The organism is Burkholderia anthina, from assembly GCF_902498995.1.
Lineage (GTDB): Bacteria > Pseudomonadota > Gammaproteobacteria > Burkholderiales > Burkholderiaceae > Burkholderia > Burkholderia anthina.
Genome location: NZ_CABVLY010000002.1, coordinates 453,745 through 508,234, shown reverse-complemented (window position 1 = coordinate 508,234; position 54,490 = coordinate 453,745). Strand labels below are relative to the sequence as shown.

General features: G+C 68.7%; 54 protein-coding genes and 1 pseudogene (1 of these 55 cut by a window edge). 22 read left to right on the top strand and 33 right to left on the bottom strand.

Features of this window, described 5'->3' with window-relative positions:
* The 4 genes and pseudogenes from BME24068_RS05165 to BME24068_RS05150 all read right to left on the bottom strand — a co-directional run.
* Window positions 1–276 (bottom strand): annotated as a pseudogene (locus BME24068_RS05165) (hypothetical protein); the annotation flags it as partial.
* A gap of 377 nt (window positions 277–653) precedes the next feature.
* The gene (locus BME24068_RS05160; protein ID WP_174925355.1) at window positions 654–1,319 is read right to left on the bottom strand and encodes a methyltransferase family protein; all 666 of its coding nucleotides are present in this window, start codon (window positions 1,317–1,319) and stop codon (window positions 654–656) included.
* Window positions 1,320–1,504: 185 nt separating this feature from the next.
* Window positions 1,505–1,669 carry a hypothetical protein gene (locus BME24068_RS05155; protein WP_172441920.1) on the bottom strand — a complete coding sequence of 55 codons (165 nt, stop codon included), beginning with the start codon at window positions 1,667–1,669 and terminating at the stop codon, window positions 1,505–1,507.
* A gap of 231 nt (window positions 1,670–1,900) precedes the next feature.
* The gene (locus tag BME24068_RS05150; protein WP_174925354.1) at window positions 1,901–2,320 is read right to left on the bottom strand and encodes an HIT family protein; all 420 of its coding nucleotides are present in this window, start codon (window positions 2,318–2,320) and stop codon (window positions 1,901–1,903) included.
* A 248-nt stretch (window positions 2,321–2,568) separates the two neighbouring features.
* Between BME24068_RS05150 and BME24068_RS05145 the strand changes: the two genes are divergently transcribed.
* Window positions 2,569–3,987 (top strand): serine hydrolase domain-containing protein, encoded by a 1,419-nt coding sequence (locus BME24068_RS05145; RefSeq protein WP_174925353.1) that lies wholly within the window; start codon window positions 2,569–2,571, stop codon window positions 3,985–3,987.
* 83 nt (window positions 3,988–4,070) lie between these two features.
* Here BME24068_RS05145 and BME24068_RS05140 read toward each other — a convergent pair whose 3' ends face one another.
* The 6 genes from BME24068_RS05140 to BME24068_RS05115 all read right to left on the bottom strand — a co-directional run bounded on the left by BME24068_RS05140 (window position 4,071) and on the right by BME24068_RS05115 (window position 9,620).
* Window positions 4,071–4,694, bottom strand: a complete 624-nt coding sequence (locus BME24068_RS05140; RefSeq protein WP_096506523.1) for a glutathione S-transferase family protein — start codon at window positions 4,692–4,694, stop codon at window positions 4,071–4,073.
* A gap of 71 nt (window positions 4,695–4,765) precedes the next feature.
* Complete coding sequence (locus BME24068_RS05135) at window positions 4,766–6,265, bottom strand: TIGR01777 family oxidoreductase (RefSeq protein WP_174925352.1); 1,500 nt, start codon at window positions 6,263–6,265, stop codon at window positions 4,766–4,768.
* On the bottom strand, window positions 6,262–7,131 hold the full coding sequence (locus tag BME24068_RS05130; protein ID WP_174925351.1) for a thiol-disulfide oxidoreductase DCC family protein: 870 nt from the start codon (window positions 7,129–7,131) through the stop codon (window positions 6,262–6,264). Before BME24068_RS05130 ends, BME24068_RS05135 begins: the two co-directional genes overlap by 4 nt.
* 93 nt (window positions 7,132–7,224) lie before the next feature.
* Window positions 7,225–7,695, bottom strand: a complete 471-nt coding sequence (locus tag BME24068_RS05125; protein ID WP_174925350.1) for a DUF2269 family protein — start codon at window positions 7,693–7,695, stop codon at window positions 7,225–7,227.
* A 2-nt stretch (window positions 7,696–7,697) separates the two neighbouring features.
* On the bottom strand, window positions 7,698–8,945 hold the full coding sequence (locus BME24068_RS05120; RefSeq protein ID WP_174925349.1) for an SDR family oxidoreductase: 1,248 nt from the start codon (window positions 8,943–8,945) through the stop codon (window positions 7,698–7,700).
* A gap of 141 nt (window positions 8,946–9,086) precedes the next feature.
* Window positions 9,087–9,620, bottom strand: a complete 534-nt coding sequence (locus tag BME24068_RS05115; RefSeq protein ID WP_096506518.1) for a GbsR/MarR family transcriptional regulator — start codon at window positions 9,618–9,620, stop codon at window positions 9,087–9,089.
* 205 nt (window positions 9,621–9,825) lie between these two features.
* Here BME24068_RS05115 and fabV point away from each other — a divergent pair, with 205 nt between their 5' ends.
* Window positions 9,826–11,028, top strand: coding sequence for an enoyl-ACP reductase FabV (gene fabV, locus BME24068_RS05110; RefSeq protein ID WP_174925348.1), 1,203 nt, complete (start codon window positions 9,826–9,828; stop codon window positions 11,026–11,028).
* A gap of 55 nt (window positions 11,029–11,083) precedes the next feature.
* Here the strand turns inward: fabV and BME24068_RS05105 are convergent, their stop codons facing one another.
* Window positions 11,084–11,788 carry an SDR family oxidoreductase gene (locus BME24068_RS05105; RefSeq protein WP_174925347.1) on the bottom strand — a complete coding sequence of 235 codons (705 nt, stop codon included), beginning with the start codon at window positions 11,786–11,788 and terminating at the stop codon, window positions 11,084–11,086.
* Window positions 11,789–12,131: 343 nt separating this feature from the next.
* On the opposite strand from BME24068_RS05105, the gene BME24068_RS05100 reads away from it, so the two are divergent.
* Window positions 12,132–12,722 carry a TetR/AcrR family transcriptional regulator gene (locus BME24068_RS05100; RefSeq protein WP_174925346.1) on the top strand — a complete coding sequence of 197 codons (591 nt, stop codon included), beginning with the start codon at window positions 12,132–12,134 and terminating at the stop codon, window positions 12,720–12,722.
* Window positions 12,723–12,765: 43 nt separating this feature from the next.
* On the opposite strand, the gene BME24068_RS05095 is transcribed toward BME24068_RS05100, so the two are convergent.
* Complete coding sequence (locus BME24068_RS05095; protein ID WP_096506646.1) at window positions 12,766–13,344, bottom strand: hypothetical protein; 579 nt, start codon at window positions 13,342–13,344, stop codon at window positions 12,766–12,768.
* A gap of 293 nt (window positions 13,345–13,637) precedes the next feature.
* Here BME24068_RS05095 and BME24068_RS05090 point away from each other — a divergent pair, with 293 nt between their 5' ends.
* Entirely contained in the window at window positions 13,638–14,555 is a 918-nt protein-coding gene (locus BME24068_RS05090) for a DMT family transporter (protein WP_174925345.1), read from the top strand.
* A 54-nt stretch (window positions 14,556–14,609) separates the two neighbouring features.
* Here BME24068_RS05090 and BME24068_RS05085 read toward each other — a convergent pair whose 3' ends face one another.
* Entirely contained in the window at window positions 14,610–15,140 is a 531-nt protein-coding gene (locus tag BME24068_RS05085) for a GNAT family N-acetyltransferase (RefSeq protein ID WP_174925344.1), read from the bottom strand.
* 196 nt (window positions 15,141–15,336) lie between these two features.
* Here BME24068_RS05085 and BME24068_RS05080 point away from each other — a divergent pair, with 196 nt between their 5' ends.
* The 4 genes from BME24068_RS05080 to BME24068_RS05065 all read left to right on the top strand — a co-directional run bounded on the left by BME24068_RS05080 (window position 15,337) and on the right by BME24068_RS05065 (window position 17,604).
* The gene (locus BME24068_RS05080; protein ID WP_096506512.1) at window positions 15,337–15,714 is read left to right on the top strand and encodes an ArsR/SmtB family transcription factor; all 378 of its coding nucleotides are present in this window, start codon (window positions 15,337–15,339) and stop codon (window positions 15,712–15,714) included.
* Window positions 15,677–16,162 carry an SRPBCC family protein gene (locus tag BME24068_RS05075; protein WP_174925343.1) on the top strand — a complete coding sequence of 162 codons (486 nt, stop codon included), beginning with the start codon at window positions 15,677–15,679 and terminating at the stop codon, window positions 16,160–16,162. Before BME24068_RS05080 ends, BME24068_RS05075 begins: the two co-directional genes overlap by 38 nt.
* 119 nt (window positions 16,163–16,281) lie before the next feature.
* Window positions 16,282–16,758 (top strand): SRPBCC family protein, encoded by a 477-nt coding sequence (locus tag BME24068_RS05070; protein ID WP_096506510.1) that lies wholly within the window; start codon window positions 16,282–16,284, stop codon window positions 16,756–16,758.
* A gap of 207 nt (window positions 16,759–16,965) precedes the next feature.
* Window positions 16,966–17,604, top strand: coding sequence for a 2-hydroxychromene-2-carboxylate isomerase (locus BME24068_RS05065; RefSeq protein ID WP_174925342.1), 639 nt, complete (start codon window positions 16,966–16,968; stop codon window positions 17,602–17,604).
* Between the two features lie 25 nt (window positions 17,605–17,629).
* On the opposite strand, the gene BME24068_RS05060 is transcribed toward BME24068_RS05065, so the two are convergent.
* A complete protein-coding gene (locus BME24068_RS05060; protein WP_174925341.1) occupies window positions 17,630–18,613 on the bottom strand; it encodes a LysR family transcriptional regulator in 984 nt (327 codons plus the stop codon).
* Between the two features lie 100 nt (window positions 18,614–18,713).
* Here BME24068_RS05060 and BME24068_RS05055 point away from each other — a divergent pair, with 100 nt between their 5' ends.
* Together BME24068_RS05055 and BME24068_RS05050 are read left to right on the top strand one after the other, a co-directional pair.
* A complete protein-coding gene (locus BME24068_RS05055) occupies window positions 18,714–19,955 on the top strand; it encodes an MFS transporter (protein WP_174925340.1) in 1,242 nt (413 codons plus the stop codon).
* Between the two features lie 428 nt (window positions 19,956–20,383).
* Entirely contained in the window at window positions 20,384–21,079 is a 696-nt protein-coding gene (locus BME24068_RS05050; RefSeq protein ID WP_096506645.1) for a phosphatase PAP2 family protein, read from the top strand.
* A gap of 115 nt (window positions 21,080–21,194) precedes the next feature.
* Here BME24068_RS05050 and BME24068_RS05045 read toward each other — a convergent pair whose 3' ends face one another.
* Together BME24068_RS05045 and BME24068_RS05040 are read right to left on the bottom strand one after the other, a co-directional pair.
* Window positions 21,195–21,854, bottom strand: coding sequence for a glutathione S-transferase family protein (locus BME24068_RS05045; RefSeq protein ID WP_096506506.1), 660 nt, complete (start codon window positions 21,852–21,854; stop codon window positions 21,195–21,197).
* Window positions 21,855–21,983: 129 nt separating this feature from the next.
* Entirely contained in the window at window positions 21,984–23,054 is a 1,071-nt protein-coding gene (locus BME24068_RS05040) for a rhodanese-like domain-containing protein (protein ID WP_174925339.1), read from the bottom strand.
* Window positions 23,055–23,234: 180 nt separating this feature from the next.
* On the opposite strand from BME24068_RS05040, the gene BME24068_RS05035 reads away from it, so the two are divergent.
* A complete protein-coding gene (locus BME24068_RS05035) occupies window positions 23,235–24,143 on the top strand; it encodes an HTH-type transcriptional regulator ArgP (protein WP_174925338.1) in 909 nt (302 codons plus the stop codon).
* Between the two features lie 45 nt (window positions 24,144–24,188).
* Here the strand turns inward: BME24068_RS05035 and ltaE are convergent, their stop codons facing one another.
* The 3 genes from ltaE to BME24068_RS05020 all read right to left on the bottom strand — a co-directional run bounded on the left by ltaE (window position 24,189) and on the right by BME24068_RS05020 (window position 26,277).
* Entirely contained in the window at window positions 24,189–25,202 is a 1,014-nt protein-coding gene (gene ltaE / locus BME24068_RS05030; RefSeq protein ID WP_174925337.1) for a low-specificity L-threonine aldolase, read from the bottom strand.
* A gap of 207 nt (window positions 25,203–25,409) precedes the next feature.
* Window positions 25,410–25,937 (bottom strand): hypothetical protein, encoded by a 528-nt coding sequence (locus BME24068_RS05025; protein WP_174925336.1) that lies wholly within the window; start codon window positions 25,935–25,937, stop codon window positions 25,410–25,412.
* 13 nt (window positions 25,938–25,950) lie between these two features.
* Window positions 25,951–26,277 (bottom strand): hypothetical protein, encoded by a 327-nt coding sequence (locus tag BME24068_RS05020; protein ID WP_174925335.1) that lies wholly within the window; start codon window positions 26,275–26,277, stop codon window positions 25,951–25,953.
* A gap of 526 nt (window positions 26,278–26,803) precedes the next feature.
* Here BME24068_RS05020 and BME24068_RS05015 point away from each other — a divergent pair.
* Genes BME24068_RS05015 through BME24068_RS05005 form a run of 3 tightly spaced genes read left to right on the top strand, consistent with a single transcriptional unit; the run spans window position 26,804 to window position 29,413 of the window.
* On the top strand, window positions 26,804–28,225 hold the full coding sequence (locus BME24068_RS05015) for a cytochrome ubiquinol oxidase subunit I (RefSeq protein ID WP_174925334.1): 1,422 nt from the start codon (window positions 26,804–26,806) through the stop codon (window positions 28,223–28,225).
* A gap of 29 nt (window positions 28,226–28,254) precedes the next feature.
* On the top strand, window positions 28,255–29,262 hold the full coding sequence (gene cydB, locus BME24068_RS05010; RefSeq protein ID WP_096507789.1) for a cytochrome d ubiquinol oxidase subunit II: 1,008 nt from the start codon (window positions 28,255–28,257) through the stop codon (window positions 29,260–29,262).
* Window positions 29,234–29,413, top strand: coding sequence for a hypothetical protein (locus tag BME24068_RS05005; protein ID WP_174925333.1), 180 nt, complete (start codon window positions 29,234–29,236; stop codon window positions 29,411–29,413). The genes cydB and BME24068_RS05005 overlap by 29 nt, the downstream gene beginning before the upstream one ends.
* An 86-nt stretch (window positions 29,414–29,499) precedes the next feature.
* Here the strand turns inward: BME24068_RS05005 and BME24068_RS05000 are convergent, their stop codons facing one another.
* From BME24068_RS05000 to BME24068_RS04985, 4 genes are all read right to left on the bottom strand, one after another.
* Entirely contained in the window at window positions 29,500–29,787 is a 288-nt protein-coding gene (locus BME24068_RS05000) for a helix-turn-helix domain-containing protein (RefSeq protein ID WP_174925332.1), read from the bottom strand.
* Window positions 29,788–29,802: 15 nt separating this feature from the next.
* Window positions 29,803–31,119: a type II toxin-antitoxin system HipA family toxin gene (locus tag BME24068_RS04995; protein WP_174925331.1), complete on the bottom strand. Its 1,317-nt coding sequence runs from the start codon at window positions 31,117–31,119 to the stop codon at window positions 29,803–29,805.
* Between the two features lie 103 nt (window positions 31,120–31,222).
* On the bottom strand, window positions 31,223–31,417 hold the full coding sequence (locus BME24068_RS04990; RefSeq protein WP_096507872.1) for a YqaE/Pmp3 family membrane protein: 195 nt from the start codon (window positions 31,415–31,417) through the stop codon (window positions 31,223–31,225).
* 161 nt (window positions 31,418–31,578) lie between these two features.
* The gene (locus tag BME24068_RS04985; protein WP_174925330.1) at window positions 31,579–33,255 is read right to left on the bottom strand and encodes an alkaline phosphatase family protein; all 1,677 of its coding nucleotides are present in this window, start codon (window positions 33,253–33,255) and stop codon (window positions 31,579–31,581) included.
* A gap of 294 nt (window positions 33,256–33,549) precedes the next feature.
* Here BME24068_RS04985 and BME24068_RS04980 point away from each other — a divergent pair, with 294 nt between their 5' ends.
* Complete coding sequence (locus tag BME24068_RS04980; protein WP_096507793.1) at window positions 33,550–33,771, top strand: hypothetical protein; 222 nt, start codon at window positions 33,550–33,552, stop codon at window positions 33,769–33,771.
* Window positions 33,772–33,853: 82 nt separating this feature from the next.
* Here the strand turns inward: BME24068_RS04980 and BME24068_RS04975 are convergent, their stop codons facing one another.
* Together BME24068_RS04975 and BME24068_RS04970 are read right to left on the bottom strand one after the other, a co-directional pair.
* A complete protein-coding gene (locus BME24068_RS04975) occupies window positions 33,854–37,579 on the bottom strand; it encodes a DUF748 domain-containing protein (RefSeq protein ID WP_174925329.1) in 3,726 nt (1,241 codons plus the stop codon).
* Window positions 37,580–37,742: 163 nt separating this feature from the next.
* The gene (locus tag BME24068_RS04970; RefSeq protein ID WP_174925328.1) at window positions 37,743–39,179 is read right to left on the bottom strand and encodes a DUF1254 domain-containing protein; all 1,437 of its coding nucleotides are present in this window, start codon (window positions 39,177–39,179) and stop codon (window positions 37,743–37,745) included.
* Window positions 39,180–39,548: 369 nt separating this feature from the next.
* Between BME24068_RS04970 and BME24068_RS04965 the strand changes: the two genes are divergently transcribed.
* Window positions 39,549–42,329, top strand: coding sequence for a heavy metal translocating P-type ATPase (locus BME24068_RS04965; protein ID WP_174925327.1), 2,781 nt, complete (start codon window positions 39,549–39,551; stop codon window positions 42,327–42,329).
* Window positions 42,330–42,392: 63 nt separating this feature from the next.
* Here the strand turns inward: BME24068_RS04965 and BME24068_RS04960 are convergent, their stop codons facing one another.
* The 5 genes from BME24068_RS04960 to BME24068_RS04940 form a co-directional block, all read right to left on the bottom strand.
* Complete coding sequence (locus tag BME24068_RS04960) at window positions 42,393–42,629, bottom strand: hypothetical protein (RefSeq protein WP_174925371.1); 237 nt, start codon at window positions 42,627–42,629, stop codon at window positions 42,393–42,395.
* 714 nt (window positions 42,630–43,343) lie between these two features.
* Window positions 43,344–43,823, bottom strand: coding sequence for a GNAT family N-acetyltransferase (locus tag BME24068_RS04955; protein ID WP_096507798.1), 480 nt, complete (start codon window positions 43,821–43,823; stop codon window positions 43,344–43,346).
* A gap of 503 nt (window positions 43,824–44,326) precedes the next feature.
* Entirely contained in the window at window positions 44,327–44,482 is a 156-nt protein-coding gene (locus BME24068_RS04950; protein ID WP_006481665.1) for a hypothetical protein, read from the bottom strand.
* 185 nt (window positions 44,483–44,667) lie between these two features.
* Window positions 44,668–45,894, bottom strand: coding sequence for a flagellar hook-length control protein FliK (locus BME24068_RS04945; protein ID WP_338138547.1), 1,227 nt, complete (start codon window positions 45,892–45,894; stop codon window positions 44,668–44,670).
* A gap of 286 nt (window positions 45,895–46,180) precedes the next feature.
* The gene (locus BME24068_RS04940) at window positions 46,181–46,879 is read right to left on the bottom strand and encodes an MgtC/SapB family protein (RefSeq protein WP_174925325.1); all 699 of its coding nucleotides are present in this window, start codon (window positions 46,877–46,879) and stop codon (window positions 46,181–46,183) included.
* A 113-nt stretch (window positions 46,880–46,992) separates the two neighbouring features.
* Between BME24068_RS04940 and BME24068_RS04935 the strand changes: the two genes are divergently transcribed.
* Window positions 46,993–48,102, top strand: a complete 1,110-nt coding sequence (locus tag BME24068_RS04935; protein WP_174925324.1) for an AGE family epimerase/isomerase — start codon at window positions 46,993–46,995, stop codon at window positions 48,100–48,102.
* Here the strand turns inward: BME24068_RS04935 and BME24068_RS35245 are convergent.
* Window positions 48,075–48,203, bottom strand: coding sequence for a hypothetical protein (locus BME24068_RS35245; protein ID WP_275404962.1), 129 nt, complete (start codon window positions 48,201–48,203; stop codon window positions 48,075–48,077). The two genes, BME24068_RS04935 and BME24068_RS35245, sit on opposite strands and share 28 nt — an antisense overlap.
* A gap of 162 nt (window positions 48,204–48,365) precedes the next feature.
* On the opposite strand from BME24068_RS35245, the gene BME24068_RS04930 reads away from it, so the two are divergent.
* Window positions 48,366–48,809: a PaaI family thioesterase gene (locus BME24068_RS04930; protein ID WP_096507802.1), complete on the top strand. Its 444-nt coding sequence runs from the start codon at window positions 48,366–48,368 to the stop codon at window positions 48,807–48,809.
* A gap of 51 nt (window positions 48,810–48,860) precedes the next feature.
* Here the strand turns inward: BME24068_RS04930 and BME24068_RS04925 are convergent, their stop codons facing one another.
* Window positions 48,861–49,913 (bottom strand): CaiB/BaiF CoA transferase family protein, encoded by a 1,053-nt coding sequence (locus BME24068_RS04925; RefSeq protein ID WP_174925323.1) that lies wholly within the window; start codon window positions 49,911–49,913, stop codon window positions 48,861–48,863.
* A gap of 190 nt (window positions 49,914–50,103) precedes the next feature.
* Window positions 50,104–50,868: an IclR family transcriptional regulator gene (locus BME24068_RS04920; protein WP_174925322.1), complete on the bottom strand. Its 765-nt coding sequence runs from the start codon at window positions 50,866–50,868 to the stop codon at window positions 50,104–50,106.
* Window positions 50,869–51,002: 134 nt separating this feature from the next.
* Here BME24068_RS04920 and BME24068_RS04915 point away from each other — a divergent pair, with 134 nt between their 5' ends.
* From BME24068_RS04915 to BME24068_RS04900, 4 genes are all read left to right on the top strand, one after another.
* On the top strand, window positions 51,003–51,791 hold the full coding sequence (locus BME24068_RS04915; RefSeq protein ID WP_096507805.1) for a crotonase/enoyl-CoA hydratase family protein: 789 nt from the start codon (window positions 51,003–51,005) through the stop codon (window positions 51,789–51,791).
* 71 nt (window positions 51,792–51,862) lie between these two features.
* Window positions 51,863–53,083 (top strand): CaiB/BaiF CoA transferase family protein, encoded by a 1,221-nt coding sequence (locus BME24068_RS04910; protein ID WP_174925321.1) that lies wholly within the window; start codon window positions 51,863–51,865, stop codon window positions 53,081–53,083.
* Window positions 53,080–53,880 (top strand): enoyl-CoA hydratase/isomerase family protein, encoded by an 801-nt coding sequence (locus tag BME24068_RS04905; RefSeq protein WP_174925320.1) that lies wholly within the window; start codon window positions 53,080–53,082, stop codon window positions 53,878–53,880. The genes BME24068_RS04910 and BME24068_RS04905 overlap by 4 nt, the downstream gene beginning before the upstream one ends.
* Before the next feature lie 94 nt (window positions 53,881–53,974).
* Window positions 53,975–54,490, top strand: the start of a protein-coding gene (locus BME24068_RS04900; protein ID WP_174925319.1) for a porin. It continues 537 nt past the right edge of the window; the window shows 516 of its 1,053 coding nt (coding positions 1–516); the start codon lies at window positions 53,975–53,977; the stop codon falls past the right edge of the window.

The following is a 54,490-nucleotide window of genomic DNA, read 5'->3' as shown; positions in this document are numbered from 1 at the left end:
GCCGGCCGCGGTACCCGCGCCGCCGCCGAGGGCGCCGCCGATGATCGCGCCGGTGCGCTCGCGACGGTTCGACGTCACGGCGCCGCCGGCGCCGCCGCCGATCGCACCGCCGATGACGGAGCCCGTGCTGCCGCCAACCGCGCCGCCGACTGCTGCGCCGGCAACCCCGCCGAGCGCGCCGCCAAGCGCGTTGTTCAAGTCACCGGCCATTGCCGGCAGTGCGGTCGCGCCAGCCAGGGCGGCGACGACGAGAGCGGGGGCGATTTTCTTCCACATTCCCGTATTCTTCCTTGTTCGCAATCTGGTTATCGAAGGTCCGCTCGCGATGACGATCTGAACCGATCGACGTCGATCCAGGCATTGTGCCGAATCCCGGACCAATTCATTTCAATGAGCTTGCGGCGAAGAATAGCACCGCTCCCGTCTCCTTGCCGTCGACATTCTGGTAACAAGTTGTTTACGAAAATGGAAGCTTGGGCAGGCCGGCGGAAAAGCCGCAAACGCCCGCCGGACGGGCGTCCGGGCGATTCCCGCCCACCTCGGCGGAATGGCCGCGGGCACCGGAATCGCCCGGTCGAGACACACGTGGCAACACATCGGGCACGCGCGGCGAGCCATGCCGGCTGCAACCGGTCATCCGGCGTCGATGAGGGTCAGTACACGCCCGGGAGCAGGCGCCAGGTTCGCGCGAAGTACGCGTCGTATTCGGCGCCGAACTGTGCGCGCAGCAGCGCTTCCTCGGAGCGAATGCGCGCAACCAGCGGCACCAGCATCAGCGCGACCAGCAGCAGGCCGACACCCGAGCGGAACGCGCACGCCCAGCCGATCGAATTGACGAGCAGGCCGAGATAGCTCGGGTTGCGGATGTGGCGGTAAATGCCGCCCGTGACCAGCGTATGGCCCGGCTGGATGGCAACCAGCCCGCTGAAGCGCTTGCCGAGCACGAATACGGGCCAGATGCGCAGCACCCCGCCCGCGACGTACAGCACGACGCCGAACCACCGCACCGCATCGCCGCCGAAGGTCCAGACGTCGAGCCGGTCGGTCAGCGCGGGCAAATAGGCCAGCAGGAACCCGCTTGCCCCGAATGCCGCGAGCACCCAACGGTTGTCGCGGTTCTCGCGCTCGCCGGCGCTCAGGTTGCCTTCGGTGAACATCGCGGCGAACGCCAGCGCGAGCGTCACGACGGCGACGGCGACGGCGATCAGTTGCGGATGGGAGAAGAAGGCGGCGAACCCGCCGATGCCGAGCACGGCGAGCCCGAGATAGACGAGCGTGGAAACGCTCGACACGATTGAGACCTTGCGCGTGACGGACATGGCTGCCTCGCCGGGATGGGCCTTCCCGCGAAGTATAGGAACCCGGGCGAGCGATGCGCCGGCGCACCGTGACACGGCGCGCGCGTCGGCCCTGGCGATGGCGGCGGCGGCGCGGCGCCGAACGACGCGGCCGATCGATGTGCGGCGCAGCACGCGGGCCGGGCCCGCATGCGCGTACCGCCTGCTCAGCGGATGCGGAAGTTGCCGCCGATCCCGACGCTGATGGGCGGTGCGTAATACGCCGGCGCATAACCGTAGTAGCCTGGCGCGGGCGCGTACCCATAAGGCGGGGCAACGTAGCAGCCGGACAGGCCGCCGATCAGCGCAAACGTGATGAGGACTTTGTACATGGCTCGATTCCCGGCGAAAAGGACACGTGGCACCTTGCGAACGCCGGACCGCCGCGACCTGCGACGACCGGCACGAAGAGGCGATGCGCCCTTCCTGTCGCTCGATGAAACAATGCGCCGAGTCTAGCGCCGGGCCCGCGCGGACGAGTTTCGCGAGCGGTTACACGTGTTACCTCGCGTCACCGCTGATACAGATGCGCCGCGCCACCCGTACCGCGAGCCGTGCCCGCGTTACACGAAATGGGCGCGAATGCGCTGCGCGACCGATTCGAGCGCCGCCGCGTCGGCGATGTCGCGCGCGTGCATCCGCAGCTCGACGCCTTCCCAGCGCGGGATCACGTGGAAATGCACGTGCGGCACCGTCTGGCCCGCCGCCGCGCCGTTGAACTGGCCGATGAACACGCCGTCCGGCCCGAGCGCCGCGCGCACGGCCGCCGCGACGCGCTGCGTCATGCGGATGCCGGCCGCGGCCGCATCGCCGGACAACTCGAAGATCTGTGCGGCAGGCTCCTTCGGGATCACGAGCACGTGACCGTCGGCCTGCGGCATGAGATCCATGATCGCGATGGTTTCGTCGTCTTCGGCGACTTTCACGCACGGCAGTTCGCCGCGCAGGATTTTGGCGAACGGGTTGTTGTTGTCGTAGGACATGGCGTTTTCCGATAGCGGTTTGACGGGTTTGACTGGCAGGAGAGCAATGCCGGACGATTATCGGCCGATGGCCGGTTCGAGTTCAACTCGTCCTTTGCCGTACCGGCCCGCCGATCGCCAGGGCGCAAAGCCGGAAAGCGCACGCGGCCGCCATCCATTCGTCACGCAACCGCGATTGCACCGCGTCGCCCGAACCTGCGACACTGCCGCATCGCTGCCGGCCGGCACGCCACCGAGGACGCTCGCGCATGACGATTTCCATCAAATCGCTGATCCTGCGCGGCGCGGCACTCGCGGTCGTCGCCGCGATCGGCTACACGGGCTACATGCTGTCCCGGCTCGCGCCGATCGCGACCGGCTATGCGGCGAAGGCGCTGTGTTCTGGCGTGTTCGTGTCGGGCCGTCCGGCCGCGTCGGTGATCGACATCGACATCATGGCCGGCGTGCATCCGCTGCTGAAACTGGTGCGCCCGTCGATCGATCCCGAGCATCATCGCGCCGTCGCGACCTTCGCCGGCTTCGCGCAACGCGAAGCGGACTTCCGGCCCGGGCTCGGCTGCACGCTCGCGCTCGGGCCGTCGCCCGGCGTGCTGCCGGCCGCGCTGCCGCCCGTCCCCGATCCGCCGCCCGCGCAAGCGGCGCCCATCGCATCCGTCGCGCCGATCGTGCCGCCCGCCGGCATCGATGCACGCAAGCTGCAGGCCGCGCTCGATCGTGCGTTCGACGAACCCGATCCGGCGCGGCCGCGGCGCACGCGTGCCGTCGTCGTGATGTGGCGCGGCCAGGTGATCGCCGAACGCTATGCGCGCGGCTTCACGGCCGACACGCCGCTGCCCGGCTGGTCGATGACGAAGACCGTGACGGCCGCGCTCGTCGGCATGCTCGTCGCGCAACACACGCTGTCGCCGGATGCGTCGGCGCTGCTGCCCGAATGGCGCGGCAGCGGCGATCCGCGCGCGGCGATCACGCTCGACGAACTGCTGCGCATGACGAGCGGCCTGCAATTCAACGAGGACTACGACGACCCGCTGTCCGACGTCGCCGTGATGCTGTTCACGCAGCCCGACACCGCGCGCTTCGCGTCGTCCAGGCCGCTCGCCGCGAAGCCCGGCACGCAGTGGTACTACTCGAGCGGCACGAGCGCGATCGTCGCGCGCGTGATGCGCGTCGCGATGGGCGGCACCGAGGACGACTACCTCGCGTTTCCGCGCCGCGCGCTGTTCGCGCCGCTCGGGATGCGCAGCGCGGTGTTCGAGCCCGATGCGTCCGGCACGCTCGGCAGCGCGTCGTTCATGTATGCAAGCGCGCACGACTGGGCGCGCTTCGGGCAGTTCCTGCTGCAGGACGGCGTGTGGAACGGGCAGCGGCTGCTCCCCGAAGGCTGGGTGCGCTACCTGACGCGCGCGACGCCGCTGTCGCCGCGCGAGGAATTCGGCGCGCATCTGTGGGTGAAGGTGCCGGAGCCGTTCAACGATACCGGCCCGGATGCGCGAACCCTGCCCGCCGACGCATTTCATGCGGTCGGCCATGAAGGCCAGTTCGTGAGCGTGGTGCCGAGCCGCCAGCTGGTGGTCGTGCGGCTCGGGCTGTCTCGGCCGGAATCCGCGTGGAATCACGAAAGGTTTCTCGAACGCGTGCTCGACGCGGTGCCCGCGCCGGGCGCGTGACGGCCGGCGCGCGGCTTCCGTGATGCGGGCGGTGACACGGCGGCGGCGGCCGACGCCGCACACCGCCCGCTACTGGCGATGCATTACGGATTCGCGCTGCCCGCGTACTGCTTGAAGCCTTCGCGCGTCGCGAGACGGTCGATGTAACGCTTCGCCGCCGGGAAATCCGGGTGCTCGAACGGCGTGCCGAACCAGCGGTTCACCGACAGGCCGATCGGAATGTCGGCGAGCGTGAAGTGGTCGCCGGCCACGTATGCGCCGGTCGCTTCGAGCTGCGCGTTCAGCACCGTCATGAGCTTCGTCCAGCCCGCGATCGACTGCGCGATCACTGCCGGATCCTGATGATCGGGCGACTTGCGCACGAGGCCGAGGAATGCGCCGACCCATGAACGGTTCAGGTCGGCCGCCTGCCAGTCGATCCACTGATCGACCCGCGCGCGTGCCTGCGGCTCGGCCGGATACAGTGCATCGCCGCCATAGCGGTTCGCGAGGTAGCGGATGATCGTGTTCGATTCCCAAAGCACGAAATCGTCGTCCTTGATCACGGGCACGAGCGCGTTCGGATTCAGCGCGAGATAGGTCGGGTCGTTGGTCGTGCGAAAGCCCGAGCCCCAGTCTTCCTGTTCGAACGGCAGGTTCAGCTCGGTGCACAGCCACAGCACCTTGCGGACGTTGATGGACGGGATCTTGCCGAGGACGTGCAGCATGCAGTCTCCTTGTGAGGTCGGGTGCAAGGCGTTCGGGGCACTCGACCGGCCCGAACGGGTATCCGTCGAATTTATACACGACCTCGGGGCAAACGGCAGGCCGCGCGCGCAAAATCGGTGTGCGGCCGGCCGGTCAGGTCGTGCAGCGCGTGCTCGGCCGTCGGGAACCGGAACATGAATCCGTCCTGGTGCAGCCGTGCCGACATCACGCGCTGCCCGTCCAGCAGCAGCTCGGCCATCTCGCCCATCGCCAGGCGCAGCGGTGCGGCCGGCACGTGCAGCCAGGCGGGACGCCGCAACACCTTCGCGACGACCTGCACGAACTCGCGCTGGGTCACGGCCACCGGCGCGACCGCGTTGTAGACGCCGCGCATGCCGCCGTTCGACATCGCACGCGCAATGATCCGCAGCACGTCGTCCCGGTGAATCCAGCTCATCACCTGCGCGCCGTCGCCAAACCGGCCGCCCATGCCGACGTAGTGCGGCAGCAGCATCGGACGCAACGCGCCGCCGGGGCCGAACACGATGCCCAGCCGCAGCACCACCGTCCGCACCCCGTGGCGCTCGAGCGGCTGCGCCGACTGCTCCCACTGCCGGCACAACGCCGACATGAAGCCGCTGCCGGCACGGCTGTCCTCGTCGAGGCGCTCGTCGGCCGGCCGCACGCCGTAGTAGCCGATCGCCGACGCCTGGATCCACGTGCGCGGCTTGACCTCGGCGGTCTCGACCCAGCGCATCAGCGCCTGCGTGACGCCGACGCGGCTGGCGAGCAGCCGCGCCCGGCGACGCGCGCTCCAGCGCGCGCCCAGCACCGGCGCGCCCGCGAGATTGACGACCGTGTCGAAACGCTCGTGCGGCTGCAACTGCGCGGCGGACGTCACGCTGCGCACCCGGCCGTGAAACTGATAGGCCGCGCGCAGCGGATCGCGCGCCAGCAACGTGACCGTATGCCCCGCATCGAGCAACTGGTTCACGAGGATTTCGCCGATGAAGCCGGTCCCGCCGGTCACGAGCACGTTGCCGGCCGGCTGCCCGGCGAACGGATTGGCGGCCGGCGCGCGCCGCGCGACCCGGCAGGCCGCGATGCCGTCGCGGATGCCCGACAGCGTCACGCCGACGGCGAACAGGCCGAGCAGCCAGCCGCGCCAGCCGGCATCGATCGCGCGCAACGCGGTCGGCTCGTGCGCCCACGCAGCCAGCTGCATCGCGAGCATCCCGAACAGCGCCCCGCCGTTGACGGCCAGCAGCGTGTGCAGCACGCGCTCGGTCGCCGGCAGCTTGCGGCTTTGGTCCTCGACGACGAAATCCCACAACGTCAGCGCCACTTCGACGAGCACGACCGCCGCGATGGCCGCCACCCACGCGCCGTGAAAGGCGACGTTCGCGATCGACGCGAACACGACACCGTAGAGCACGGAACGCACCGCATGAATCGTCAGTTCGAGCCGCGCGCGCGGGCGGTGCGGCAGGTCCTGCGTGAGTTCGTGGTGGTAAAGCGTATCGAATGCGCCCATCGCGCCCTGCACGATCAGCAGATCGAGCGCCCAGTGAAAAGCCGGCAGCGTGTTCATGCGGTATCCCTCCGCCACAACCAGGCGAGCGGCGGCACCATCGCGACGAGCGCCGCGACATCGGCCGCCACGTGGCGCCCGACCTGCGCGTGCAACGACAACAGCAGGTCCTGCGGCGCCCAGATCAACAGGCCGGCCAGCAGCCATCCCCACACTTCGCGTCTGCGCAGCCGGTTGCCGAGGTGCACGAGCGCCAGCATCCAGACCGATGCGCATTGCAGCGTCGCGCCGAACAGCGACAGCCACCAGATCTGCTGCGCGCGCGCCGCGCCGGGCGCCGTTGCGGCCCAGAAATGCAACTCGATGCGCCGGTGATATGCGTCGAGCCACGACGCCCCGGCGACCCACGGAAGCGCCGCGCCGACCAGCAGATGCACGATCGCCGCCGCATACATCCAGTTCACGACGATGCGACGCACGTTGTCGCGTGCAGGTCGATCCGCCGCCGTGCTTTGCTCGACCCCGCCGCTACCGCACGCCCGGGCATCGCAGCGCGCTTCGGCACGATAGCCGAGCCAGCGCGACACCGCGTACCGGTTGCGCGCGACACGGCGATACAGCGGCGCGAACGCGTCGCGCACGACCGGCGCGCGCAGCAGCCAGACGAGCCCGTGACGCCCGACCAGCGTATAGGCGGCCACGATACTGTCGATGCCGGTCAGCATGCGTCCGTCGGGCAGGCGCGCATGCAGCTCGCGATTCATGGCGGAGAGGTCGACGCCCAGCGGCGCGGGATCGAAGCCCGGCGCGGCGATATCGACGAAGGCCAGCCGGTGTCGCGTGTCCCGCGCGCCGAGACGCCTGATTTCCGCCGCGCATAACGGACACCGTCCGTCGAAGTAAAGAACCAGCTCACTCGAATTCATGCTTTGCACTCCTTCTTTTTATCGCCAGCATCCGGAATCGATCGACTGCGTGGAACTGCGTCCCGCTGCTGCGCCTGCGCGGCAGCGACGCGCTTACATCGGCTTGAGCACCATCAGGAAGTAGACGGTCAGCATCGCGAAGAACGCCGGATAGCCGAGCAGCTCCCAGCGCTTCGCATAGCGCCAGTAGCGCTCCGGCAGGGCGGCGTCGCCATTCGCGTGCGCGAGCTTCGCCATCGAGGCCAGTTCGATCTGCAGCCACACGACCGGCAGCCAGCACACCCCCGCGATCGCATACAGCACGATCGACGCGACGAGCCACGGCGTATCCCACTGCCAGCCGGCCGTATGCGCGAGCCACAGCCCGGACGCGGGCTGGAACAGCACGGCCGGCGTCGTGAACCACCAGTCCGCGCGCACCACGAGACGCGACACGGCCGCGATCGCCGGCACCGAGCGCGTGCGGTTCGCGAAGAACAGGTAGAACGCGGTGCCGAAGCCGGTGCCCACCATCAGCACCGAGGACAGGATATGCAGCGTCTTGACGATCAGATAGATATTCATTTTTATTGCTCTTCGGCAAACAGGATCAGCAGGATCGCGAGAATCGGCACGTTCTTGAGCACGGGGCCGAACGGCTCGGCGAGCAGGGCCGGCATCGTGACCGCGATGACGGCCGAATACGCGACGATCAGCGCGCCTTGCGCGACCCACAGGCGACGGGACGGCGCAACGACGGTCGTCACGCCGAACGCGAAGTCCAGCGCGCAGGCCGCGTAGAGCGCGATCAACGCGGGCAGCCCGGTCAGGTGGGCGTGCGCGAGCATCGCCAGGCTGTCGCTCCGCGGATGGACAAATGCGCTGACGATGGCCGTCCAGATCCACACGATCGCGAGCGCACCGCGCAGCAACGGCCGCCGCCACATCGCGAGCGCGTCGTGGCGCAGCGCGTCCGCGTCCGCGCCGATGAAATGTCGCAGCCCGCGCGGCGGCCGGCCCAGCACGGCCGTGATGGCGGCGGGGTCGCCCGTGTTGCCGCCGCGCAGCATCGTCCACGTGTCGCGGGTCAGCATCGCGCCCGGGATCGCGCCGGACAGCGCGGCCGCCGCCCCGACCAGCGGGCCCGGCAGCGCGATACGCGCCGCCGGCCGAAAACCGAGCGCCGCACGATAGCCGCCCAGCATGTCGCGGTACTCGACTTCGTCGGCGCCGACGGCGTCGATGACGCGCTCGCCGGCCGCCGTCGCATCGACGAGCCGCGCAACGAGTTCGGCGAGATCGTCGACATGCACCGGGCGCAGCCGTTGATGGCCGCCCGCCGGCAGCACGTGCACGGGCAGGCTCGCGAGCATCCGGAAGAACCGCGCCGACGTGCCGGACACGCCATAGACGAGCGCCGGACGCACGATCCGGGAATCGAGCGGCAGCGTCTGCAGGAAGCGGTCGGCCGCGTGCTTGCTCGCGAAATACGGCGTATCGCCGCGTTCGACGCCCAGCGCGGAAATCTGGATCACGCGCCGCACGCCGGTGCGGCAGCATGCGGTGAAGAGCGCGCACGGCGCCGCACGATGCACGGTGTCCAGCGTCGCGCCGCGCCGGTCGGCGAGGATGCCGACCGCGTTGACCACCACGTCGACGCCCTCCAGCCGGGCCAGCCACGCATCGGCGTCGACGTCCTTCGCGAAGTCGATTTCGACGTCGCGCGGGCCGGCCGCACGGCGCACGCCGCGCAGCACGCGATGGCCGCCGGCTTCGAGCCGCGCGCTCAGCGCCCGCCCGATGAAACCGTTCGCGCCGCAGACGAGGATGTTCATGTCGCACTCCGTCGTGCGGCATGGCGGCGGTTCGTCAGCAAGGCCATGGTCATCGTCGTCCTCTATTTACAGTTATTTCTGTATAGACAGAAATACAAAATCCAAAAAAAGCGGGCTGTCTGCCCGCACGTCCGGTGCCGCTTACTTCGGCGACTTGCGCCGGACCGTCTGGCTGATCTTCGCGCCGATGCCGAGCGCCTTCATCAGCGTGTCCGGCTTCAACCGCAGCATTTCGTCCGACCAGGTCGTGAGCGTCTCGACGAACTGCAGCGTGTCGCGAATGCGCTGCTCGGTCTCGCGGCTTTCGTCGGCGATCTCGGGGCTCGTCAGGCAATCGCGAAGCACCGTGAGCGTCGGTTCGATCTCGCGCTGGCGCCGCCCTTCGACGATCAGCTTGAACAGTTCCCAGATGTCGGTTGACGTCTCGAAATGGTCGCGGCGATCGCCCAGCACGTGCACGACCTTCGCGAGCCGCCACGACTGCAGCTCCTTCAGGCTCGTGCTGACATTGGAGCGCGCGACGTTGAGCGTCTCGGCGATCTCGTCGGCCGCGACGGGCCGCCCGGCCAGATACAGCAGCGCGTGGATCTGCGAGACGGTGCGGTTGACGCCCCACCGCGAGCCCATTTCGCCCCAGTGGAGAATGAATCGTTCGGCAATCGGTGTGAGTTCCATGTCGGTGAATTTAGTTTTTTCAGTTATTTCTGTCAAGAGAGAAATTAATCGGCGAAGACGCGATGCGCCGCCCGGACGGTCCGGCCCGCGCGGCAGCCGCCGCCGTTACCGCCCGCCTTTGCCGCCCTGCCCGCCCGCTTCCATTACAATGCGCGGGATTTTTCCGATTTCAGGCCGTCCCCGCCTTTCTGACTAGAGGTTCCCCATGATCATCAAACCGCGCGTGCGTGGCTTCATCTGCGTGACGACTCATCCCGTCGGCTGCGAAGCCAACGTCAAGGAACAGATCGACTACGTGACTTCGCACGGCCCGATCGCCAACGGCCCGAAGAAGGTGCTCGTGATCGGCGCGTCGACCGGCTACGGCCTCGCCGCCCGGATCTCGGCCGCATTCGGCTCGGGCGCGGACACGCTGGGCGTGTTCTTCGAGCGCGCCGGCAGCGAAACGAAACCGGGCACGGCCGGCTGGTACAACAGCGCCGCATTCGAGAAATTCGCCGCCGAAAAGGGGGTCTATGCGCGCAGCATCAACGGCGACGCATTCTCCGACAAGGTCAAGCAGATCACGATCGACACCATCAAGCAGGATCTCGGCAAGGTCGACCTGGTCGTCTACAGCCTCGCGGCGCCGCGCCGCACGCATCCGAAGACGGGCGAAACGATCAGCTCGACGCTCAAGCCGGTCGGCAAACCGGTCACGTTCCGAGGCCTCGACACCGACAAGGAAGTGATCCGCGAAGTGTCGCTCGAGCCGGCCACGCAGGAAGAGATCGACGGCACCGTCGCCGTGATGGGCGGCGAGGACTGGCAGATGTGGATCGACGCGCTGGCCGAAGCCGGCGTGCTGGCCGACGGCGCGAAGACGACCGCGTTCACGTATCTCGGCGAGCAGATCACGCACGACATCTACTGGAACGGCTCGATCGGCGAAGCGAAGAAGGATCTCGACAAGAAGGTGCTGTCGATCCGCGACAAGCTGGCCGCGCACGGCGGCGATGCCCGCGTGTCGGTGCTGAAGGCCGTCGTCACGCAGGCGAGCTCGGCGATCCCGATGATGCCGCTCTACCTGTCGCTGCTGTTCAAGGTGATGAAGGAAACCGGCACGCACGAAGGCTGCATCGAGCAGGTGTACGGTCTCCTGAAGGACAGCCTGTACGGCGCGACGCCGCACGTCGACGACGAAGGGCGCCTGCGCGCGGACTACAAGGAACTCGATCCGCAAGTGCAGGGCAAGGTCGTCGCGATGTGGGACAAGGTGACGAACGAGAACCTGTACGAGATGACCGACTTCACCGGCTACAAGACGGAATTCCTGCGTCTGTTCGGCTTCGAGATCGCCGGCGTCGACTACGACGCGGACGTGAACCCGGACGTGAAGATCCCGGGCATCATCGACACGACGGTCTGACGACCGGGCCCGCCGCGCGCGAGCGCGGGCGGCGGGCCGTCTTCCACGAGCGGCGTCAGGCCGGCGCCGCCTCGTCCAGATACACACCGTCCGACAACGTGGCCTTCACCTGCCGCGTGAACTCGTCGGTGGACACCTCCTCCGCACCGGATTCGATCGCGTCGTACGCCTGGCGCACGACGTCGGCCGGCGTCGCCTTGGGTACGTCGAGGCCGCGCGTCAGGTCCGTATCGATGAAGCCGGCGTGCAGCCCGACCACCTGCGTGCGCTGCTCGCGCAGCGAATGCCGCAGCCCGTTGGTCAGCGCCCACGCGGCCGATTTCGACACGCCGTAGCCCGACAGGATCGGCCGGTTCACCCAGCTCGCGACGGACAGCACGTTCAGGATCGCGCCGCCGCCGTGGCCGGCGAGCGTTCCCGCGAACGCGCGCGACATCGCCAGCATCCCGAACACGTTGGTCTCCAGGTGGGCGCGCAATGCGTCGACCGCGCCGTCGTCGGTCAGGCTGCCGAGCCGCGCGATGCCCGCGTTGTTGATCAGCAGCGTGACGTCGCGCGCCGCGTCGGCGGCCGCGGCGACCGCCGCCGGGTCGGCCACGTCGAGCTTCACGGGCACCACGCCCGGCAGCGTCACGCTGGCCGGATCGCGTGCGCCCGCATAGACCTTGCGCGCGCCCCGTTCGAGCGCCTGCTTCGCGAACTCGAGGCCAAGCCCGCGGTTCGCGCCCGTGATGAAAACGACTGCACCTTCGATCTTCATGATCGTTCCTTTCCGAGATTCGATCCCGTCCGCGCCGGTTCGCCGCGCGCCCGGAATCCGGTGAAAAACCACGCTGCCTTCGCGCACCGAACCGTTGCCCCGCCGGTGCCGGAAGCCGGGCCGCCATCCCGCCGCCCGCGCCTCGCCGCACCCAAGACTCCGACCGACATCCATCCGTGCCGGGCCGGTTGCTTCGCTTCGTCCGCGAAGTCGGCTACACTTGATCTCAATGTCGATCACCATCGTCTTTGCGACGCATAGTGCCAGCGCGATTCCGGTACGTCAATGGTGATCGCCATTGTGATTTTCAATCGTTGTAATTGATGGAATGAGGGAGGGATCGATGGGCGTCTCGAGACAACAGGCCGCCGACAACCGCAACGCGATCGTCGCGGCCGCCGAGCGGCTGTTCCGGGTGCGCGGCGTCGACGCGGTCGGGCTGACGGAATTGATGAAGGAAGCCGGCTTCACGCAGGGCGGCTTCTACAACCATTTCAAGTCGAAGGACGCGCTGGTCGTCGCCGTGATGGACAAGGCGATGCAGGATCGCGCCGATTCGCCGAACGCCGGCAGCGTCCCGGAACAGGTGACGGCGTACCTGTCGGGCGCGCATCGGGACGACGTCGAAGCCGGCTGCCCGCTGTCGGGCTTCGCGGGCGATGCGCCGCGGCTGACCGATGCGGCGCGCGCCTGCTACACGCGCGGCGTCGCCGCGTATCTCGACCGGCTGGAACGCATGGTGGCCGCGGAAGGCGCGGCCGCGGCCGACGCGCGCGGCGACACGATCGCCGTCTTCAGCCAGATGGTCGGCGCGCTGGTGCTGTCACGGGCGGTGGCCGGCACCGATCCCGCCCTGGCCGACGAGATTCTCGATGCGGCGCGCCGCGCGCTCGTCGGGCAGCCCGCCCCCGGCGATCCGGCCGTGCCGGCATAACGGCACGGCGCCGTTCGCGGGCGTGCCTACTGCATCGCCATCGCTATTGGATCGCCCTCGCCGCATCCCACAGCGGCTGCTGGCCGAGCGCCGCATGCCACGTTTCGAACTGCGTGCGCCATGACTCGAACGGCTCCATCAGCGGATGACGCGGATCCCCGCTGAGCGAATACGCCATCCCTTCGATCAGCCAGCGCGGCTTGGTCGCGACTGCGAGGTTGCCGAGCACTTCGGCCTGCCGGTGATGGATCAGCTCGTGCGCGAGAAAGTAGGTCTGCCAGCCGCGCGGCGCCACGACCACGCCGAAATCCCCGAGCGTCAATGCCGCGCGTTCGCCAAGGCCGAAAGCATCCGCACACGCGCGCGTCGAGCAGAACACGACGCGCGGCGCATCGCGAAACCGGCCCACGGCCGCCGCCGCGCGCGCATAGCCGTCGCGATAGAGCTGCCGCGCGTCGCCGAGCTTCGCGGCATCGTCGATGCAGATGTCCGCGCGCGGACACGACACGCCGGGCAGCAGCGCGGGCGCGACGACGCGCAGCGGCTTGACGAGCGCGTAAGCGGCGATCGGCAGCGCGACCAGCAGCCCCGTGAGGGCGAAAGCGACGTGGGAGCGTTTCATCGTGGCGGCCATTCCGTTGGCGTTCCGGTGGAGTGTTGCAGCACGAATATATCGGAGCCGCGCCGCCGCCGGCCGGCTTTTCCGGCCGCGTGGCTTGCACATCGGCGGCGCGGCCGGTGACGCGCGACGGGAGAGGTCGCCGGAGCGTCGCATCGCGGCCCGCTCGGGTTGTCATTCCGCCTGACCATTAAGACGTTTTCCGACTTAATTTCACCCGAATAATATATTGGACGCATTACCGGAAGCACCGCATCCTTGCCGCACATCGACCCGCCGCCCCGCAAGGACCGCACATGAAGCACAACGAATGGCTCACCGGAATCGGCTATGGATTGCTCGCGGCACTCATCTGGGGCGGTTTTCCGGTCGTCACGCGGCTGGGCGTCACGCATGCCGCGCTCGACGCGTTCGGCATCGCGTTCATCCGCTTCGCCGTATCGGGCACGCTGCTGCTGCCGGTCGTGCTGCGTCGCGGCGTCCGCTCGCTGCGCCCCGCGGCGATCGTGCTGATGGTGACCGGCGCCGGCGCGCCGTACATCCTCACGGTCGCGGCGGCGCTGAGCCGCGCGCCGGTCGGCTACTTCGCGCTGACGCCCGGCAGCATGATCGCGTTCACGGCCGTCCTCGGCCGGTGGATCGCGCGCGAGACGCTGCCCGCCGCACGGATCGCCGGCATCGTCGCGATCCTGGCCGGGATGGCGCTGACCACCTCCGACGCGCTGAGCGGCGCGATCGGGCCGCTCGCCCTCGCGCTGTTCGTGCTCGGCGGCCTGCTGTGGGCCGTCTATAACGTCACGACGAAACACGCGGCCGCCGGTGCGCTGCATGCGACGGCCATCGTGTCGGTCGGTTCCGCGCTGCTCTACTGCCCGCTTTATCTCGCCGTGCGCGGCGGCGCCGTGCTGCACGCGCCCGTCGCGGCCATCGCCACGCAGGCGATCTACCAGGGCGTGCTGATGTCGGTGCTGGCGCTCTACTGCTTCAGCCGCGCCGTCGTCGCGCTGGGGCCGGCGATCGGCGCAACCTTCGCCGCGCTGATGCCGCTGCTCGCCACGCTCGAAGCGGCGCTGCTGCTCGGCGAACGACCGCACGCCGCGGCGCTCGCCGGCATCGCGGTCGTCACGGCCGGCATGATCGCGAGCCTCGTGAGCCGAAGGCAGTCGGGAGAACCGCGTGCCGTCGCGCCGCCGAAGCCGATCGCGAACGGGTGACGCGGCATGCGGCGCGAGTGTCGCCGATGCGCCCGCTTCCGGCGGCCGACGACGTTACACGAGCTGCTTGTGAAAATACGTGGTCGCGCACAATGTGCCGTCGGGCATCAGCGCGTAGTTCGGCACGATACCGACGCGCTGCCAGCCGGCCCGCTCGTACAGGCGCTCGGCATCGCCGCCCGTCACCGTGTCGAGCACGAGCACGGTCTTGCCGGCCTCGCGCGCGGCGTCGTCGGCAGCCGCCATCAGACGCGCGGCGATGCCCTGCCGGCGCGCATGGCGGGACACGAGCATCTTTGCGATGTCCGCGCGATGCGGCTGGTTCTCCGGCTGCCCGGTCACGACCTGGACGGTGCCGACGATCCGGCCGGCGGCGTCCTCGGCGACGAGCAGGATGCGCTCGCCGCTCGCGACCCCGTCGGCGACGCGCGTCCAGAACGCGACGGCCGTCGCGCGCGCGATCGGCAACATGAAGCTGACGGACGCGCCGCCTTCGACGCAATCGATCAGCACGTCGGCAAGCGCGTCGACGCTGGCATGCGCTTCGTTCGCGTCGACACGGCGAACGGTCACGGGGTCTGTCATACCCTCTCCGGTATATCAGGCGGGGCACGCGTTCGGTCGGCGTGCGCCCGGATCGAATGGCATGCCGGTGTGCAGACGATGCATGCGCAACGGCGGCAGGTGTTCGGCAACACGGCGCCCGGCAGGGCCAGCGCGCGTTACCGCCCCAGCATCCTACGCGATGAAAATTTCCTGTGCATTGCCTATACTTAGCCGCATGGCTAACTTTCAACCCGGCATCGACGACGTATTCCACGCCCTCGCCGACCCGACGCGCTGCGCGATCGTCAGCGCACTCGGGGGCGGCGGGCGGACCGTATCGGAACTGGCCGCGCCGTTCGACATGGCGCTGCCGTCGTTCATGAAGCACGTCGCCGTGCTCGAACGCAGCGGCCTCGTCCAGACCCGGAAAGACGGCCGCTCGCGCACCTGCGAGCTGGTCGGCAGCCGGCTGGCGGAAGCCGAGCAGTGGCTTGCCGCCCAGCGCGCGCTGTGGGAAGCACGCGCCGATCGTCTCGTGGAATTCGTCGAACGCCGCCACCAGGAGGACTCAACCCATGTCAGCCAGCCACGTCGACCCCGCCGCAACCCATGACCTCGTCATCACGCGCACGCTGCGCGCGCCGCGCCAGGCGCTCTGGCGCGCGTGGACCGACCCCGAACTGCTGAAGGAATGGTGGTGCCCGAAACCGTGGACCACCGAAGTCCGTGCGTTCGACCTGCGCCCGGGCGGCGCCTTTCACACGTTCATGCGCGGCCCCGACGGCGGCACGAGCGACAACCCCGGCTGCTTCCTCGAAATCGTGCCGCAAGCGCGCATCGCGTTCACGTCGATGCTCACGGGCGGCTGGCGGCCGCAGGTGCCGTGGATGGGCTTCACGGCCGTCATCACGATGGACGACGACGACGACGGCTGCCGCTACGAAGCACGCGTGATGCATCCGGACGCGGCGACGCGCGAGCGCCACGAGGCGCTCGGCTTTTTCGAGGGCTGGAACATCTGCATCACGCAGCTCGACGAATTCGCGGCCGCCTTGCGCTGATCGGGTACGCATGCGCGGCCATTGCATGCCGCCACGCACGCGCCTAGGATTCCTGAAGGAAGCACGACGACACGCCGGCATCCGGCGTGCACCGTCGCGCGCGCTCCGCGGGAGGCCACATGCTGCGCACGCACACGCATTCGACCCGGGTCAGCCGGCACCTGAACGCCCCGCGCGGGCGCGTCTATCGCGCGCTGCTCGACCCGCACGCGGTCGAACAATGGAAAGTGCCGGACGGCATGACGTGCCGCGTGCACGCGTACGACGCGCGCGAAGGCGGCGCGCTGCGCGTGTCGCTGAGCTACGACGATTCGTCGAGCGGCACCGGCAAGACCGCCGCGCACACCGACACCTATCACGGCCGCTTCGTGACGCTCGTGCCCGACGAGCAGATCGTCGAAATCGACGTGTTCGAAACCGACGATCCGATGCTGCGCGGCGCCATGACGATCACGATCACGCTGTCCGACGAAGCGGGCGGCACGCGCGTCGACGCCGTGCACGACGGTGTGCCGCCGGGCGTGCCGGCCGCCGACAACGAAACCGGCTGGCAGATGGCGCTCGCAAGGCTCGCGACGCTGGTCGAGAAGGGTTAGTGCGGGGTTAGTACGCACTCGCGTCACGCGGTAACGCCCGCATGCTGACTGCGGCTGCAGCGGGCGCGGCGTCATCACGGGTGCCGCCGGTCCCGTCCCGGCCCCTGCGGCAGCGCAAAACGCCGCCACGTGCGACACTGGCCCGCATTCGCGTGCGCGCCCCGCCCGCGCACGCCCCATCCGGACACGCATGAGGAGACCGATGCGATGAACGCCGCGCGCACCGCCACCTGGTATTTCGATTTCGTTTCGCCGTTCGCCTATCTGCAGCAGGAACGGTTCGATCAACTGCCGCCTGCCGCCGCATACGAGCCGAAGCCGATCGTGCTCGGCGCGCTGCTCGCGCACTGGGGCCAGAAAGCGCCGGCCGAGATCGCGGCGAAGCGCACCTTCACGTATCGCCACGCGCAATACCGCGCGGACAAGCTCGGCATCGCGTTCCGGATGCCGCCCGCGCATCCGTTCAACCCGATCCGGCCGCTGCGTCTCGCGATCGCGATGGGCGGCTCGCCCGACGCGATCCGGCGGATCTTCCGGCACATCTGGCGCGACGGCAACGACGTCTCGACGCCGGACGGCTTTGCCGCGCTGTGCGACGCGGTCGGCTTTCCCGAAGGCGTGACGGCCGTCGAAACCCAGGCGGTGAAGGACGCACTACGCGCGAACACCGATCAGGCGATCGCGCACGGCGTGTTCGGCGTGCCGACCTTCGAACTCGACGGCGACCTGTTCTGGGGCGACGACGCGACCGACATGTTCGTCGACTGCGCGACGTCCCGCGCGTGGCTCGATTCACCCGAAGTACGCCGCATCAGCGCCTTGCCCGAAGGCATCCGGCGCGGCTGACGGCGCGCGCGGCGGCACCTGCCGCTCACGCATCGCGCCCTTCGACGAGTGCAGGCACGGCCTCGCGCATCATCGCGACGAAGCGCACGAGCCGCGACGGATAGAACTGCGCGTGCGGGTAGGTCATGTAGACCGGCAACGGCGCGGCCTGCCAGTCGGGCGCGAGATGCACGAGTTCGCCGCGCGCGAGATGGTCGGCCAGCATCCACGACGAACCGACACACGCGCCGACCCCGAGCAGCGCCGCGCTGCGCAGCGCGTAGAGATTCGCGGTCGTGATGCGCGGACGAATCGCGATACGCCGCGTGTCGCCCGTGACGGCATGCGTCAGCGTCAGCTCGGTCCGGTAGTACGTGCGCAGCGCGAGCCACGGCAACGCGGCGAGCGCGTCGGGATCGGCGGGCACCTCGGCGCCGTTCAGCACGGACGGCGCGGCCACCACGAAGCGCGGCACCTTGGTCAGCCGGATCGCGACGACAGACGGGTCGGTCGGCTCGCCGACCTGGATCGCACAGTCGATCCCGCTGCCGACGAAATCCCGCACCTCGTCCTGCAACAGCCACTCCACCGATACGCGCGGGTAGTCGCGCAGAAACCGCGCGAGCGGCGCGACGAAGCGCTCCTGTCCGAACGCATGCGGCACCGCGACCCGCAGCAGGCCGTCGGGCTCCTCCTGCGCGCCGCGCAGGTCGGCTTCGAACGCCGCCCAGTTCGTCAGCAGCTCCTTCGCGCGCGTGAAACAGCGCTCTCCATCGACCGTCAACCGCATCGTATGGGTCGTCCGCTGCAGCAGCCGGACCCCGAGCGAGCGTTCGAGCGCCTGGAGCCGCCGGCTGATGGTCGGCTGGGTCGTGTGCAGTTGCGCGGCGGCGGCCGACAGGCTGCCGGCCTCGACTATGCGTACGAAGGTTTCCATCAACTCGAAACGATAGCCCGCGCCGTCGACGGGCACCGCCTGAATGCGCTCAGACCCGCCAGCAGCGGGCGAGGCAGGAATTTTCTCGGTCATGCGTGAAGCGTATAACAAATCTGCGCCGGGCGGCACTACCGCGGCCGGCTGCCAGTCGGCACACTCGCGTCCATTCGTTAGCCCAACAAGGATGTACGCGATGTCCACCCCGACCCGTCTCGACGCCGCGCCCCGCGCGGCCCATGCACCGGCCCATGCGGCCCATGCACCCGCCGCATCGATGCCCGATCGCCGGCTCGTGCTGCTGCTCGCGGCGGCAGCCGGCCTCGGCGTCGCGCCGCTCTACTATGCGCAGCCGATGCTCGCCGCCCTCGGCGCCGATCTCGGCGCGTCGGCGCGCGCGATCGGCTTCGTGCCGACGCTCACGCAGCTCGGCTATGCGCTCGGCATCCTGCTGCTCGCGCCGCTCGGCGACCGCTTCGACCGGCGCCGCGTGATCGTGACGAAGGCCGCCGCGCTGGTCGTCGCGCTGCTGCTTGCGGCCGTTGCGCCGTCGCTCGGGCTGCTGCTGGCCGCGAGCTTCGCGATCGGCCTGACCGCGACGATGGCGCAGGACGTCGTGCCGGCCGCCGCGACGCTCGCGCACGACACACATCGCGGCCGCATCGTCGGCACGGTGATGACGGGGCTGCTGCTCGGCATCCTGCTGTCGCGCGTCGTCGCCGGATTCGTGGCGGAGACGGCCGGCTGGCGCGCGATGTTCGCGCTCGCGGCCGCCAGCGTCGCGGCGATCGGCGTCGTGGCCGCACGCGGGTTGCCGCGCTTCGAGCCGACCACGCAGCTGTCGTACCGCGCGCTGATCGGATCGCTCGCGGATTTGTGGCGCCGTCATCCGGCGCTGCGCCGCGCCGCGCTCGCGCAAGGGATGCTCGCCATCGGGTTCAGCGCGTTCTGGTCGACGCTCGCCGTGATGCTCCACGGCGCGCCGTTCCACCTCGGCAGCGCCGCGGCCGGCGCATTCGGCCTCGCGGGCGCCGCCGGCGCGCTGGCGGCGCCGATCGCCGGACGCCTCGCCGATCATCACGGCCCCGAACGTGTCACGCGCATCGGCATCGCGATCGCGACGGTGTCGTTCGCCGCGATGGCCGCCGCGCCGCTGATGACGCCGCATGCGCAACTCGCGCTGCTCGCCGTCGCGACGATCGGCTTCGATCTCGGCGTGCAGGCCACGTTGATCGCGCACCAGGCGATCGTCTACCGGATCGATCCCGCGTCGCGCAGCCGCCTCAACGCGGTGCTGTTCGTCGGCATGTTCATCGGGATGGCGGCCGGCGCCGCGCTCGGCAGTTCGTTGCTCGCGCAACTGGGCTGGAATGCGGTGATCGTGCTGGCCGTCACGACGTCGCTCGCGGCGCTCGCCGTGCGCATGTGGCGCCGGTAATTCCCGGCGTGGCGACCCAAAGGCGGGCAGGCCCACAGGGCTTGCCCGCCTTTTCTTTTTGTTTTCGTTCGACGCTGTACGGCCCGGCGCGGCGCGGCATATCCGTGCGGCGCGCAGGCCGCATTCGAGCATCCGGTGCAAGGTTTGCGATCGCGCGGCGGATTACCTAGTTCAACCGATTATTTTTCGCCGATCCCGCGAGCGCTGCGCGCAACCATCAGAGGATTCGACATCGCCACGTCACATGGCCCTCTCCCATCCGGCCCCACTGGAAAAGCGCGTTTTATCAGGGGATTCCCGGTATTTTTTCCCATTTTCTTCGAAATTACCGATGACATACTTGCCCCCCATTGCGCTCCGGTGCGAGCGCGCTTCCTGATCCGGCCGGCCGCGCGTCATGCGCCGCGCGTCCGCCGGCGTCGCAGAACATGAATAATTTCGACACCACGATCCAGATCTTCCTGACCCGCATCACGCTCAGCCCTCTGATGAATCACGCGATCCGCGTGATCGCCGGTCTCTACACGTTCAAGGGCTTCGTGCTCATTCCCGTGCTGTGCTGGCTGTGGTTCCAGCCGGGGCCGCACCGCGAGCGGCAACGCGAGCTGGTCGTCGCGACGGTCGCGAGCGGGCTCGCCGCGCTCGCATTCGGCCGCCTGCTCGCCAAGGTGCTGCCGTTCCGCGTGCGGCCGATCTACAACCCCGATCTGCACCTGCACTTTCCGACCGCGGGGCTGCGTACCGCGACGCTGCAGACATGGAGCTCGTTTCCGAGCGATCACGCGATGCTGTGGATGGCGATCGCGGCCGGGATCTTCATCATCACGCGTCGCGTCGGCGTGCTCGCGCTGCTGTATGCGGCCGTGTTCATCTGCGTGCCGCGCGCGTATCTCGGCTATCACTATCCGACCGACCTGATCGCCGGTGCCGCGATCGGCATCGCGATCGCATGGCTGCTGACGCGCGACGCCATTCGCTCGCGCTTCGCGCCGCAGGTGCTGGAGGCGATCCGGCGCTTCCCCGCGCCGGCCTACACGCTCGCGTTCCTGCTGTGCTTCGAGCTGATCACGCAGTTCGACGAACTGCTGACGCTCGCGCAGTCGGTCAAGCACACGACGATGTAACGGGAAGGCGCCGCCATGCTTCCGCTCCTGTGGTCACGACGCACCCGTACCCGCTGCCGGCCCAGCGCGGCGACGTCGCGCGGTGCGCGTGCCGCCGCGCCCCTGGCCGCGCATGTCAGTCGCGATCGGGCGCGCCGAGCGGAAAGAACGAACGATACGGCCGCGCCTCGTCGACCGCCCGCGCAAACGACGGCCGCGCAAGCAAGCGCCTGCGATACGCGATCACGTTCGCGAACGACGGATCGATCCGGTGGGTCCAGTCCGCGTAGAACAGGAACGGGGCCGCGCCGCAGTCGGCGAGGCTGAAGCGGTCGCCGGCCGCCCATTCGCGATCGGCCATCTTCCGGTCGAGCCACGCGTACGACGTGTCGAGCATCGCGCGTGCATCGGCGACGCCGCGCGCATCGCGCTCGTGCGCCGGCCGCAGCGCGTCGTACACCACCTTCTGCTGCGGCGTCGACACGTAGTTGTCGAAGAAGCGATCCATCATGCGCGCCTCGAGTGCCGCGCGCGGATCGTCGGGCAGCAGGCGCACGGGGCCCGGATGAGCGAGGCCGAGATACTCGATGATGATGGTGGCCTCGAACACGGTGCGCCCCGCGTCGACGAGCACCGGGAAGCGCTTCATCGGCCAGAGCGCGGCCAATTCCTGCATCGGCTTCGGATCGTCGTGCGCGAGCACGCGATATTCGAACGGCGTGCCGTTCTCGTATAGCGCGGTCAGCACTTTCTGGCAGTAGGACGAAAAGGGATGGGCGTAAAGCGTCGGCGTCATCGCATGGTCTCCCGGGTTTCGGCGCCGCGTCGTGCAGCGCCACGTGATCGGATACCTTGACGACGAGCGGCACCCGCCCGATTCGACATCGCTCCGATCATTTTTTCTCCGGCGCGCGACATCGCACCGCTACGACCGGCCGTCCTTCACGACGCGCCCTTCGCCGCGCCAGCGCAGCATCCCGCCGCCCAGATTCGCGACGGCATCGAAGCCGGCTTTCAGCAGGATCACGGTCGCCTGCGCAGAGCGGCCGCCGGCGCGGCAGACGGTCACGATCGGCCGGTCGCGTGCGAGCTCGCCGGTGCGCGCGGCCAGCTCGCCGAGCGGAATCGGCGTCGCGCCGGGCAGGTGGCCGAGCGGGCCGGTGAATTCGTCCGGCTCGCGCACGTCGACGATCTGCACGGCCGGCAGATGATCCTCGAGCCACTGCGGATCGATTTCCCAGAACCCGGCGAACGTATAGACGAGCGGCGCCCAGTCGGCCGATTGCTGCGCAGCGGGTGCGTTCTCGGCCACGCCGCACTGCAGGTTCGCGGGCACCGCGACGTCGATCTGACGCGGATGCGCGAGCCCGAGGTTGCGCATGTAGCCGGCGAAATCGTCTTCGCTGAGATCGCCGCCCAGGCGCGGATTGAAGCGCCGCTCCTCGCCGACGCTCGTCACCGTCAGCCCGCGATAGTCGTGCGCCGGATACAGCAGGCACGCCGCCGGCAGCGTGAAGAGCCGGCCGTGCACCGCGCGATACAGTGCGCGCGGGTCGCCCTGCTGGAAGTCGGTGCGGCCGGTGCCGCGAATCAGCAGGCAGTCACCGGTAAACGCCATCGATTCGTCGTCGAGCACGAGGCTGATGCAGCCGCTCGTGTGGCCCGGCGTCGCGCGCACGGTCAGGTAGCGCGTGCCGAACGTGCAGCGGTCCCCGTCGTTCAGGTAGCGGTCCGCGCCCTGCGCGCCGCTCGCGGCCGAGATCGAGATCGCGCTGCCGGTGCGCTGCTTGAGCAGCCACGCGCCCGTCACGTGATCGGCATGCACGTGCGTGTCGATCGTCACGACGAGCCGCAGGCCCAGTTCGTCGAGCAATGCCGCATCGCGGCGCACCTGCTCGAATACCGGGTCGATCAACAGCGCTTCGCGCGACGCGCGGTCGGCGAGCAGATATGTGTAGGTCGACGATTGCGGGTCGAAGAGTTGCCGGAAGATCATCGCGAAGTGGCTCCGTCGGCTGGGCGTGGCGGTTGCGCGGCCGGCCCCGCGTGCGCCGTCGCCGCGCGGGGCGCGCGTTCATACAGGGTAGTTCAAAACGCGCACGCCGCCCGGCCCGTCGCGCACGCTGCCTTACACTACCGGCTGTTCTCGTCTTACGTTCACAGGAATTGCGCCGACATGTCGATGACGATCGATCCGAAGCAGGCCGCCGCGCTGCTGGCCGTCGCCGACACGGGCAGCTTCGAGCAGGCCGCCGTGCGCCTGCACGTGACCGCGTCCGCCGTCACGCAGCGGGTCCGCGCGCTGGAGGCAAGCCTCGGCACGCCGCTCGTGCTGCGCACGCGGCCGTGCCGGCCGACGCTGGCCGGGCAACGCGTGCTGCAGCACCTGCGCCGCGTCGCGCTGCTGCAGGCCGACCTGCAAAGCACGCTCGCGACCGAGCGCGAATCGCCGATCTCGGTCACGATCGCGCTGAACTCCGACAGCCTCGGCACCTGGTTCCTGCCCGCGCTGACGTCCGTGCTCGCGGGCGAACGCATCCTGTTCGAGCTGATCGTCGAGGATCAGGACCATACGTTCGCGCTGCTCGAAAGCGGAATGGCCGTGGGCTGCGTGACGACCGAGCCGAAACCGATGCGCGGCTGCGCCGCGACACCGCTCGGCACGATGCGCTACCGGCTGCTCGCGGCGGCAGCCTTCGCGGGGCGCTGGTTTCCGCGCGGCCTGAATCGCATGAGCGCGCGCGATGCGCCGGTCGTCGCATATTCGCGGCGCGACACGCTGCAGTCTGCATTCCTGAAGGAGAAGTTCGGATTGCCCGAAGGTGCGTATCCGTGCCACTACGTGCCGGGCACGCACGCGCATTTCGCGGCGGTGCGGCACGGGCTCGGCTACGCGATGGTGCCGGAGCCGCTGATCGGCGGCGCACCGCTCGACGCGCAGGGGCTCGTCGATCTCGCGCCCGCGCATCCGACCGACATCACGCTTTACTGGCATGCGTGGACCGTGCAATCGCCGACGATGGCGTCGCTGTCCGCGCGGGTCGTCGAAGCGGCGCGCCGGTTGCTCGCGCCGCTGCCGACGTGACGTGAAACGAGGTGCCGCGCGTCGCGCACGGCACCGTCGGGGACGTTACGCGCGCCGCTGCGCGAAATACGCGCCGACCGCATCGATGAAGGTATCGATGTCCGCGCGCGACACGTCGCAATGCGTGACGAAGCGCGACGCGTACAGCATCTGCGTGAGAATCCCGCGCGCCTTCAGCCATGCCTCCAGCGGCGCGCAATCGGCTTCCGGGAATTGCGCGAACACCATGTTCGTCGCGTGCGACAGCACCTTCACCGGCTCGATGCGCGCGAGGCCTTGCGCGAGATGCGCGGCATTCGCGTGATCGTCGGCGAGCCGCTCGACGTTGTGGTCGAGCGCATACAGGCAGGCCGCCGCGAGAATGCCCGACTGCCGCATCCCGCCGCCCAGCACCTTGCGCCAGCGCTGCGCGCGCTCGACCAGCGCGCGATTGCCGACCAGCACCGAACCGACCGGCGCGCCGAGCCCTTTCGAGAAACAGATCGACACGGTATCGAAGGGCGCGCACAGCTCGGCGATCGGGCGGCCCGACGCAACGGCCGCATTGCACACGCGCGCGCCGTCGAGGTGCGCTGCCAGCCCACGGCTGCGCGCGAACGCGACGGCTTCCTGCACGTAGCCTTCCGGCAACACCTGGCCGCCGATCGTGTTTTCGAGCGCGAGCAGGCGCGTGCGCGCGAAGTGATTGTCGAGCGGCTTGATCGCCGCGGCGATCTTCGCGAGCGGCAGCGTGCCGTCGGGTGCGTTCTCGATCGGCTGCGGCTGGATGCTGCCGAGCACCGCCGCGCCGCCGCCTTCGTACTTGTAGGTGTGCGCGAGCTGGCCGACGATGTATTCGTCGCCGCGTTCGCAATGGGCCATCAGCGCGGCCAGGTTGCTCTGCGTGCCGCTCGGGAAGAACAGGCCGGCTTCCTTGCCCGCCCGCTCGGCCGTCACCGCCTGCAGGCGCAGCACGGTCGGGTCGTCGCCCCATACGTCGTCGCCGACTTCGGCGGCAGTCATCGCGGCCAGCATCGCCTGGCTCGGACGTGTCACGGTATCGCTGCGTAAATCGATCATCTGCGTGTCCTGAGTGAACGCGGACCGGAACCGATGCGCCCGGCCCTGCCGAAACGAGACTCAGAGTGTACGCAATTCGCGCGGCGCGTGCCGAAGGGGCCGACGCGCAGCGGCGACGCGAGCGCGCGCCGCCGGCGAACGGGATGACAACGCCCGCTGCGCTGCGCCCCGCGCCGGCACGGCCGGCATGCGGGGCGGCGTCGTCAGTCAATAACGCGGCGGCGGCGGCTGGATGCCCGCCGGCGGCATCGGCGGCGCCGAGGGCTGCGCGCGCCCGCCGTATCCGCCGCTCATCCCGCCCGGCACCGGCACGCGGTTGCCGGATGCGTACATGCACTGCAGATACGCATAGTCGTAGCGGCGCTGGATGTCGTACGCCGAGCCTTGCGCGGCGCCCGCGCCCACGACGCTGCCCGCGAGCAGCCCGGCGCCCGCGCCGACTGCGGCGCCGGTGCCGCCGTTGAACGCCGCGCCCGCCGCCGCGCCGAGCGCGGTGCCGACGGCCGCGCTGCCGAGCGCGCTCGCGGTCGAGGCCTGTCCGGCGCTCACGCCGCCCGATTGCTGGAATGCGTATTGCCGGCAGTTCGCGTCGTCGACCCGGAACTGGTCGAACGATTTGCCGGTGCCCGGCAGCGCCATCACGCTCGGGCCGACCGGCATGTACGCGCACGCGCCGAGCAGGCCGGCCAGCGCCAGCACGGCCGGCACACGCAGGGATCGAATTGCCTGGTTCATCGTCGGGCCTCCCTCATTGCGGCCGCGCCGGCACCGATCGCCAGCCCGACTTGCAGGTCTTCACATACGGGTAGTAATGCCGCGACGCGTCGCAGTAGTACCAGAGGTTCGCGTCGCCGCCCGCCTGCGGCTGATCCTTCTCGACGTACTCGGGCGGCGTGCCGGGATCGACCGGCACCGCGACGACGGGCGGCGGGTAGTAATACGGCGCCGGAACGACGGGGTAGTAATACGGGTAACCGGGGCCGACATAGACCCCGACCCGGGCGGCATGCGCCACGCCGCCCGTCGCGACGGCCACCGCGGCGGCCGCGCCCAGCGCGAGCTTCAATCCATTCACGTCACGTTCTCCGGCAGGACGGTTCGTCGATACGAACCCGATACGTCGAACGCTACGCCGCGCGCGATCCGGCATCCATTACGGGCGCGCGCGCAATTGTTGCGCGACGTTACCCGTGTGACAGACGCGGGCCGCGCGGCCCCGCCGGCACGGCGTCGTGCGTTACACGCTAATGCGTGGAAACGGATTTGCGCGGATCTGAACGGGCCGAAGGCCCGCGCCGGCCGCGCGCGGCCCCGTTGCGCGCGGCGGGTGCGGGTACGCCGCATCGTTCCGATGATGCGACGCGCCATATTGACGCACGTGCGGCAGACCGCCACGCCGCGGCCGCGCGCGTCGCGCACCGCGTTCTTGATACGAATCAACGATTTATCCCGAAATCGGGCGCGGCAGTCTGGACATCTGCGACGAGTTGGCACATTTCGCGGCGCACCATCGCGACCCATACTCCAGCCAACCCCGATGCCCCGTCGGCCGGGGTCCGCCGGCACCCGCCGGCGGGTATCGTCAGCCTCGGTCAACTGGTATGGACACCGCATTTTCGGCCTTCGATCTGGCCCGCCTGCAATTCGCGTTCACCGTCTCCTTTCACATCGTCTTCCCGGCGCTGAGCATCGGCCTCGCCAGCTTCATCGCCGTGCTCGAATATCGCTGGCTGAAGACCGGCAAGCAGTACTACAAAACGCTGTGCCTGTTCTGGTCGAAGATCTTCGCGGTCGCGTTCGGGATGGGCGTCGTCTCCGGCGTCGTGATGAGCTATCAGTTCGGCACCAACTGGTCGGGCTTCTCGAGCTTCGCCGGTTCGGTCACCGGCCCGCTGCTGATGTACGAGGTGATGACCGCGTTCTTCCTCGAAGCCGGCTTCCTCGGCATCATGCTGTTCGGCTGGAATCGCGTGAGCCCGCGCGCGCACTTCGGCGCGACGCTGATGGTCGCGATCGGCACGCTGATCTCGACGTTCTGGATCCTCGCGTCGAACAGCTGGATGCAGACGCCGCAGGGCTTCGAGATCGTCGACGGCCGCGTCGTGCCGACCGACTGGTTCGCGATCATCTTCAACCCGTCGTTCCCGTACCGCCTGTTCCACATGGCGATCGCCGCGTTCATCGTCGCCGCGCTGGTGGTGGCCGCGACCGGCGCATGGCACCTGCTGAAGGGCCGCCGCGACAAGGGCGTGAAGAAGATGTTCTCGATGGCGCTGTGGCTGCTGCTCGTGCTCGCGCCGCTGCAGGCCGTGATCGGCGACCAGCACGGCATCAACACGCTGAAGCACCAGCCCGCGAAGATCGCCGCGATCGAAGGGCTGTGGGACACCGAGAAGGGCGGCACCGCGCTCAACCTGTTCGGCATTCCGGACATGAAGGCGGAAACCACGCGCTACGCGGTGAAGGTGCCGCACCTCGGCAGCCTGATCCTCACGCACAGCTGGGACGGCGAGATCCGCGGGCTGAAGGATTTCCCGCCGCAGGACCGCCCGAACTCGACGATCGTGTTCTGGAGCTTCCGGATCATGGTCGGCCTCGGCTTCGCGATGATCGGCCTGGCCGCGCTCGCGTGGCTGCTGCGCCGCCGCGGCAGCCTGTATGAATCGAAATGGTTCCAGCGCTTCGCGCTCGTGATGGGCCCGACCGGTTTCGTGTCGCTGCTCGCGGGCTGGGTGACGACCGAAGCCGGCCGCCAGCCGTGGGTCGTGTATGGCGTGATGCGCACCGCGCAGGCCGTGTCGCCGCTGTCGGTGCAGCAGGTCAGCCTGTCGATGATGACGTTTGTGATCGTGTACTTCCTCGTGTTCGGCACCGGCGTGTACTACATGCTGAAGCTGATGAAGGCCGGCCCCGCGCTGCCCGACGCGCCGCACGACCCGAAACACGACCTGCCCGACACGCGCCCCGATCACACCGCGCGCCGCCCGCTGTCGGCCGTCGACGAGCTGATCGAGACCGTCTGAGCCCATCCATTCCGCATACGAGAAAACCTATGGACGTCACCGTAATCTGGGCCGCGATCATCGCATTGGGGCTCTTCATGTACGTCGTGCTCGACGGCTTCGACCTCGGCATCGGCATCGTCTTCCCGTTCTTCCCGGACGAGAAGGAACGCGACCTGATGATGAACACCGTCGCGCCCGTGTGGGACGGCAACGAAACCTGGCTCGTGCTGGGCGGCGCCGGGCTGTACGCGGTGTTCCCGATCGTCTATTCGACGGTGCTGTCGGCGCTGTATCTGCCGCTGATCTTCATGCTGGTGTGCCTGATCTTCCGCGGCGTGTCGTTCGAGATCCGCGCGAAGGCGCGCCGCACGAAGCAGCTGTGGGATCTCGCGTTCATCGGCGGCTCGGCCGGCGCGACGCTGTTCCAGGGGATCGCGCTCGGCGCGTTCCTGCAGGGCATCGACGTGAAGGACGGCGTGTATGCCGGCGGCGCGTTCGACTGGCTCACGCCGTTCAGCCTGCTGACGGGCCTCGGCCTGATCGTCACGTATGCGCTGCTCGGCTGCTGCTGGCTCGTCGCGAAAACCGAAGGCGACGTGCAGCGCCGCCTGCATCGCGTGGTGTGGCCGCTGACCGTCGTGCTGCTCGGCTTCATCGCGGTGATCAGCCTGTGGACCCCGCTGCAGGATCCGGCCATCGCGCAGCGCTGGTTCGATTCGGGGCTGTTCTGGCGCCTGCTGCCGGTGCCGTTCCTGGTCGCCGGATGCGCGGTGTGGATGCGCCGCGCGGTGCGCGACCGGCACGACATGACGCCGTTCGTGCTCGCGCTGGCGCTCGTGCTGCTGGGCTACGTCGGCCTGCTCGTCACGCTGTTCCCGTATGCGATTCCGCAGACGATGACGATCTGGGAAGCGGCCGCGCCGCGTTCGAGCCAGACCTTCACGCTGGTCGGCGCTGCGGTTATCCTTCCGATCATCATCGCCTACACGACGATGGGTTACTGGGTATTCCGAGGCAAGGTGCGCCATGAAGACCAGCATTACTACCACCACTGATCCCGCCGCCGGCCAGCCCGGCGCCCCGCGCCCGAAAATGCGCGGCTGGATGTGGTTCGTCGTCCTGTGGGCGGGCGGCGTGCTCGGCGCCGTCACGCTCGGCTATGCGTTCAAGATCTTCATGAACCTGACGCTGTTTGCGGTGAAGTAGGCCGCGCGGCCGGCTTTCCATCCAGATGTGCGCGCATCCGTCGATCGCCCGACGGGTGCGCCGCCTCCCCGCCGCGCCAGTACCGGCTATTGCGGCGCGCGCCGCACGACACCAAGCTTCAATCCCAGCATGCCGAATATGCGGTTCATCGTCTGGACCGTTCCGTCGCTGCGACCCTGTTCGATATCCTGAATCGTCTTCGTCGATACGCCGGCGAGCTTGGCCATTTCGGCGCTCGTCAGCCGCATCGTCTTCTTCAGATGACGCACCGACTCGTGCAACGGCCATTCGGGATGCGCGAGAACGTCTTCGATCGCCTGGTGCCGCAGCGCAAGCTGTTCGGGAAGCGACATCGCGTTGTAGCGTTTGTCCATGGTGTCGCGTCCGTGCTAGCGCAGCCTGTCCAACTCGCGAGCAAGACGCTCGAGACCGGGTTTCAGAAAGGCATGCACGTCGTGTTCCAGACCGAGATCGACACCGTGATCGGCGATCTCCTGCAAATGCGGCGCCATCGCATGCAGGCGTGTCTGCAATGCGTGACGATCCAGCGCGACATGCGTGTCCCCCGCCTGCGGTTCGCTTGCCCGGACAACGGCATCGAGTACCCGCGCCCAGTCCGGTCGGCCATCGTCATTGCCTTCCCAACGAATGCAGCGCGCAATGCCGTCCGGATGAAGATACATCGGCGCGAAATCGTATAGCGGCGTCAGCGCGACACGTCCGTCGAAGTCTCGTTGCACGGCCGTGTTGCGCGCATGATTGTCCTTGTTGCCGAGCGCAAGGTTTGCCACATCGCGACACAGATATTCGGCCACCTCGGATTGAGGATCCGTGCATCGACGCACGAGGTGCCGGCACACTTCGTCGTGACTCGGCACGACACCGAAGCCGGCCTTGCCCGTGAGCGAAGCGATGCTCTCCTGGCCAAACCGAACGACATTGCCGGCGCGTCGCGCGCGATCGAACCGCGGGATGAACAGCGACCGATCCCGCAGCATCAGCGGCGCATGCACACGCAAGCCAAGACGCCGAGCCAATGCCATGTACGGCGCTTCATGCCGCAGGATCTGTGCAAGGCGCTCGTTCGTGCCGCGTCCGAACTTGACGATGTAATGCTCGACCGCGCGCTCGTCGGGCAACGTGTGATCGAGATAAAGCAATCCGTCGTCGGCGCGAGTCAGCAACAGCTTCGGCCACTCGCCCTGCACGCCCGAGGAACCCGCCACGAAAAATCCGTGCTCGGCGAGATATTCGCTGAATGCGTCACCGCGTGCGGCAACATCGTCGTCCGTAAATCCTTGCCGCGGTCCTCCGCGCTCCGCGAGCCACTGCGCGGCTTCCTTGATCCGCAAGTTGCCGATCGAGTTTCCGGCTCCCGTGAGCAGCAACGCCCAGTCGGCGCGCTCCTCCACCGTTTCGGGAAGATCGAGTCGGCGCAACAGTTCCCGCCGGCCGAACCCTTGCGGCAGTAAATCGATCAGGAACACGGGCCAATGGGACGTCACCAGCGGCTCGAGGTCGACCGGAAAGGTGCACGACATCGCGCGCGCGTCGCGGGCGAACTGATGACGAACGATCCATTCGACGTCGTAGCCCGCATAGGCGCGGCCGCGCCACCCTTCGTCCGGTTCTCCGAACAAGGTGACGCCGCCGACGTCACGCCAGACACCGTCGGCGTGAAGCTGGATCGTGCAGGAAGCTGTCATTTGAGCAAAAATCTATACAAATTACATCACTGAATATCCGTAAATTATATAAATTTCTACCGAAATGGAAACCCCGCCGTTCGGCTGGCGTGGCCCCCCCCGCCTACCGCCGCTCGCGCAGCGCCGACTCGATCTTGCGATCGGTCTTGTACTGGCTCAGCGCATACACCGACCAGATCGCCGCCGGCAGCCAGCCGATGATCGTGAGTTGCAGGATCAGGCAGATGATCCCGGCGATCGGCCGGCCGATCGTGAAGAACTGGAACCACGGCAACAGCAGGGCAAGCAGCAGGCGCATGAACGATCCTCTCGGTGCGTCGTTGAACGGGTGATACGTGGCGAATATGCCGGCGCACGCGCCCGAATTCAACCCGTGCTCCGGCAGCGCGGCGCCGTCATCCGCCCGGCGCCGCCCGCGCCCGCGTCATGCCGTGGGCGCGACCATCCCGCTCCCCGCGCTCAACGCTCGATACCGAGCCCCGGCAGCACGCGCGTGTTCTCGGCCACGACCGCGTTCAGCAGGCGCGGTTCGGCGCCGAGCAGCCCGAGGATCGTCGGCGCGACCTGCTTCGTGCCGACCACATCGGTCACGGTGCGCGCGCGATGCAGCCCCGGATACGACACGAGCAGGCCGAGGTGGCTGTCGTCCGGCGCGTTGCCGCCGTGCTCCTCGTCCTTCGTCTTGCTCGACGTGTAGATCACGCCCGGATTCGGCTGCACGATGATGTCCGGCGTACGGCCGTTGGCCGGATCGCCGAACCGGTCGGCCAGCGCCGCGCCGTACAGGATGTAGGCCTGCGCGCCGTCCGCGCAGATCCCCGGCGCGTTGCAGCTCAGGTTCGCCTTCAGCGTCTGCACCACGGCCGTGCGCTGGTTGCGGTCGCGCAGCCAGATCAGGCCGACGTCGTCGGTCTGCGCGAAGCCCGTGCCGACGAGGCCGGAGCCGTCGTTCAGGTTGCCCGTCTTCGTGTTGTTCTGGCCGAAGTTGCCGTTCGGGTCGAGGTAGTTGTTCGCTTCGAGCAGCTTCGTCAGCGTGTCGCCGTTCTTCACGAGCTTCGTGTGATCGGTCGGCGACTGGCCATGCTTCGACGTGACGATCACCGCCGTCGACGAATACAGGTTGGCCCGCTTCAACGCCGCGACGATATAGCCGATCGAGTTGTCGACGTACGTGATCGCGTTCGCGACCTGCCCGTTCGGCGTGAAGTTCGCGTCGAGATAGCCGCCGCCCGTCGCGACCGTCGCCTTCTGCGCGACGCTGAGCGTCTGGAAGTCGGCGCCGAACAGCGTCGGCACCGGCGCGCTCTTCGTGCCCGTCGAATCGCGGCCATCGATCTGGTTGATCAGCGCCTGTACGTGCAGGTTGTCGAAGCGCGCGGTGTGCGAATAGACGTCCGTGTAGTTCGTGCCCGTGGCCGGGTCGATCGAATTGATCTCGGTGCGCGCGAGATCGTCGACGCCGGTGCCCGACGGCCCGTTCAGCCAGTCGTAGCCCCATGCGTGCTTGTCGGCCCACGCGGTGTACGCGTTCGGGACGCCGGCCTTCACGGCCTCGAACACCGTATTGGTCTTCACGTAGTTGTGCGGATAGACCGGCGCGCACTTGCCGTTGACCTTCGCGTTCGGGATCGCCTGCGGGTTGAACGCGCCGCCGCCGTCGAGGTGGACGAGCGCGCCGCCGTTCTCGGCATCGATGCCCGTCGTCTCGTCGAACACGACGTTCCAGCCCTGCTTGCCCGAACACGTCGTGTCGCTCGGCGCGTACAGGTTGCGGTCGTACGACACGTCGTAGAACAGGCCGGCCGTCTTCGGCGAGCCGCCCGTCACGAGCGCCGCGAGCCCCGGGAACGAATCGGACAGACCGGGCGTATACGCGTTCGTGTACGTGACGCCGCTTTGCGCGAGCACCGCGATGTTCGGACACGTGTTCGCGCCGATGCAGCGCGCGAGATCCTGCTCGTGCAGGCCGTCGATGCTGAGCAGCAACACGTGCTTCACGACGCGCCGGGCGTGGCCGGCGTCGTTGCCCTGACCGTTGCCGTCCTGCTGCGCCGCGTAGGCGCCCGCGCTTGCGAGCGCCAGCGCGCCCGCCACTATTGCCGCAACCTTCCGCTGCTTACCAAGGAAAGACATCATCACCCCACCTCATCGATTGACGTTGAATTGCATGCCCTGCCATCAGGCGCGCAAAATATCGCCGCGCCGTAGGGCGCTCGCATGAAGCGGGGCTTTCTGTTTTCTATCAAACGTAACCAATCGCAAGCGACACGAAGCCAAGGTGACCCGGCGCACGCTGCGACGTGCGTGCCCGACATCCGTGCCGGGCCGGCGCACGGTGCGCGTCGCGGCCCCGCCGCGAGATTTTTTTTTCGGGGTTGGCGCGCGACTATTGGCATGCGATAAAGGGTTTTCCCTGACCCGGAGCCGAGTATGTCGACCCTGGAAGCGCTACGGTTCGTGCTGGACGATGCACGGACGCCGGAGATCATTCGCCATCACGTTGTCGACGCGCTGCAGTACGCGTTGCGCAACCACGGATCCGTATTCACCGCAAAGGAAGTCGAATGGCTCGCGCAGTGGGACGATGCCCGGCTGCCGCTGGCTGCGAGGAAGGAACTGGACAAGCGCGAACCGGCGATCGCCGCGCGCTGAAACGAAACGCGCCGCCGCGCCCGCTGGATGTGCGGACGCGGCGGCGGCGAAGGGCGGATGGCGGGGTCGTACCGGGCGCGGCTTACTGGAGCCCGAAGTCGACGCGCGTCGTCGCGCCCTTGTCGTCGATGCCCTTCGCGTCGAGCTTCGGCGCCACGATGAACATGCGGCTCGCATCGATCTTGCCGTCGAGGTACTGACGCACGGCCTCCGCGCGCTGCTGCGCGAGCGCGCGCAGCGCGTTGTCGTCGGCCGGTGCGTGATCGGCGAGCGCCTTCTTCATGTCCGCATCGGGCAGCGTCTTCTGCATGCCGATCAGGTTGCGCGGCTTCTTGAAGTCGGCGGCCTTGTACGCGCGCGTCAGGTACTTGCCGTACTCGGACGGATCGACCTTCACCGACATCGGGTCGATGCTCTCGCCCTGGCCGACCACGTCCTTCAGCTTCTGCTGGCGCACCAGGCGATCGACGTACGTTTCGCGCAGCCCCGGCGTGTCCTTGGCCGGATCGACGCGGCCGATCAGGTCCAGCCGGATCGACGGCTTCTCGGTCAGCATCTTCACGACGGTATCGAGCTTCTTCTGCTGCGCATCGGTCAGCTCGTACGAGCCCGGCGCGAACTCGACGTAGCCGAGATCCGCACCGCCGCTGCCGAACGCATTCGCGAGCAGCGTGAACGGCGACGTGACGGCCTTCGCGATCAGGTTCAGCACCGCGTGCCAGATGAGGCCGCCGACGCTGAATTCCGGATTCGACAGCGAGCCCGACACCGGCAGGTTCACGTCGATCTGGCCGCGCGTGTTCTTCAGCAGCGAGATCGCGAGCTTCACCGGCAGCTTGGTCGCCGTGTCGTTGTCGATGTGATCGCCGAACGTGAGCTGGTCGATGAAGATGTGGTTGTTCGCCGACAACTGGTCGTTCGCGAGCTGGTAATGCAGGTCGACGTTGAGCTTGCCCTTCGTGATCGGGTAGCCGGCGTACTTCGCCGAGTACGGCGTCAGGTTGGTCAGCTCGATGTCGTGCGCGGTCGCCGTCAGGTCCAGCGCCGGCTTCTCGATCAGCGGGTTCACCGAACCCTTGATCGAGATCGGCCCGTTACCCGAAAGGTTCGCGGCGACATCGACCGGCGCGGACGTCGTCGAGTCCGTGCCGAACGCGCCGACCGTGCCCTTGATCGCAACGAGGTTCGCCGTGTAGTTCGGCTTGATGAAGTTGTCGGTGTAGGTCACGCGGCCGTTCTGCAGCACGAGCTGGCCGAAATGCATGCGCACCGGATTCTGCGGCGGCGTCGCGGCCTTCACGACCACCGTCGCCGACGCGGCGGCCGGCGCGGACGCCTGCTGCGCTACCGCGGCCGATGCGGCCGACGCAGCCTGGGCAACCGCCGGCGGCGTCATGCCCGGCGACAGCGGCACCGGTTCGGTCTTGCTCGCATCGCGCGTGAGCGACTGCGCCGGGCCCGACTGCTGCGCGACGACGTCCTTCAGGTTCAGGCGCCCCTGCGCGTCGAGCAGCACGCGGCCGTAGAAGTTCGAGAACGTCACGCGCGCCGCGTCGACGTCGGTGCCCTTCTCGTCGTAGCGCACCTTCAGGTTCGACAGCGCGAGCGAGCGCCAGCCCGCGAACGGGTCGGAGGTCGCCTTGTCGAGCATCCGCACGTCGACCAGCGCGACGTCGCCGCGATAGGTCGCGCGCGGCGCGTCCTTCACCTGCGCGAACGTCAGGTTGCCCTGCGCGTCGAGCAGCGCGCTCGCGATGGTCGCGTTCAGCGCGCTGCCGAAATACGGCTCGAACGCGGCCGCGTCGAGACGGTTGCCGTTGATCTTCAGGCCGAGCTTCAGCGGCTGCGCGGTCACGTCGCCCGACACGTTCAGCGAGCCCTTGCGGTTCAGCGTCGCCTTCAACTGCACCGGCAGCGGCTTCGTCATGTCGTCGCTGATCTTCTGCACCGACAGGTCGAGCGGCTTGATCGCGAGCTTCACCGGATGCGGCGTCGACAGATCGGTGAAGTTCGCGGACGAATCCTTCACGTTCAGCGCGTCGATCCGGTAATGCCAGGACGGCGCGGCCGCTTCAGCCTTGCGCGCGACCGTGCGCTTGGGCACCGATGCCTGCGCGGGTTCGGCCAGCGCCGCGAGATCGATCTTGCCGTCCTTCAGGCGCTTCACGTCGAGCCCGAGCCCGGTCGCATCCACGCTCGCGAGTTCCGCGCTGCGCGCGGCGACGTCGATCTTCGCGATCGTCGCGGTCGCCTCCGACAGCGCGATCGCGGGCGCCTTCGCGTCCGGCGTCGCGAGCTTCAGCGACTTCAGGCTCACCGTGCTGTCGGCGACCTGCGCGTCGAGCGGCGTCTTGCCCCAGTCGGCCTTCGCGTTGACGCTCGCGCCGAGCGTGCCGTCGAGCACGCGCGCACGGGTCGTCTCGCCGAGGTACGGCTGGAACGCCGGCAGCGCGAGCGCATCGAGCGTCAGCTTCGTGTCGGCCTGCTTCGCCGCCAGGTTGAGCGCGCCTTCGGCCTTCACGTCGCCGCCATGCGACAGCGACGTCGACAGCGTGTACTTCGCGGGCGTCTTGCCCTGCAGCGTGAAGCCGTCGAGCGTCGCGGCAAGCTTGGTCAGCGACATCGCGGTCGGCGTCGCCGGCACGCGGTCGTCGACGTTGATCGTGCCGTCGTCGATCGCGAAATGGCGGATCGTGAGATCCAGCGGCGGCGCTTCCTTCGCGGCGGCCTTCGGCGCGGCGGCGGGCTGGCCGGCGAGCTTCTCGACGTTCAGCACGCCCTGCTTGTCGCGCGACAGGTCGACGACCGGCTGGTCGATCCGGATCTCGTCGAAATGCAGCACGTTGCGCAGCGGCTCGAGGCCGGCCGCCGCGACGTGCACGCCGCGCGCGGCGAACAGCGGCTCGGAGGCCGGGCCGGTGACCTTCGCGTCGTTCAGGTCGACGGTGCCCGACACGCGCAGCGCGGGCGAATCGCCGCTCATCACGAAGTTCAGCGTGAGATCGCTGCTCAGCAGGCCGCTCGTCACGATCACCGGCAGCTTCGACGGCGCGTACGAAATCAGCTTCGGCACGTCGAGCCGGTCGAACTTCAGCGCGACTTCGGATTCGCGCGACTGCGCGAACGGCTTGGTCTTGCCGTCGATCGCGATCGGGCTGCCGTCGAACCGCGCGCGCAGCTTCGGCTGCACGAAGATGTCGGTCTTCGACGGCAGCGTCGCGATGAACGGGATCCCGAGCGCCCAGTTGTCGACCACGTGCTTTTCTTTCAGCAGACGATCGTCGAAGTCGATCCGGCCGTCGTTGACCTGGATGTTCGATACCGAGAAATGCGTAGGCTTGCTGTCAGGTTTGGACGGCGTCGAGAACTTCTCGATCAGGTCGGTGAAGTTGAAGCGCTGTGCGTCGTAGCGGACGATATGAAAGCGCGGCGAGTCGACCCGCACTTCGTTGACGATCGGCGCGCCGCGGAACAGCGACGACCACGACGGCCGCACGACGAGCTTGCCGATGTCGATGAAGTCGCCCTGGCCGCCGCGCTCGCCGATGTGGACGCCGTCGGCTTCGAGGTTCAGCGTGTACGGGTTCAGCGCGATGCGCTGGACGGTGGCCGGCCGGTCGAGCTGCTGGCTCAGCTGCTGTTCGGCGATGTGCCGGATCAGCGGCGGCGCCGCGAAGAACCCGAGCAGTCCGAACAAAACGAGGAAGATCAGCACGCCGAGGCCGATACGCCGGGTCCGGCGCGAGCGTGCAATGCCGCCGAGGGCATGGAGGGTCGAGGGTACGGTTTCTTTGTCTGCGCTTGCCATGCTGGGGTGCCTCGGGAATGGATGCCGGGCCGCCCCGGAAACCGGCACGGCCGCACACGCTATCCCGAAAGTATAGGCTCAGGTGGTGACGGAACGACGTTTGGGCGCGGCCGCCGCGCCCGCCGTTCGGACAGCGGCGGCCGTCATCCGTTCATTCCGGACGTTATTTCCGGACGACGGCGGGCGGCATCCACGATCCATCGCTCGCCTGCGGCTTCGGTGCGTACAGCCGCAGCGCGAGCGTGAATTCGGTGCGCGGCGCGCTCAGCCAGTTGGCGCCGTGCGCGCCGGCCGGCGAGCCCGACACGACCACGTCGATCGAGCCGTCGTGGTTGCGGCGCAGGCGGTCGCGATCGCCGAGCGAGCGGCGGGCCGACCCGACGTCGGGCAGCGCGCCGCCCGTCGTGTACGGCGTGAGCGTCCAGAATCCGCGCACCGGCGGCAGCGCGCCCGGCGCGAAATGCAGCACGTAGCGGTTCGCGCCGTTCAGCGGATGGCCGTCGCTGTCGACGCGCACGAGCGCGAGCGTCTCGTCGTCGCGCGTCGCGGTGCCGAACTGCGTATAGGCCGCATAGGCGCGCAGCGCGTAATCCTGGCCGTACTTGCCGGCCGTGTCGCCGATCCAGCTCCAGCCGTTCGCGTTCAGCAGGTTCGGCGGCGCCGCCGCGAGCCGCGCGCGCGCTTCGGCGACGCCGGCCGTCGCGGCATTCAGGCGGTCGCCCGCCCACGGCACCGGGTAGCCGGCCGACACGCCGATGTCGTTCAGCAGTTCCTGCGCATGTGCGTCGTCGGCCGGGGCCGGATTGTCCTGCAGCGCCCGCGCGAAGCGCGTAAAGAACGCCTTCGGATCGAGCGCGGCCACCTGCTCGGCCGGCGTGCCGCCGCTCGCGGTCTCCGACGGCGCGCTGCCCGCATGGACCGCGACCGACGCGCCGCGCGCGGCGCCCGTATAGACGGACAGCGGCACCACGCGAATCGCGCGCTGCAGTTTCTTCACGTTGGTCAGGTCGCGGCCGCCGCTCGTCTGCAGCCGCACTTCGAGCCACGCGTGGGCCGACGGCACGTCGATGCGCGCGATGCCCTGCGGCAGCGTGCCCTGCCAGTCCTTCGCCGCAAAGGCAATCGTTTGCGATCGCACGCCGCCGCGAGCCGCACGCGCGGCCACGCTCGACGACGACCACAGCACGTTCGTCCACATGTCGAGCGCGCGGGCATCCCAATAGCGGCCGCGGGTGTCGGGCAGCGTGACGATCACCGGCTCGGCGCCGACGTCGAGCCAGCCGCTCGAATCGAGCGTGTCGACGCCCGGCAGCGGCGGGTTCAGCGCGCCCACCGGCGGCAAGGCCTGCGCATGACGCAGCGTATTGAGCGGCGCCTGGCCCGGCTGCGCGCCGTCGCCGCCCGTCGCGGCTTCCTTCGCGACGTCCATCAGCACGAGCGGATAGGCATACACATAGGAGTCGGCCACTTCCGCGCGCATCCAGCCGGTTTTCCGCTGGATCGCATCGGGTTGTGACGCGCACCCCGTCAGCAGCGCCGCCATGACCAGCGACGCACCGGCGCGGCGCGGAGAAATTGATTCTCGTAGGTTTTCAATCATTGATTACTGGCCGAATATCGTTCTTTTCAGTCAATGCCCTGTTCGACGCGCGACCGACGAAAGCAAGGCGCCTCAGCTTGCCGGCCACCGCTTTGCGACGGCGGGCGCTGATGTCAGGCCGGTATCATAGCGCCTAAGGGCATCCCCCAATATGCCGATTAGCGGCCGGGGCGGTAGCCGGCCGTCGTCAGCCGGACATTCCGTCGATCCGGCGTCACGAACCGGGCGCGTCGGCCCTCCGCCTGGGCCGACAGGCGCGGCAGGCGCCCGTCCGTGCGTCGAATCGTCGCCGGCGCTTGACCTTCCCATCATGGGAATGTTGATACTGGGATCATTCGCGGCACGAACCGCGCTTTTGGGGAATCCGACATGACTGAATCACTCGCGTCCGCGGCGCTGCAAACGATCGAACTGAGCGTCGACGGCATGCATTGCGGCGGCTGCACGGGCCGCGTGCAGCGTGCGCTGGCCGCCGTGCCGGGCGTCGTCGAGGCCGCGGTCGATCTCGATGCGCATGCCGCGACGGCGACCGTGCAGGACACGGTCGAGCCGGCGCAGCTCGTCGAGGCGATCGGCGCGGCGGGATATCGTGCGACGGTGCGCGAGCAGGTTGGCGAAGCGGCTGGGGCGTCGCATGCGCCGGTCGTTGCGACGACCGAACTCGATATCGACGGGATGACCTGCGCATCGTGCGTATCGCGCGTCGAAAAGGCGCTGGCGAAGGTGCCGGGCGTCACGCGTGCGTCGGTCAATCTGGCGACCGAGCGCGCCACCGTCGACACCGCGCCGGGCGTTTCGGCGTCGCTGCTGGTGGATGCCGTCACGCAAGCCGGTTATGGCGCGACGCCGGTCGCAACCACCCCGCCTGCTGCTTCCGCTTCACCGTCTGCCTCGGCCGATCTCGAATTCGACATCGGCGGCATGACGTGCGCCTCCTGTGCCGGCCGCGTCGAGAAAGCGCTGGCCGCCGTCCCGGGCGTCGCGCGCGCATCGGTCAATCTCGCGACCGAACGCGCGTCGGTGCATGGCGCCGGCCCGCTCGATGCCGCGACGCTGATCGCGGCGGTCACGACGGCCGGCTACCGCGCCGCGCTTGCCGCCGCGCCGGAAGCCGGTGCTGCAGCCGACACCGGCTCGCGCGCCACCGCGCCGGCGCAAACCGCCGACGCCCGCAAGCGCCGCGAAGCGATCCGCGAACGCAACCTCGTGATCGGCTCGGCCGTGCTGAGCGCGCCGCTCGTCGTGCCGATGCTCGTCGCGCCGCTCGGCATCGACGCGATGCTGCCCGGCTGGCTCCAGCTCGTACTCGCGTCGATCGTCCAGTTCGGCTTCGGCGCACGCTTCTACCGCGCGGCCTGGCACGCGGTAAAGGCGCGCGCGGGCAACATGGACCTGCTCGTCGCGCTCGGCACATCGGCCGCATTCGGCCTGAGCCTCTGGATGCTGTTGCGCGACCCCGCTGATCCCGGTCACCTGTATTTCGAGGCTTCGGCCGTCATCGTCACGCTGGTGCGCTTCGGCAAATGGCTCGAAGCGCGCGCGAAACGCCAGACGACCGAAGCGATCCGCGCACTGAACGCGCTGCGCCCCGACCGCGCGCGCGTCGTCGAGCACGGCGTCGAACGCGACGTGCCGCTCGCGCAGGTGCGCGTCGGCACGACGGTCAGCGTTCGCCCCGGCGAGCGCGTGCCCGTCGACGGCCGGATCGTGTCGGGCCGCTCGCACGTCGACGAATCGCTGATCACCGGCGAAAGCCTGCCGGTGCCGAAGGACGACGGCGATCCGGTGACGGCCGGTTCGATCAACGGCGAAGGCGCGCTCGTGGTCGAAACCACCGCGATCGGCGCGGAAACCACGCTTGCACGCATCATCCGGCTCGTCGAATCCGCGCAGGCGGAAAAAGCGCCGATCCAGCGGCTCGTCGATCGCGTCAGCGAAGTGTTCGTGCCGGCGATCCTCGGCATCGCGGTGCTGACGCTGATCGGCTGGCTGATCGCCGGAGCCGGCACCGAAACGGCGATCCTCAACGCGGTGGCGGTGCTCGTCATCGCGTGCCCGTGCGCGCTCGGCCTCGCGACGCCCGCCGCGATCATGGCCGGCACCGGCGTCGCGGCGCGCCACGGCGTGCTGATCAAGGATGCGCAGGCGCTCGAACTCGCCCAGCGCACCACCGTGATCGCGTTCGACAAGACCGGCACGCTGACCGAAGGCAAGCCGTCCGTGACCGCGTTCGAAGCCGTCGGCGTCCCGCGCGAACAGGCGCTCGCCATCGCCGCGGCGGTTCAGCGGCACAGCGATCACCCGCTCGCGCGCGCCGTGGTCGCCGCGCACGATGCGGATGCCGCGGCACGACGCGACGCGGCAGGTCCGGCCGACGCGCCCGTCGCGGCCGATGCGCGCGCGGTGGCCGGACGCGGTGTCGAAGCACGCGTGAACGGACAACTGCTCGCGCTCGGCAGCACGCGCTGGCGCGACGAACTCGGCATCGTCGTGCCGCCCGAACTCGACACCCGTGCCGCGGAGCTCGAACGGGCGGGCAACACCATTTCGTGGCTGATGCGCGCCGACGCGCCGCGCGCGCTGCTCGCGCTGATCGCGTTCGGCGACACCGTGAAGCCCGGCGCGCGCGACGCGATCGCGGCGCTGTCGGCGCGCGGCGTCGCGAGCGCGCTCGTGACGGGCGACAACCGCGGCAGCGCGGCGGCCGTCGCGGCGGCGCTCGGGATCGATGAAGTGCATGCGCAGGTACTGCCCGACGACAAGGCGCGCGTGGTTGCGGAACTGAAGCGCACGCATGGCGGGATCGTCGCGATGGTCGGCGACGGGATCAACGACGCGCCCGCGCTCGCCGCGGCCGACGTCGGCATCGCGATGGCGACCGGCACCGACGTCGCGATGCACACGGCCGGCATCACGCTGATGCGCGGCGATCCGGCGCTCGTCGCCGACGCGATCGACATCTCGAAGCGGACGTACCGGAAGATCCAGCAGAACCTGTTCTGGGCGTTCGTCTACAACCTGATCGGTGTGCCGCTTGCGGCGCTCGGCTGGCTGAACCCGGTGATCGCGGGCGCGGCGATGGCGTTTTCCAGCGTCAGCGTCGTGACGAACGCGTTGCTGTTGCGCAGATGGAAAGGGCGCGCGCAATAAGGGAGCACGGTACGAAAGCGGGCGGGGCAGCAGCCCGCCCGCTTGCCGCCATGCGCGCAGGGTTCATCGGCTTCGACGCATCCAGAAACAATACGCGCCGATCGCGACCAGCATCGCGCCGTCGACCATACCCAGCAATGGAAGCGGATTCGTCCACTTATCCATGTTGGTCGTGCGCGCGTAGTAGGGCGGACCGTCGCCGTACGCCTCATTGAGATTGATCGCGTTGAACGCGAAAACGAGCAGGATCGAAATCAGCAGTGCCGCACCGATCAAGATGCGCAACGGGTGTTTTCGCATGTCAGTACTGAACCTCCAGCGGAACGTAGCACTCGGGCGCGCCCTTCGTTGCCGCTTCGATCTCTCGAACGAAAGTTTCGATTCCGGCATGAAGATTGATGCAGCCGGCGGACCCTGCGTGCGTGCCACCGTGGATAAAGAATCCACCGCGACCGAACGTTCGGGTTCCGGGCATGACGTGAATGGTCAGTCGGTAATCGCCCCATGCTGCGCGTGAAGCAAGGTTGTACAGCGATTCGTCCACATTTGGGAAGGCTGAATCCAGTATCGACCGGGTGGTATAGGCCCCACATTTTCCATCTGTTGGCGAGCGCTCGAATAATCGAAATTGCCGCGATGATCCGGACGACCGGAAACTGCAGGATATATCCCGGTTGCACTGCCCGTCATGACCAAAAAACGGCCATCGAATCGGAGCGCAATTGAAGCGCGCGCACAAGCTGGTATGGTCGGGATACCGCGTTCGGCAGCGTACTTGTTCTCCATCGCTCGTTATCCCCGCTTGTTGACGATTTGAGTATGCCAAGTCATTGGCCCGCCCATCGTACGAGCTACGCCGGGATTTCAGTCGCCATGCCGGTTGGAGCGCACCGCTTTCAAAACATCGAACCGGGCTGACGGGCCTGTCCACAGCTCCTTACCGCTCACTCACGCACGCTCGTGAAATCGTGTCGAACCGCAAACAGCGCGCCTGCCGTGTTTGAATCTTCGTCGCTAACCCGACACGACCGGCTTGATCAGCGTCGTCGTGATCGGCGCAAAGCCGCACGCCCGATACAGCGCACGGGCGGCCGCGTTGTGATTGAACACCGACAGCCCGATCTCCGTGACGCCATGCGCGCGTGCTTCGGCCTCGAGCGCATCGAGCGCGCGCGTCGCCCAGCCCTGGCGGCGCCGGGACGGGACGATGTCGAGGTCGTAGATGAACAGCGTGCGGTTCGGCCCTTCGGGCACGATCGCGTACCAGAGGTCGCCGACGGTGTCGCCGCTGACGGCGTCGATCAGCTGGACGAGCGTCTGGCCGGAGGTGAGCAGACCGTCCGGCAGCAACGTGTCGAAGCAGGCACGGGCGCGGGCCGCCGCGTCGTCGGTCGCGTTCTGCCCGGACGACACGAGATCACGCGCGTAGCCGTCGATGGCGCGCGTGCGGTATGCGTGGAATTCGCCGGCCGTCATCGGCCGCATCTGCAGCATGGCCCGGGGGTCGCGAGGTCAATCGAGCTTCCAGTGTAGCGGGACGATCGCACCGGCGCGCGATGCAGATCGCGAAGGTCGCCGCGCTGGCGGCCGGATCGGGAAATCGCCGCTCGCAAGGCGCCCGCTCCCTGTGCATCCCCGCCACGTTCCGAGTAAATGGCCGACCCCGACCTTGCACGGAACAATCACGATGAGCGATCTGAAAGGCGAAATCTCCATCGGGCGCACGCACAGCCCTGACACCGCTCGCTATGCTGGCTGCCGAAGGAAAACGCGAACAGGCGCTTGCGCCGTTCTATACGGGCACCATCGGCGCCGGCGCGCTGTCGCCGGTTCTGTTCGGTCGACTCGGCGAATCGCAGGCGTGCCTGCGGCACTGCTTGCACTCGCTTCGGTTCTGCCGCTGCCGTGGCAGGTGCGGAAGGGACTGGATGCCTGACGCAGCGCAATCGATCCGACCGCGCGCGATCAACGAATCAACGAATCAACGAATCAACGAATCAACGACGGTACAGAACGATCGGGACGAGGTGCGCACGACGCACGCGCTCGGCTTCGGCGCGACGCGCAGCGTACGAATATTCCGCGTCGAGCGGCAGGTGCGGGGAGACGAAGAGGTCGTCGATCTTTTGCAGCAGGGCGAGAATGAAGCTCATGTGAGACTCCTGACAGAGAATGCTAGGGTTTTCCCTTAGATTGACTCCATTCTAAGGGTTTTCCCTAAACTCTGCCAGTGCGTCGCATCAGCTTGCCGCACCTGTGCGGGCCCTGAGCAGCGGCCCGGCCCGACCATCCTTGCCGGTCTTGGGTTTGCAGGTAGGGTCGGAGTAGTTACCGGGTTTTATCGGGTTCGACGCGCACGCTTCGCGGCCGCTGCCTCGCGGTTCGCGTTGCGCTGAAGCCGGTCGACCTGGGACAGCAGCGCTTCGTGATGTTCGGCGAGCGTCATCAGCGTCGCCTGCTGCGTCGACAGATCGGCGGCCAGCCGATCGACCCGCTGTTGCCGGGCGTCCAGTTCCTGCTTCAGGTTCGCGACCTGCCGCGTTTGCAGCACCAGCGTGACGAGCGCGGCGAACACGACGAACGCCAGCGCCAGCAGCAGCCGGTTGACCCGACGCATCTCGCGATCCGCCGCGCGCTTCACACCGGCCATCTCGCCCTGCAGCGCGGCGAGCCGCTCCGACAACGGACGCAGTTGCGCGTCCGGATCGAGGGCCGGAGCGTTCGGCGCAGCCGCTTGCGCGCGGTCGGCCGACGGCTTCGTCATGAAGGAAGCCACGGACGCCACCGGCTGTACCTCGGCCGAAGCGGAAACAGAAGCCGAAGCCGATGCCGCGACCGGTCGGTCGGCATCGTGCGGGCTCGCGGTCGCCGCGGGCTCGACAGGCTCCGGAACCGCTTGTTGTTCAAGGGATGGCGCGGGGTCGGGCGCAGCGGTCGATCCGGTCGATGCCGGCATGGCGGTCACGGCCGCGGCTGCGCCGGCGCCAGCAGTCGCACGACGCTTGCCACTCGAGGATGCACGGCGGCCCTTCGTGGTCGCGTCGGGTGTCCGCGCGGCGTCGGCCGGAACGGTTGCCACGTCGACGCCGTCAGCGTCATTACCCGGCTTCGCGGAGCGATCGGCGGCGGCACCGTCTGTCGCAACGGCGTTCGCCGTCGACTGTTCGATCTTCGTTGTGGACGCATCGGACACGGCGTACACCTCCGTCAGGCCGGCATCGGTTGCCGGTTCATCGGCCGCGATCGCAACGATGCCCTCCGACTGCCGTGCGACATCGGCCCCCTTCCCCGCATCGGCATCGGCATCGGCATCGGCATCGACCCTGCGCACGGCATCGTCGCCGAGCGCATCGCCCTTCCCGGGCATCGCCGCGAATTCGTTCATCGTCGCGCCGGCAGCGGCCTGCTCCACCGCACCCTCCGCATCGCCGCGCGCCGCACCGCCGGACGCGCTGAACCCGTCCAGCGTCGCCTGCCGCCCGGCGTCGTCGCCGGCCACTGCGTCAACTTCGGCAACGGCTTCATCGCGCACCACTGCAGAGGCACGCGCGGCCGGCTCCAGCACCGGATCGCCGAACAGGTCGAGCGTGCGTTCGTCGCGCGGTGCATCGCCGGCCGGCGCATCGCCCGGTCGCGCGGTCGTGCGCGCCGAGGTATTGCCGGCAGCCGCGGCCGAGCGCGGCCGCGCACGGGCCGACGAACGATTGGAACGAGAACGGGAACGAGGCAGGAAAACGGATTCGGTCATGGAGTCGGATAACGGGCTCGCGAACGCGGAACCGGATGTCGAACGGAATCAGTGACGGCCATTGTCGCATGACCGATGCCCGCGTCGACCGATCCGATGCCGGCTATTCGTCGCCCATCAACCCGTTGCCTTCTTCGAATCGCATAACGCACGACAGCCCGCGCAGCTTGTCGCAGATGGCACGGTATTCGAGATCCGACACGCGCCCGAGCGCGATGCGCACCTCGTCGTGCTCGCCGGTGTCGTCGGCGCGCTGCACGATGAACTGCTTCACGCGCGCGCTGTCGGGGCCGAGCGCCGCGTGCAGCGAATCGAACGTCAGCGCACCGCTCGTCACCGTCAACGCGAGCTGACGGCGCTGACGCACCGTGAAATAACGCCGCTCGAGCGGCTTGATGCCGGCCAGGATGATCAGGATGATGATCGTCGCGGAAATCGACGCGACATACAGCCCGCCGCCCACCGCGAGGCCGATCGCGGCCACCGACCACAGGCTCGCGGCCGTCGTCAGCCCGCGCACGATCTCGCCGCGCAGCAGGATCGACCCCGCACCGAGGAAGCCGATGCCCGACACCACCTGCGCGGCGATCCGCGACGGATCGAGCACGATGTGGTCGCTGCTGCCGAGCACGTCGGCGAAACCGAACGCCGACACGATCATGATGAGCGTCGAGCCGACGCACACCAGCATGTGCGTGCGCAGGCCCGCCGCCCACGACAGGCGCTCGCGCTCGAAGCCGATGACGCTACCGAGCGCCGCCGCGAGAACCAGCCGCATCACGAGTTCCAGGTTGCTGAGCATCCGATTTTCCCCTCCTTTTCTGGTGCCGGTCGTGTGGAATGTTATATCCTTGGCCGCGGCCGCGCCGCTCCGGGCCACGCCGACCCGATTCGATCCAAGCGCTCTACCCCGCCATGTCCGCACCCGACTCCGCTTCCGCCCAGGCCGCCCAGTTGCGCGACCATTTCGCGCACGTCATCTTGCCGATCTGGCAGGGGTCAGGGTTCGACCACACGCTGCGGCTGCCGTTCGAAGCCGTCGATCCGGCCACGCATGCGCCGCTGCCCGTCACCCGTTATCGCGCAATGGCGTGCGCACGGCAACTGTTCGTGTTCGCGCAGGCCGGCAACGCCGCGCACGCCGCCACGCTGTTCGACTCGCTGTGCAGCCGCTTTCGCGACTCGCGCCACGGCGGCTGGTTCTACAGCGTCGACGCGCAAGGCGCGCCGCTCGACACGACGAAGGACCTCTATACGCACGCGTTCATCGTATTCGCATGCGCCGCATGGCATGCGGCGTCGGGCGACGCCGCCGCGCGCACGATCGCCGAAGACACCGCCGCACTGATCCAGGACCGCTTCGCGCCGCGGCCGGGCGACGCGCTGCTCGACGCCGCGCGTCACGCCGATTTCTCGTCATCGGGCAGCGGCGCGCTGCAAAACCCGCTGATGCACCTGACGGAAGCGTGGCTCGCCGCCGCCGACGCATTCGGCGACGCGGCGTTCGACGATGCGCTCCTGCGCACCGCGCAGGCCGTCGAGCGCACGTTCGTCGATCCGGCGACCGGCTGCATCGCCGAGCTGCCGCTCGGTGCGGCGGGCAACCGCTTCGAGCCCGGCCATCAGTTCGAATGGTTCTATCTGGTCGACGCGGCCGGCGCACGGCTCGCGCGGACCAGCCTGCCCGACGCGCTCGCGCGCGCGTACGCATTCGCCGAGCGGCACGGCGTCGATACGCAGACGGGCGCCGTCTGCGCGGCGCTCGACGCGCAAGGCGCCTGCACCGACGCGACGCAGCGGATCTGGGCGCAAACCGAATACCTGCGCGCGCTCGCGACGCACGGCGGCACGCCGGCCTCCGCGCCGCTCGCGCGGCAGATCGGGCGCTTCGCCGCGCGCTTCCTGCATCCGCGCGGCTGGTTCGAATGCAAGACGGCCGACGGGCAGGTGTCGCGCGCCGACATGCCGTCGACGACGCCCTACCACCTCGCGACCGCCTACGCGGCGCTGCCGACCGGCGCGTAATCCGCGTCGGCGAGCGACACCCCGCGCGCGTCACCCAGTTCGAACACCGACACCGCCGGCATCAGGTGCGAGGTCTGGTCGTTCAGCGATGCGGCCGCCATTCACGCCGATTCGCCCGCACACGAGCGCAACTCCCGCATTCGCCGCAACAATCGCGCCGCATCGCGCCGGCCATCGCAAGAAATGCGGACGAATTTCCTTGCTTATCCGCAGCCCCCTTCCTAGAGTTCAGCGCAAGCGGACACGCATTGCGAGGCAAGTCGATGACGGACATCACGGACCACGCGCGCGGCGCATTGCGCGCGCAACCGTTCAGCATGTTGCTGGGCACGCAGTTGATGCATATCGGCGACAACGAGGTGTCGCTGTGTCTGCCCGTGCGCGAGGAACTGCGGCAGCAGCACGGTTTCGTGCATGGCGGCGTCATCGGTTATCTCGCCGACAATGCGCTGACGTTCGCCGGCGCGCTCGTGCTCGGCCCGCGCGTCATCACCGCCGAATACAAGATCAATTACCTGCGGCCGGCCGTGAACGGCACGCTCGTCGCCCGCGCGAAGGTGGTCTACGCGGGGCGGCATCAGGCGACCTGCCAGTGTCACGTGTTCGTCATCGACGGCGATCACGAGCGGCTCGTCGCGATCGCGCAAGGCACGATCAACCGCGTCGGCGACGGCAAGATGCCGGATGCGCCCGAGGAAACGGCGTGATCGTCGCGTGACGGCGAGCACGCCGGCGGAACACGGCGCGCGGCAGGCTCGTCAGCCCGCATCCTCTTCATTCAGCGGCAGGAACCGCGGCGCCATGCGCGCCCTGAGGTTGCCGTTCTCGTCGGTACGATAGATCCCCCGCGCCGCGTTGTGCGGATGCGCCGCCGCGTCGGCCATGCTCAGCACCGGCGCAAAGCATGCGTCGGTGCCCTCGAGCAGCGCGCGCCAGTGCGCGGACGGCTGCAGCGCGAAGACCGCCGCGAAACGCGTCTTCAGCGCGGGCCAGCGCGCACGATCGTACTGCGATGCCGGATCGAGATCGGTCAACCCGAGCCGCTCGACCAGCAGCGCGTAGAACGGCGGTTCGAGCGCGCCGATCGTCACGCATTCGCCATCCGCGCAGCGATACACGTCGTAGAACGGCGCGTCGTGAAAGAGGCTCGGCTGCGCGCCGTCGAGCTGGCCGTTCGCGCGCGCCCACAGCGCGAGCGAACCGAGCATCGACACGATGTCGACGATCGCGCCGTCGACCACGCGCCCCGGACCGCCGCCACGCACGTCGAAGAGCGCGCAGACGATCCCGAACGCGAGCCCGAGCGCGCCGCCCGCGTCGCCGACGACGGTCGGCGGCAGGCCCGGCCGGCCATCGCGCGGTGCGGACAACGAAAGCAGCCCGGTCAGCGCGACGTAATTCAGATCGTGCCCGGCGGCCGCCGCGAGCGGGCCGTGCTGGCCCCAACCCGTCATGCGTCCGTACACCAGCTTCGGATTGCCGCGTGCGCAATCGGCAGGCCCGAGGCCGAGGCGCTCCATCACGCCGGGACGCAATCCTTCGATCAGCGCGTCGGCTTGCGCGATCAACGCGAGCGCTTCGGCGCGGCCGTCCGGCGTCTTCAGATCGAGTTCGACGATCGCCTTGCCTTCACGGAGCAAATCTCCGGCGCGGCCCTGCAGCGCGTCCGGCGCGCTCGTGCGGCCGGCCGGGCGCGCGATCAGCGTGATGCGCGCCCCCATCCCGGCGAGCATCCAGCCCGCGAGCGGGCCGGGGCCGAGACCTTCGAATTCGACGATATGGACGCCGGAAAGCGGCGCGTTCAATGACATGGCGACCTCGCGGGAATGCAACCGGACAGGGGTGAAGCAACGCTCCGATTCTATGCGAAGGTGCGCGCCACGCGCGCTGCGCACGGCAAGCCGGCCGACAGGGGAAATTCGCGTCGACGCCGGATGAAAGCATGCCGTCGTCCGCCCGATGCCGACGGAACCCGCTCCGTGCGGACGCTCCGCCGCGCCGCTAGCCGACCGTTTCGTCCATGCGCTCGGCCAGTGCGTCGCGCATCGCGAGCACGATCGCGTCGCGACGCGCGTCGATCCGCTCCACCGGCCCGCCCACGCCGATCGCAAGCGGCATGCCGTTCCAGCCGTCGGCGATCACCATCGAGATCATCGCCGCGCCCTGCGTGACCGTATTCGCGGAATACGAGTAGCCGAGCCGCCGCGTCTCGTCGACCTTGTCCAGCACGACGTCCTCGTCGATCGTCCTGCCCGATTTCCCGATCCGCCGGATGCTGCGCGACACGAGCCGCCGAATCGTGCCGTCGGGCTGCAGGCTCAGCAGCGCCCAGCCGAGCCCCGACATGCAGATCTCGCGACGCGTGCCGATCGGCGCATAGAAATGGACCGGAATCCGGTGTGCGCCCGCGACGGCGTCGATGTACTGCACGTACAGGTCGCTCTGCACCGCGATCACGACGGCCTCCCGCGTGCCGGCCGCCAGCCGTTTCGCCACGGCGTGCCAGTACCGGCGGCTGCCCGCCGCCGAATCGACGAGCGCTTCGCCGAGATTGACGAGGCGCACCGTCGGCGCATACGCGTGCGTCCGCTCGTCGTACGCGAGGTAGCCGAGCACCTTCATGCTGGTCAGCAACGCCGCCGCGCTCGAACCGGGATAGCGGCAGCGCGTGGCGATCTCGCGCACGCTCAGCGGCCGCTGCAGCTCGCTGAACAGCTCCAGCACCTCGAACACGCGCGCCGCGCTCTTGACCACGTTTCCGCTCATTCCATCCTCTCCGCGCCGTCCCGGCGAGCCCTTCCACGTATGTGGAACGGAATTTCCCGCCGCCAACCGTCGTGACGATACTAGGCTTCGGCCCGCGGCGTGAAGCCCCGCGGTACAGAACAAACGGAGACATCATGTCAGCCTTTCTGATCCGTGAACGGCAGGGACCGATCCTGACCGTCACGATGAACCGCCCCGAAACGCGCAACGCCATTTCGGATACCGATGCGATCGACGCGCTGGTTGCGTGCTGCGACGACGCGAACCGCGACGAATCGATCCGCGTGCTGGTCCTCACGGGCGCCGGCGCCGTGTTTTCGTCGGGCGGCAACGTGAAGGCGATGCGGGCGCTCGCCGAGTCGGAGCCGCACGACCTCGCGGCGATCCGGACGAGCTATCGGCGCGGCATCCAGCGTCTCGCCCATGCGTTCCAGCAGCTCGAAGTGCCGGCCATCGCGGCGATCAACGGGCCGGCCATCGGCGCCGGCACCGACCTCGCGTGCATGTGCGACATCCGCATCGCCGCCGACGGCGCACGCTTCGCGGAAAGCTTCATCGCGCTCGGCCTCGTGCCGGGCGACGGCGGCGCGTGGTTCCTGCCGCAGATCGTCGGCGCGGCGGTCGCGGCCGAGATGTCGTTCACCGGCGACGCGATGGATGCGCAAACGGCGCTGCGCCACGGCCTGGTGTCGCGCGTCGTGCCCGGCGGCGAGCTGCTCGCCCATGCGCACGCGCTCGCCGAACGCATCGCGCGCCACTCGGGCATCGCGCTGCGCCTGACCAAGCGGCTGCTGCGCGAAGGCCGGCATACGAGCCTCGACACGCTGCTCGACCTGTCCGCGTCGTACCAGGCATTCGCGCACGCGACGCCCGAACACCGCGCGGCGGTCGCCGCGCTGTTCGCCGCGCGCGACCGAGACTGAACCCACGGCGCGCCGCCCGGCACGCAGCCGGCGGAACGCCAGCATCGCCGACCCTCGAAGGAAACCACGTCATGACCAGCAATAACGCAGGCGCGCTCGCGGGCGTGCGCGTCGTAGACCTGAGCCGCGTTTATGCGGGCCCGTTCTGCACGCAGACGCTCGCCGACCACGGCGCGGACGTCATCAAGATCGAACCGCCGCAAGGCGACGAAACACGCGACTGGGGGCCCGCCATGCCCTCCGGCCTCTCCAGCTATTTCTGGGGGCTCAACCGCAACAAGCGCAACCTCGCGCTCGACCTGTCGCACCCCGACGGGCGCGACGTGCTGTTCCGCCTGCTGGAGACGGCCGACGTGCTGGTCGACAACTTCAAGCAGGGCACGCTCGAACGCTGGGGCATCGGCTACGACGACTGCCTGCGCGAACGCTTTCCACGTCTGGTGCATTGCTCGATCTCCGGCTACGGCACCGACGGTCCGCTCACGCGGTTTCCGGGCTACGACGCGGTCGCGCAAGGGCTCGCCGGCTTCATGTCGATCAACGGCGAACCGGGCGGCATGCCGCTGAAGGTGCCGTTTCCGGTCGTCGACTACGCGGCCGGGCTGAGCGCCGTGTCGAGCATCCTGCTCGCGCTGGTGGAGCGCACGCGCTCCGGCCTCGGGCAGCACGTCGACATCGACCTGTTCAGCACCGCGCTGTCGATGCTGCATCCGGTCAGCACGAGCTGGATGGCGACCGGCGACGTGCCCGTCGCGACGGGCAACGTCTACGCCGCGATCGCGCCGTACGGCGTCTATCCGTGCAAGGACAAGCCGGTCGCCACGGGCGCCGGCAACAACCGCACGTTCGCGAAGATGGTCGAAGCGCTCGGCGTGCCCGAACTCGCCCGCGATCCGCGTTTCGCGACCAACGCGCAGCGCGTCGCGCACCGCGATGCGCTCGACACGCTGATCGGGCAACTGACCGGCGAACTGCTCGCCGACGAAGTCGTCGATCGACTGATGCGCGCCGGCGTCGCGACGGGGCCGGTCAACACCATCGCCGACGGTTTCAACCATCCGCAGGCGGCCCGCAACGCGATGTTCGTCAAGAGCGACACGTATACCGGCGCGGGCATCCCGGCCAAGCTGTCGCGCACGCCCGGCTCGATCCGCCAGCCGCCGCGACCGTTCGCGGCCGATACCGACGCCGTGCTCGACGCGCTCGGCATCGACGCGGCCGGCCGCGACGCGCTGCGGCAGGCCGGCGTCGTTCACGACGAACGCGCCGGCATCACCGGGAGCGCAGCATGACCGCATCGCACACGGCCTCCTCCCCGACCGCCGACGACGCCGCGTCGATCCTGCGCCACGACGAAGACGGTATCGCATGGCTGACGATCCATCGTCCGCATGTCGCCAATGCGCTGTCCGCCGATGCGTTCCGGCGCCTGTGCGACGCGCTCGTCACGCTCGACGACGACCCTGCGGTGCGCGCGATCGTGATCCGCGGCGCGGGCGACCGGGCCTTCAGCGCGGGCGTCGATCTCGGCGACCCCGAGATGCGCGGCATGCGGCCGATGCGCGGGCTCGCGCGCAACGTGCACGAGCTGATCCTCGAATTGCGCAAGCCGACCATCGCGGCGATCAACGGCTATGCGATCGGCGGCGGCTTCGAGATCGCGCTGGCGTGCGACCTGCGGGTCGCCGCCGATCACGTGTACTTCGCGCTGCCCGAAGCCCGGGTCGGCATGGGCGCGAACTTCGCGAGCGTGCTGCTGCCGCGCATGCTGCCGCGCGCGATCGCGATGGAGCTGCTGTTTACGGGCCGCCGCATCGACGCAGACGAGGCCTCGCGCATCGGGCTGCTGAACCGCGTCGTCCCCGGCGCCGCGCTCGACGACACCGTGCGCGAACTGGCGCAGTCGATCGCCGCGAATGCGCCGCTCACGATCCGCCGCATCAAGGAAACGGCGACGCGCAGCTGGGGCCTGCCGGTGGCCGCGGCGCTGCGGCTCGACGTCGGCCCCGACGTCTATGCGAGCGAGGACCGTATCGAAGGCGCCCGCGCGTTCCTCGAGAAACGCAAACCGGTGTTCAAGGGACGCTGATCCCGACGGCGCGCGGCCCCGTCCGCCGCGCGCCGTCAAGCACCGTCCCGCTCGCGGGCGCGATACATAACAAACATGGAACGGAGACACATTCATGCAACGGAAAGCATTCCTGATCGGCACATGCGTGCTGTGCGCAACACATGCGCACGCGTCGTCGGTCACGCTGTACGGGATCGTCGACAGCTACGTCGAGTTCGATCGTATCGGCAGCCTGTCGAGCTTCCGGCAGAGCGGCGGCGGCGGGTCGACGAGCCGCATCGGGCTGACCGGCGTCGAGGATCTCGGCGGCGGAACCTCGACCAAGTTCGTGCTGGAAAGCGGCTTCTCGCCGGCCGACGGCTCGCTCCAGGGCGGCATGCTGTTCTACCGGCAGGCGTACGTGGCGCTGCAGAACACCCGCTACGGCGACCTGCGGCTCGGCCGGCAGTACACGCCGGCGTTCTACACCGTGTACGAGGGCGATCCGTTCGGCCTGAACGAGCGCATGTCGCCGCTTGCGCTGCTCGCGACGTCGACGGACACGATCACGACCAACACGACGCCGCCGATTCCGCGCTTCAACCAGGCCGTGTCGTATCTCAGCCCCGACTGGAACGGCCTGCGCGTG

Coding starts and splice junctions, on each gene's coding strand:
- BME24068_RS05160 (WP_174925355.1), bottom strand. CDS start 1,319: ATGTCCGTCACGCGCAAGGTCTCAATCGTGTCGAGCGTTTCCACGCTC.
- BME24068_RS05155 (WP_172441920.1), bottom strand. CDS start 1,669: ATGTACAAAGTCCTCATCACGTTTGCGCTGATCGGCGGCCTGTCCGGC.
- BME24068_RS05150 (WP_174925354.1), bottom strand. CDS start 2,320: ATGTCCTACGACAACAACAACCCGTTCGCCAAAATCCTGCGCGGCGAA.
- BME24068_RS05145 (WP_174925353.1), top strand. CDS start 2,569: ATGACGATTTCCATCAAATCGCTGATCCTGCGCGGCGCGGCACTCGCG.
- BME24068_RS05140 (WP_096506523.1), bottom strand. CDS start 4,694: ATGCTGCACGTCCTCGGCAAGATCCCGTCCATCAACGTCCGCAAGGTG.
- BME24068_RS05135 (WP_174925352.1), bottom strand. CDS start 6,265: ATGAACACGCTGCCGGCTTTTCACTGGGCGCTCGATCTGCTGATCGTG.
- BME24068_RS05130 (WP_174925351.1), bottom strand. CDS start 7,131: ATGAATTCGAGTGAGCTGGTTCTTTACTTCGACGGACGGTGTCCGTTA.
- BME24068_RS05125 (WP_174925350.1), bottom strand. CDS start 7,695: ATGAATATCTATCTGATCGTCAAGACGCTGCATATCCTGTCCTCGGTG.
- BME24068_RS05120 (WP_174925349.1), bottom strand. CDS start 8,945: ATGAACATCCTCGTCTGCGGCGCGAACGGTTTCATCGGGCGGGCGCTG.
- BME24068_RS05115 (WP_096506518.1), bottom strand. CDS start 9,620: ATGGAACTCACACCGATTGCCGAACGATTCATTCTCCACTGGGGCGAA.
- fabV (WP_174925348.1), top strand. CDS start 9,826: ATGATCATCAAACCGCGCGTGCGTGGCTTCATCTGCGTGACGACTCAT.
- BME24068_RS05105 (WP_174925347.1), bottom strand. CDS start 11,788: ATGAAGATCGAAGGTGCAGTCGTTTTCATCACGGGCGCGAACCGCGGG.
- BME24068_RS05100 (WP_174925346.1), top strand. CDS start 12,132: ATGGGCGTCTCGAGACAACAGGCCGCCGACAACCGCAACGCGATCGTC.
- BME24068_RS05095 (WP_096506646.1), bottom strand. CDS start 13,344: ATGAAACGCTCCCACGTCGCTTTCGCCCTCACGGGGCTGCTGGTCGCG.
- BME24068_RS05090 (WP_174925345.1), top strand. CDS start 13,638: ATGAAGCACAACGAATGGCTCACCGGAATCGGCTATGGATTGCTCGCG.
- BME24068_RS05085 (WP_174925344.1), bottom strand. CDS start 15,140: ATGACAGACCCCGTGACCGTTCGCCGTGTCGACGCGAACGAAGCGCAT.
- BME24068_RS05080 (WP_096506512.1), top strand. CDS start 15,337: ATGGCTAACTTTCAACCCGGCATCGACGACGTATTCCACGCCCTCGCC.
- BME24068_RS05075 (WP_174925343.1), top strand. CDS start 15,677: ATGTCAGCCAGCCACGTCGACCCCGCCGCAACCCATGACCTCGTCATC.
- BME24068_RS05070 (WP_096506510.1), top strand. CDS start 16,282: ATGCTGCGCACGCACACGCATTCGACCCGGGTCAGCCGGCACCTGAAC.
- BME24068_RS05065 (WP_174925342.1), top strand. CDS start 16,966: ATGAACGCCGCGCGCACCGCCACCTGGTATTTCGATTTCGTTTCGCCG.
- BME24068_RS05060 (WP_174925341.1), bottom strand. CDS start 18,613: ATGACCGAGAAAATTCCTGCCTCGCCCGCTGCTGGCGGGTCTGAGCGC.
- BME24068_RS05055 (WP_174925340.1), top strand. CDS start 18,714: ATGTCCACCCCGACCCGTCTCGACGCCGCGCCCCGCGCGGCCCATGCA.
- BME24068_RS05050 (WP_096506645.1), top strand. CDS start 20,384: ATGAATAATTTCGACACCACGATCCAGATCTTCCTGACCCGCATCACG.
- BME24068_RS05045 (WP_096506506.1), bottom strand. CDS start 21,854: ATGACGCCGACGCTTTACGCCCATCCCTTTTCGTCCTACTGCCAGAAA.
- BME24068_RS05040 (WP_174925339.1), bottom strand. CDS start 23,054: ATGATCTTCCGGCAACTCTTCGACCCGCAATCGTCGACCTACACATAT.
- BME24068_RS05035 (WP_174925338.1), top strand. CDS start 23,235: ATGTCGATGACGATCGATCCGAAGCAGGCCGCCGCGCTGCTGGCCGTC.
- ltaE (WP_174925337.1), bottom strand. CDS start 25,202: ATGATCGATTTACGCAGCGATACCGTGACACGTCCGAGCCAGGCGATG.
- BME24068_RS05025 (WP_174925336.1), bottom strand. CDS start 25,937: ATGAACCAGGCAATTCGATCCCTGCGTGTGCCGGCCGTGCTGGCGCTG.
- BME24068_RS05015 (WP_174925334.1), top strand. CDS start 26,804: ATGGACACCGCATTTTCGGCCTTCGATCTGGCCCGCCTGCAATTCGCG.
- cydB (WP_096507789.1), top strand. CDS start 28,255: ATGGACGTCACCGTAATCTGGGCCGCGATCATCGCATTGGGGCTCTTC.
- BME24068_RS05005 (WP_174925333.1), top strand. CDS start 29,234: ATGAAGACCAGCATTACTACCACCACTGATCCCGCCGCCGGCCAGCCC.
- BME24068_RS05000 (WP_174925332.1), bottom strand. CDS start 29,787: ATGGACAAACGCTACAACGCGATGTCGCTTCCCGAACAGCTTGCGCTG.
- BME24068_RS04995 (WP_174925331.1), bottom strand. CDS start 31,119: ATGACAGCTTCCTGCACGATCCAGCTTCACGCCGACGGTGTCTGGCGT.
- BME24068_RS04990 (WP_096507872.1), bottom strand. CDS start 31,417: ATGCGCCTGCTGCTTGCCCTGCTGTTGCCGTGGTTCCAGTTCTTCACG.
- BME24068_RS04985 (WP_174925330.1), bottom strand. CDS start 33,255: ATGATGTCTTTCCTTGGTAAGCAGCGGAAGGTTGCGGCAATAGTGGCG.
- BME24068_RS04980 (WP_096507793.1), top strand. CDS start 33,550: ATGTCGACCCTGGAAGCGCTACGGTTCGTGCTGGACGATGCACGGACG.
- BME24068_RS04975 (WP_174925329.1), bottom strand. CDS start 37,579: ATGGCAAGCGCAGACAAAGAAACCGTACCCTCGACCCTCCATGCCCTC.
- BME24068_RS04970 (WP_174925328.1), bottom strand. CDS start 39,179: ATGATTGAAAACCTACGAGAATCAATTTCTCCGCGCCGCGCCGGTGCG.
- BME24068_RS04965 (WP_174925327.1), top strand. CDS start 39,549: ATGACTGAATCACTCGCGTCCGCGGCGCTGCAAACGATCGAACTGAGC.
- BME24068_RS04960 (WP_174925371.1), bottom strand. CDS start 42,629: ATGCGAAAACACCCGTTGCGCATCTTGATCGGTGCGGCACTGCTGATT.
- BME24068_RS04955 (WP_096507798.1), bottom strand. CDS start 43,823: ATGCTGCAGATGCGGCCGATGACGGCCGGCGAATTCCACGCATACCGC.
- BME24068_RS04950 (WP_006481665.1), bottom strand. CDS start 44,482: ATGAGCTTCATTCTCGCCCTGCTGCAAAAGATCGACGACCTCTTCGTC.
- BME24068_RS04940 (WP_174925325.1), bottom strand. CDS start 46,879: ATGCTCAGCAACCTGGAACTCGTGATGCGGCTGGTTCTCGCGGCGGCG.
- BME24068_RS04935 (WP_174925324.1), top strand. CDS start 46,993: ATGTCCGCACCCGACTCCGCTTCCGCCCAGGCCGCCCAGTTGCGCGAC.
- BME24068_RS35245 (WP_275404962.1), bottom strand. CDS start 48,203: ATGGCGGCCGCATCGCTGAACGACCAGACCTCGCACCTGATGCCGGCG.
- BME24068_RS04930 (WP_096507802.1), top strand. CDS start 48,366: ATGACGGACATCACGGACCACGCGCGCGGCGCATTGCGCGCGCAACCG.
- BME24068_RS04925 (WP_174925323.1), bottom strand. CDS start 49,913: ATGTCATTGAACGCGCCGCTTTCCGGCGTCCATATCGTCGAATTCGAA.
- BME24068_RS04920 (WP_174925322.1), bottom strand. CDS start 50,868: ATGAGCGGAAACGTGGTCAAGAGCGCGGCGCGCGTGTTCGAGGTGCTG.
- BME24068_RS04915 (WP_096507805.1), top strand. CDS start 51,003: ATGTCAGCCTTTCTGATCCGTGAACGGCAGGGACCGATCCTGACCGTC.
- BME24068_RS04910 (WP_174925321.1), top strand. CDS start 51,863: ATGACCAGCAATAACGCAGGCGCGCTCGCGGGCGTGCGCGTCGTAGAC.
- BME24068_RS04905 (WP_174925320.1), top strand. CDS start 53,080: ATGACCGCATCGCACACGGCCTCCTCCCCGACCGCCGACGACGCCGCG.